Below are 56,988 nucleotides of genomic sequence, written 5' to 3' on the forward strand. Positions count from 1 at the left end.
CGTGCAAAAGCTGGACGATTTCATGAAGTCTCAGGGCTTGGCCTGCACGCCTTCCGATGTGGCTAACCTGAAGGGTGACGCGGCCCGCACCGCCTTCGTCACCCACTTCAAGGAAGTCCAGCGGCTCAAGACCCAGCTCGACCAATACACCGACCTGACCGCGGACGACAAAGCCACCATCGAGCAGGTGCTGCCCGATGAAAACCTGCGCGGCTTCAAAGGCCAGTACCTGGCAACCGCCAAGCAGCTCAGAAATCAGCAGGGCAAGACCGGCAGCAAGGACAACACCACCGAGAATCCCGTGGACCAGCTCGACTTCGAGTTTGTACTCTTCGCCTCTGCCGTCATCGACTACGACTACATCATGGGTCTCATAGCCAAGTACTCGGCCAAGGGACCGGGCAAGGCCAAGATGACCCGCGAGGAACTCATCGGCCTCATCAGCGCCGAGGCCAAGTTCATGAACGAGCGCGACGACATCGCAGAATACATCGGCACACTCCAGGCGGGTGAGGGCCTCTCTGAAGCCGCCATCCGCGACGGTTATATCCACTTCAAGGCCGAGAAGAGCATCAAGGAACTCGCCGACATCGCCGCGAAGCACGGCCTTACCACCGCCGCCCTTCAAAGCTTCGTGGACGGCATCCTCGACCGCATGATCTTCGATGGCGAGCAACTCAATGACCTGATGGCCCCACTCGACCTCGGCTGGAAAGACCGCACCAAGGCCGAACTCGCCCTCATGGATGACCTCCACTCCCTCCTCACTAAACGCGCCGGTGGCCGCGACATTTCAGGACTCAGTGCGTATGAGCAGTAAGAAAAAAACCGCTACGGCAAAGGAAGAGGCAAAGCCTGCGCTGGTGCCGAATCTGCGATTTCCTGGGTTCCGGGGGGAAGAGGGGTGGACGTTCGAAGCGGGGGGATCGTTGTTTAATCAGGTTAACGACCGGAATCCTGAGTCGGGTCTTCCTGTTCTGGCAGTCACCCAGGAGCACGGGGCAATTCCCCGGCACATGATTGACTATCACGTCTCGGTAACTGAGAAGAGCCTCGGGAGCTACAAAGTCGTTCGCGTCGGCGACTTCATTATTAGTCTCAGATCGTTCCAAGGCGGTATTGAGTATTCCCGTTATCACGGAATCTGTAGCCCGGCCTATGTAATCCTCCGTCGTCGGGGCGAAGGAAGCGACGAGTACTTTCGACACTACCTCAAGACTGATCGATTCATTCGCATTCTTACCAAGAACCTAGAAGGGTTGCGTGATGGGAAGATGATCAGCTACGCGCAGTTCTCAGAGCTGATGCTGCCGGTTCCTAAGCCCACCGAACAACAAAGGATTGCCGAGTGCCTGAGCTCGGTGGATGAGCTGATGGCCGCGCAAACGCGGAAAGTGGACTTGCTAAAGAACCATAAAAAAGGGCTGATGGAGCGGCTTTTCCCCTGCAAAGGCGAAACCCAACCCCGCCTCCGCTTCCCCGAATTCCAAAATGCCGGGGAGTGGGAGGATGAGCATCTTGGTGATTATTTCGATCCCATTCGGAATGGGTTTGTCGGCACCGCGACGCCCTATTACACGACGAGCGATGGTGTTCGATACCTTCAAGGGCGGAACATCAAGCAAGGGCGGATCGAAGCCGAAAACCTTATTTTCATTACCAGTGAATTTCATAATCGGCAGCGCAAATCGCACCTCAAGACAGGTGACATCTTGATGGTCCAATCAGGACATGTCGGAGAGTGCGCAGTTGTGGGTCCCGATTTCGCTGAGGCCAACTGTCACGCGCTAGTCATTCTCACTCCGAAGCGCAAGCTAAGTTCAGAGTTCTTTGCTCACTACTTCTATTCGCCAATCGGTAAACTTGCGATCTTCACGATTACGACCGGCAACACCATCAAACATATTCTGGCCAGCGAGTTGAAGACTTTGCCGGTGCTTGTTCCCGGCTTGGCCGAACAGCAACGCATTGCCTCCTGCCTGAGCAACCTCGACGCATGGATCTCCGTCGAAGCCCAAAAACTCGAAGCCTTCAAGGCCCACAAGAAAGGGCTGATGCAGCGGCTTTTCCCGTCCCCGGAAGAATTTGACGCATGAGCACTAAGTCGAAGATCAACAAGTACGCCAACCTCAGCACACTCGCGAGAAAGCTGAGGTCTGACCTCACCGGGATTGAACTCATCCTGCTCTATGCCTACAACCGCACAGGCAAAACGCGGCTGTCGATGGAGTTCAAGGACGAGGGAAAGCGCAAGAGTAATGGCACCCCCGACACCCTCTACTTCAATGCCTTTACCGAAGACTTGTTCACTTGGGACAATGATCTCGACGGTGACGCTGTCCGGCAACTGCAGCTCAATCCCAACTCCACCTTCTTCAATGGCCTGAAAGACCTCGCGCTGGACGAAACGATTGCAGGCTACCTTGACCGCTACGCGGACTTTGATTTTGACATTGACTACGAGACATGGAAGGTCTCTTTCCGCAAAGGTGAGGCCGAAAATATCAAGATCTCCCGTGGCGAGCAGAACATCTTCATCTGGTGCCTCTTCATGGCTATTTGCGAGCGGATGCTCGATGGACACGTTTCTTATCAGTCGAATAAATATCTCTACATCGACGACCCCATCTCCTCGCTGGACGACAACAACGCCATCGCAGTGGCCTGTGATCTCGCACAGCTTTTGCGCCGGGCTGCAAGCCGCAAAGACCAGAACGGCGTACTCGCGCCCATCAAGGTGGTTTTCTCATCCCATCACGCCCTTTTCTTCAACGTGATGTGTAACGAGATTGGCAGGGCAAAAGAGGGCGAGCCGAAGGTGACCCACAAGCGCTACTTCTTGCATCGCCCGAACGGAGACGGCGCTTATACTCTGCGAGCCACTGAGGACACGCCCTTTTTCCATCACGTCGCGTCACTCGCTGAGCTCCAACTTGCTGCGGCCCCCAGCACCGGCAAGCTCTACACCTTCCATTTCAACGCCTTGCGCAGCATCATGGAAAAAACGGCGTCGTTCTTCGGCCACGCTGACATCTCGTTCTGCCTCAAGGCGCTGAGCATCGAGGAAGACCGTGCACTCTACAACCGCGCGCTGAACCTCCTCAGTCATGGCAAATACGCCATCCACGAACCGACCGAAATGGGGGAGGACAACAAAGAGCTGTTCCGGCGCATTCTGGAAGACTTCACCACCAAATTCCAGTTTGACCTGCCTGACATTCTTGAGACGGCGCCGACCCCGACATCGGCCACAGCACCTACAGCAACCGCCGCCGCACCTGCCACGATCCCATGAACGAATCCAAACAAAAGCAACTCAACCAGACGCTCTGGAGCATCGCGGACCAACTGCGCGGCGCCATGGATGCGGACGACTTCCGCGATTACATGCTGTCCTTCCTTTTCCTGCGCTACCTTTCGGACAATTACGAAACGGCGGCGAAGAAGGAGTTGGGGCGGGACTACCCTGATGTGGGAAGCGACGTCCGCAAGGCGCCGCTGGTGCTCTGGTATGCGAACAACGTCGACGATATCCCGGCGTTCGAGAAGCAGATGCGCCGCAAGGTGCATTACGTCATTCAGCCCGCGCATCTCTGGAACAGCATCGCCAACCTGGCCCGCACCCAAGACGCAGAGCTGCTGAACACGCTACAAGCGGGTTTCAAGTACATCGAGACGGAATCCTTCGAGAGCACCTTTCAGGGTCTGTTCTCCGAGATCGATCTGAGTTCCCCAAAGCTCGGCAAAACCTACGCCGACCGGAACGCTAAGCTCTGCGCCATCATCCAGAAAATCGCCGAAGGACTGGCGGAGTTCTCTACCGACATCGACGCGCTGGGCGATGCCTATGAATACTTGATAGGCCAGTTTGCCGCTGGGTCCGGCAAGAAGGCGGGCGAGTTCTATACCCCGCAGCAGATTTCCGACATCCTCTCCACCATCGTCACGCTGGACAGTCAGGAACCGAAAACCGGGACCAAGAAGCGGCTGGAAAGCGTGCTGGACTTTGCTTGTGGCTCTGGCTCGCTGTTGCTCAACGTGCGCAAGAAAGTGGCCAAGGCGAACGGCACCATCGGCAAAATTTTCGGCCAGGAAAAGAACATCACGACCTACAACCTCGCACGCATGAACATGCTGTTGCACGGGGTGAAAGACACTGAGTTCGAGATCTTCCACGGGGATACCCTCCTTAACGAGTGGGACATGATGCGGGAGCAGAACCCGGCCAAGAAGCCCAGCTTTGACGCCATCGTTGCCAACCCGCCCTTCAGCTACCGCTGGGAACCGACCGACGCGCTGGCCGACGACGTGCGCTTCAAGAGCCACGGCCTCGCGCCCAAGTCCGCTGCCGACTTCGCTTTCCTGCTGCACGGCTTCCACTACCTCAAAGACGAAGGCGTGATGGCCATCATCCTGCCGCACGGCGTGCTGTTCCGAGGCGGGGCGGAAGAACGCATTCGCACCAAGCTGCTGAAGGATGGGCACGTCGACACGGTGATCGGCCTACCCGCCAATCTGTTCTATTCCACCGGCATCCCCGTCTGCATCCTCGTGTTGAAGAAGTGCAAGAAGCCGAACGATGTGCTGTTCATTAACGCAAGCGGGTCGGAGAATTTCGAGAAAAGCAAACGCCAGAACCAGCTTAAGCCCGAACACATCGCCAAAATCATCAAGACCTACCAGTTCCGCGAGGAAGAGGCGCTCTACTCGCGCAAGGTCGAGATGTCCGAAATCGAGAAGAACGATTTCAACCTGAACATCTCGCGTTATATCAGTACAGCGGTGAGCGAGACGGAGATTGTTCTGGATGAGACTCACCAAGAGCTGGTGGAGATTGAAAAAGCGATTGCAGTAGCGAAGGACAAGCACAACGCTTTCCTGCGAGAACTGGATTTGAAGCCGTTGCCATAGGCGCTCATACTGACTTGTCTGTACGGCCCCTCCTCACCCTCGGCCAGCGCGAAGATGGTCGCGGCGTGCTGCTGCACCAGACGATCCAATGTGGTCTGCTCCGGGCGGCGGCGCTCGTGGTGAACAAGCGCGCCGTCCGGCGCCCACCGGGGCTGCCGGTTAATGGCTTGGACACAGGGCTCCAAGAAGATTGTGAACCGGCATGGTCCAGAGCCTTTTGCCGCGTCTCAACCGCTCCGAGCGTCGCCGACCGATGCGTGCCTGCCTAAGTAGCGTCTCGTTCTTGCGAACAGTTGGCGGGTTACCGGCGCGACGTGACGAGACGAGGAGCCGGGAAGCTGTCTGTCGGCACCGTGTGCTGATGGCAGCGTTGAGGCAGTACGACTGATAATTTGCTCGCCGGAGACCGGCCATTGAGCGGCGGCGGATGCCGCTCTGGTTATTCAGGTTGCATGGAGGCCCCGGGCGGCGGCCGCTTGGTGCCTCATCGATCTCGCGAGTCGGGGGGCTTAAGGTGACGGCGATGTCTTCAGGCCTGCTGATCACATGATGCGCAGGTTAGCGACGCGACTTTAGCGCGCTGCAGCGTTCGGTAATGTGTCGTATCTTGGGATAATCGTGCTGTGTGGTTCGTGAAGTCCGCGAGGGCACTATGAACAAAGCGAAACTTCGGCATCCCCGGCGTGAGTTGCTGAGTCGCTATGGGCGCCTCACCGGTTGGCACTCGAGCCTGTCGATTCACGCGGACCGGCCTAGAGGATATCCTCCGGCGCGAGAGAGTCGTGCATCGATTCAGTTTGAGGGGGAGTTCACCGAAGCGGTGGGCGGCATAGTCAGGTTCTTGATCCAAGTTTCTCCGAAGGACATGCCGGATTTGGGCAATGCCGCCGTGCCGAACATTGGCGCGTTCATTTCGGTCAAGCCGGAGTTACAGGGAGTAGTAGATGTGACTGAGGGCGAATTTCAACGGTTGTTAACGCTCGCCGCGTCAGACCACTTGGCGTGGTGCTTCATCGCATTCACGTTGCCATTTCGCCGGTCCGCTTTGATCGTCAGTATCGACTCCAGCACGCGCGCGCCCGACGACGAGACGTAATAGGTTGAAGTCGGATCGACGTTGGGGTCGGTGTCGGCCTGCTCCCGGCAACCACCGGTGTTGCCACGATGAGCCAGACAAGCGGTTTCACGTCAGGCTGAAAATTTTGTGGGCCAGCACTCGAAAAAAGCGACGGCACTAATCCAGCTTCTTCGCAAGATCCTCCGCCCTCGGATGGTAGTACCGCATTAGCATCTTCGTGTCGCGGTGGCCTGTAATCTTCGCCAGCTCATGGAGTGGAAATTTTTCGGCAAGGCGTGATGTTGCCTCGTGTCGCAAGTCGTGAAAGCATAGGTCGACTAGGAGATTAGGGTCCGCGGCCACGCCCTTGTTCGCACAATCCTCCTCGTAGGTTTTTCTAGCCCGTGCGACCGCTCTCTCGAACGCTCGAGTTACCGCGTCGGGACGGAGCGGGAAAAACGATTCGCGCCCATCTTTGGTGAGCTCTTCAAAGACGGCAATCGCTTTGCTCGAAAGGGGAACGTCGCGCGAACTCTCATTCTTCGTCATGGCAAGATGTGCAACGCGCTTTGTAAGATCAAACTGGGCAGGGCGGAGCGAGATCAACTCACCTCTACGCATTGCGGTCTCGACTGCAATGTCGATGAGGGCCGGCAAGAAAGCAGACGCGGACGCTGCTTTGACGTATGCGAGTTCGTCGGTCGACGCGCCTCTCACGGTATCTGGTTCGATGTTGGCAATGCGGCGGGTGCGCTCGTTTTTGACCGTAGGCTTGCGAACTGACTCGACAGGATTGGAGAGGCTTTCCAGCCCCCACTCCTTTCGCGCAATTGTGAAAAGGTGAGAGATGATAGCTAGGCGGCGAACAACCGTCGCCGGGCTATGAGTGACACACCATTCGTCGCGCAGCTTCGCAATGTCAGCCCGCCGGATTCCTGCGAGTGGCCGCCTTGCGAGCCATGAGTCGCGCAGTTGGCGAATGATCGACTTCTCCTGCGTTGCGCCTCGTTTGTTCGATGCGATCTCGCGCTCGTAGCGATCCAACGCTTCGGTGAAGGTTGTGTTCTCAGCTTCCGCGCTGCTAACGAAGCGTCCCCGATCCATCTCGCGTTCGATGGACCTCGCCCATCTCTCAGCATCCGCCTTGCTATCGAAGGTCTTCGACTGAACCCGGCCTCCATAGCGATATTGCCCCACACCCGAATGCGAAAAAGGTTACAGGCTTTCACCTGTAACCCTTCGAGTTCCGCAATCGGGCAATTCGAGCCCACCACAGCCGAATCACACCCTTCAAAACATGCGGCGCCGACCTAACCTTGAATGCGGTCTGATGACAAGCACGAAAATCTAATCAATTTTGTACATTCGAGTCCAGCTAACCTGGCGTTAGTCCAACGATTTCCGTTTCCCTGCACAAGCTACAACACTAAACATCAATATTCCCCGCCCGCAACGCATTCGACTCAATAAAAGCCCTACGCGGTTCCACATCGTCCCCCATGAGCGTAGTAAAGATCCCATCAGCCGCAATAGCATCCTCGATCTGCACCCTAAGCAAGCGACGCACGGTCGGATCCATCGTAGTCTCCCAAAGCTGCCCAGGGTTCATTTCACCGAGGCCCTTATATCGCTGTTTCGAGATATTGCGTTCAGCATCCGCCAGCAACCACTTCATGGCAGATTTGAAGTCATTAACCGCCATACTCCGCTCGCCACGCTTAATGACAGCCCCAGCCCCGATCAATCCCTTAAACGTATTAGCGGTATTAATCAGCTGTTGGTAATCAGCGGTCAACTGAAAATCCTGATCCAGCACGGACACCTTCTGATTCCCATGATGCGTCCGCGCCACCTTCAGCGAGCGCAGTTCACGCACCGGGTCATACATCGTCGTAACGGTGACCTCGGGCTTTAACGCATCATCCCGCAGCTTGGCCTCAAGCGCCTTAGCCGAAGCCCCCGCCGCTTCCTCACTGGAAAGATCGATCACGACCCCGTCCATCACAGCCTCGAGCGCCCCGGCGTCATACAACCGGCTCAGACGATTCACCACGGCTTGAGCAAGCAAATAAGCCCGAGCCAGTTCACCCAACGCATCGCCGGTAATCGCCGTCGCGTTCTCAGCCGGCACGAGTTCCGACCCCTGCAACGCCAGCTTCAGAATGTGAGCATTAACCTCGGACTCATCCTTCATATACCGCTCGTCCTTGCCCGCCTTGATCTTGAAGAGCGGCGGTTGCGCGATATAGATATACCCGCGCTCGATCATCTCCGGCATCTGCCGATAGAAGAACGTCAGCAGCAGCGTCCGAATGTGCGCGCCGTCCACGTCAGCATCGGTCATGATGATGATGCGGTGATAACGCAGCTTGTCCAGGTTGTAATCTTCCTTGCCGATCCCGCAACCCAACGCAGTAATCAGCGTCACAATCTGCTCCGAAGAAAGTAGCTTGTCATAGCGCGCCTTCTCCACATTGAGCACCTTGCCGCGTAGCGGCAAGATCGCCTGAAACTTCCGATCCCGCCCCTGCTTCGCCGAGCCGCCCGCCGAGTCGCCCTCGACGATATAAATCTCCGACTTCGCCGGGTCCTTCTCCTGGCAATCCGCCAGCTTTCCGGGCAAACCGACGCCGTCCAGAACGCCCTTGCGACGCGTCATTTCACGCGCCTTGCGAGCCGCATCGCGCGCCCGCGCCGCATCGACGATCTTGCCGCAAATGATCTTCGCGTCGTTCGGCGTTTCCAGCAGGAATTCCTCGAGCGCCTTCGCGACCACATCTTCCACCGGCGCGCGCACTTCCGACGACACCAGCTTGTCCTTGGTCTGCGCGCTGAACTTCGGCTCCGGCACCTTTACCGACAGCACGCACGACAGCCCTTCACGCATGTCGTCGCCGGCCGTCTCGACCTTTGCTTTCTTCGCGACTTCGTGATCGGTGATGTACTTGTTCAACACGCGCGTCATCGCCGCACGCAATCCGGTCAGGTGGGTGCCGCCGTCGCGCTGCGGAATGTTGTTCGTGAAGCACAGCACGTTTTCGTTGTAGCTGTCGTTCCACTGCATCGCCACTTCCACGCCCACGCCGTCTTTCTCGCCGCTCACGTGGAAAATATTCGGGTGCAGCACGGCCTTGTTCTTGTTGATGTACTCGACAAAACCCTTCACGCCGCCCACGAACGCGAAATCTTCTTCCTTGCCGCTGCGCTGATCGAGCAGGCGAATCCGCACGCCGTTATTCAGGAACGACAGTTCGCGAATCCGCTTGGCGAGAATGTCGTAGTGGTATTCGACATTGCCGAAGATCGTCGCGTCAGCGAGGAAGTGCACTTCGGTGCCGCGGTTTTCCGTGTCGCCGATCACCTGAATCGGCGACACCGTCACGCCGTCGATCTCTTCGAGCACGCGGTTCTGCGGCACGCCACGGTGGAATTCCATGAAGTGCTTCTTGCCGTCGCGGCGCACCGTGAGGCGCAGCCACGCCGAGAGCGCGTTCACGCACGACACGCCCACGCCGTGCAGGCCGCCGGACACCTTGTAGCTGTTCTGGTCGAACTTGCCGCCCGCGTGCAACTCGGTCATCACGATTTCAGCGGCGCTGCGCTTCGGATCGTGCTTGTCGTCCATCTTCAGGCCGGTGGGCACGCCGCGGCCGTTGTCGGTGATCGAGATCGAGTTGTCCGCGTGAATGATCACCTGGATGTCGTTGCAGTAACCGGCCAACGCTTCGTCGATCGAGTTGTCCAGCACTTCGAATACGAGGTGATGCAGACCGGTCCCGTCCGATGTATCGCCGATGTACATCCCGGGCCGCTTGCGCACCGCCTCCAGACCTTCGAGGATCTGAATCGAGGAGGCGCCGTAGCTGCTGTTATCGGGTTGCGAATTGTTCGTTTCAGTCATGGATTTTTTCCGGTTCTGCGTTACTGCAAGGTTGCTGCTCGGGACTTTTCAAAACACCATAAAAACGCCAAAGGGGCGCTGCGCCCCTTGGTGTGTTCGTGGTTTTTGGACGCGTTAGATGCGCATCGGCATCACGACGTATTTGAATTCGTCGTTCTCGGGAATCGTGATCAACGCGCTGGAGCTGGCGTCGCCCAGGCTCACTTGCAACATGTCGACCTTCAGGTTCGCGAGCACGTCGAGCAGATACGTGACGTTGAACCCGATATCGACGCTGTCGCCGTCGTACGCGATTTCCAGTTCTTCCTGCGCCTCTTCCTGATCGGCGTTGGTCGACATGATCTTCAACTGGCCCGGCTCGATGATGCAGCGCACGCCCTTGAATTTGTCCGAGGTCAGAATCGCGGCGCGTTGCAGCGAGCGCTGCAGTTCTTCGCGGCCGATCACGAACTGATTCTTGTGCGACTTCGGAATCACGCGCTGGAAGTCGGGGAATTTGCCTTCCACCAGCTTCGACACCAGTTCGACCTGGCCGAAGGTGAATTTCACCTGCGTGGGCGCAATGTCGATCTCCAGGGTGTCGTCGATGTCTTCCAGCAGGCGCTGCAATTCGAGAATCGTCTTACGCGGAATGATCACTTCCTGGCGTGCGAACGAGCCTTCGATCTTCATCGACGAGAACGCCAGGCGATGGCCGTCGGTTGCGACCGCCATCAACTGGTCGCCGTCCACCACCAGCAGCATGCCGTTCAGGTAGTAGCGGATGTCCTGTTGGGCCATCGAAAAATGGACCATGCCGAGTAGCTGGCGGAACGTTTTCTGGGGAACCACCAGGTTCGCGCCGTAGTCTTTAGCCTGAGCGACGGTCGGGAACTCGTCGGCCGCGAGCGTTTGCAGCGCAAAGCGGCTCTTGCCGGATTGCACGGTCAAGCGCTTGTCGTTCAGGGTCAGCGTGACCTGTCCGTCAGGCATCGCGCGCAAGATGTCGAGGAGCTTTCTTGCCGCCACCGTGGTCGCGACCGAATCGCCGCCCACGCCGAAATCGGCGCGCGTGGTGATCTGCAACTCGAGGTCGGTCGACAGGAACGACACGTCCGGGCCGTTCTTGGTAATCAGCAAATTGGCGAGGATCGGCAACGTATGGCGGCGTTCGACGATGCCGCTCACGGTTTGCAGCGGCCTGAGGAGGTTATCGCGTTCGGTCTTGACCAGTTGCATAGAGTTCCTTCGTTGATATGACGACCTGCGCGCCTGGCTTACCAGTTTTCCGGCACGCAGCCCCGGCCCCCCGCCGGCGCCACGCAGCGCCCGTCACGGCGTGAAATCCGCCCGCGGCCGCCGGGCGGTTAAACCTGTATTGTGCCTGAAAACGGAACCGCTTCCCTAAAATGGGGGCGAGTTCCGAAATAAACAGATCGATTTTTCCATGGAGCCGCCTAGCCCTTCAGGGTCTGCTCCAGTACGTGCAATTCGTGGTTCAGTTGCGCGTCCTTGCTGCGCTCGTCGGCGATTTTGCGCACCGCGTGCAGAACGGTGGTGTGGTCGCGCCCGCCGAACAGTTCGCCGATTTCCGGCAAACTTTTCTGCGTCAACTCCTTCGCCAGATACATGGCGATCTGCCGCGGCCGCGCGATGTTCGCCGGACGCTTCTTCGAATACATGTCCGCGACCTTGATGCTGTAAAAGTCGGCGACGGTCTTCTGGATGTTTTCCACCGAAATCTGCCGGTTTTGCACCGTCAGCAGATCTTTCAGCGCTTCTTTCGTCAGTTCGATCGTGATTTCACGGCCGTGGAACTTCGAGTACGCGAGGATCTTGCGCAACGCGCCCTCGAGTTCGCGGACGTTCGAGCGCAAGTGTTTGGCGACGAAGAACGCGACGTCTTCATTCAGGCTCACGAATTCGGATTGCGCCTTGCGCATCAGGATCGCGACGCGCATTTCCAGTTCGGGCGGCTCGATCGCCACCGTGAGGCCGGAGTCGAAGCGCGAGATCAGGCGGTCGTCGATGCCGGAAATTTCCTTCGGATACGTGTCGCTGGTGATGATCACCTGCGCCTTGTTCGCCACCAGCGCCTCGAACGCGTAGAAGAACTCTTCCTGCGTGCGTGATTTGCCGGAGAAGAACTGAATATCGTCGATCAGCAGCAGGTCGAGCGAGTGGTAGTAGCGCTTGAAGTCGTCGAACGCCTTGCGCTGGTACGCCTTCACCACATCGGACACATACTGCTCCGCGTGAATGTAGCGAATCCGCGCGCCGGCCTTGTCCATCAGAAGCTGGTTGCCGATCGCGTGGATCAGGTGGGTCTTGCCGAGACCCACGCCACCGTACAGGAACAGCGGGTTGTACGAGATGCCCGGATTGTCCGCGACCTGAATCGCCGCGGCGCGCGCCAGCTGGTTGGCTTTACCCGTCACGAAGTTGTCGAAGGTCAGCACCGGGTTGAGCTTCGAACGCTCGTACATCGAGTCGTTATCGCCGTTGCCGTTCGAGCTCGCGCTTTGACCCGGACGCCACGTGCGGCGGGCGGCTGCCGCTTCGTTCGCGTCGAGGCCAGGAAGATCGAGGTCGGCGGCATCGTCAGCCGCCGCGCGGGCGTTCGCATGATGCATAGCCATCGCACCGTTGGCACGCGCAGCGTGCGCCGCTTGCACCGCGCCGACGGCCGCGTCCACGGCGACCCCGCCGCCGTTCGAGCCAGACGGCTGGCCACCGCCCATCGAACCGGGCCCGGAAGACGGACGCGCCTGGGCCGGCGCCGTTGCCGCCGGCGCGCGCATGCCGGCCTTCGGGTCGAGCACGAATTGAACATCCACGGGGGCCTGCCAGAAATCGCGGGCCATATCGGCGATGCGGCCGGAGAACTGGCTCTTGACCCAGTCGAGCTTGAAGCGGTTCGGCGCGGCGATGCTGAGCGTGTGCGCAGCGGCGTCGAAGGCGACCGGGGCCAACGGTTTGATCCACGTCACGTACTGCTGGGGCGTGAGCTCGCGCTCCAGCAATGCGGAACAGTGTTGCCAGAAATCGTTCATCGGGTTGCTGTCGTTATGGTGTGCACGGCGGTTCGCCGCTGCCCCTGTCGCGCGCACGCAACGAGGCCCTGAGCAGCCAGGCGCAATGGCTCCAGGCGCTTGTGCCACAAGGGTTTGCGGGGCAAGCGGGCCGGAGCGGCGTGCAGGATTTTTGGGAAGTAAGGCGAGATTCTAACGCCAAATCGGAGCCAAAAGGGAGTTATCCACAGGGACCGATCATCTCGGGAAGCACGCTCGGCCGGCGGCCGGGCCCGGCTAAACTATTGACGACCAACGGAAAACGGGTTTAAATAGCGGGTTCCGCGAAAACCAATTCTGTAGACCTCCGGCCATTGCGCTTTCAGCGATGATCGCGCGGTTATTTTTCGATCAAGTGAGAGCAACATGAAACGTACTTACCAACCTTCCGTTACCCGTCGCAAGCGCACCCACGGCTTTCGCGTTCGCATGAAGACCGCCGGTGGCCGCAAGGTCATCAACGCACGTCGCGCGAAGGGCCGCAAGCGCCTCGCCATCTAAGGCAGCGAGCGGATTGCGCGCTCCCTCTGTGCCGGAAAGCGAAGCCCGCGGTAAAGCGGGAGCGGCTGGAGCGCAGCAACAGGGCTCGGTTCCGTTGCGAGCGCAAGCCGCCTTCCCCAAAGCCGCAAGGCTGCTGAAAACGGATGAATTTTCATCCGTTTTTCGTTTGCGCCCGTGGCGCCGCACTGCGCATTTCGTGGTGTACGGCCGGCCCACCGGCAAAGACGCTCGCCTGGGGCTCGTCATCGGCAAGAAGTATGCGCCGCGCGCGGCCACGCGTAATCTGGTACGTCGAATCGCGCGTGAGGCCTTCCGGCTGCGTCGCGCGGAATTCGGCGGTTGGGATGTGCTGCTGCGCTTGCACACGCGCTTCGACAAGAAGGCTTTGCCGAGCGCCTCGTCGCCGCCGTTGAAGGCGCTGTGCCGCAGCGAGATCGAGGCGCTGCTCGACAAGGCGGCGCGCGAAATTGTCCGTCGCGAGGCGCCGCCCGCGGAAGCGCCCAAGACGGAATGACGCTCAAGTGACCGCCCGTATTGCACGTATCGCAGGGCGTCGTCCGGTACTCCACGTTGCGCGGCGCCGTCGGGCCGCACCAGTCATGCAAACGGTACTCATCGCTTTATTGCGTTTCTACAAGGTTGCCGTCAGCCCCATGCTCGGCAGCCGGTGCCGTTTTTACCCTTCCTGCTCTGATTACGCGCGCGAAGCAATCCAGTATCATGGCGCCGCGCGCGGGACTTATCTCGCCGCCAGGCGTATTTGCCGCTGTCACCCGTTTTCCGCGGGCGGCATCGATCTCGTCCCGCCTCCCACTTCTGAAAAGCGCTGACGCGCCGTTCCATCGACACTGAGACAACGCATGGATATCAAACGCACCGTCCTATGGGTCATCTTTTTCATGTCAGCTGTCATGCTGTTCGACAACTGGCAACGCGACCACGGACGCCCGTCGATGTTCTTCCCGGGCGCCACGCCGACCAAGACCGTCGGTAGCGCCGCACCAGGAACCACGACGCCGGGAACCCAGCCCGCCGATCTGCCGGCCACCAACGCAGCAGCGAACGCAGCGGCGCCGGGCAACGCGCCGGCGGCAACGCAGTCGCAACTGATCAAATTCAGCACCGACGTCTATAACGGCGAAATCGACACCCGCGGCGGCACGCTGTCGAAGCTGTCGCTCGTCAAGCAAGGCGACGGCAAGCAGCCCGATCTGGTCATCACGCTGTTCGACCGCACCGCGAATCACACGTACCTGGCGCGCACGGGCCTGCTCGGCGGCGATTTCCCGAACCATAACGATGTCTATACGCCGTTGCCGAATCAGCCGCACGACCTGACGGGCGACGCCAAGTCGTTCCAGCTCAGCTTCGAGTCGCCGGTCAAGGGTGGATTGAAGGTCATCAAGACCTACACGTTCACGCGCGGCAGCTATGTGATCGGCGTCGACACGAAGATCCAGAACGTCGGCACGGCGCCGGTGAGCCCGTCGGTCTATATGGAACTGGTGCGCGACGATCAGCCGGTGGAAACGCCGCGCTTCTCGCATACGTTCATCGGACCGGCTGTCTACACCGAGCAGCATCACTTCCAGAAGATCGACTTCAGCGACATCGACAAGAACAAGGCGACCTTCGCGGACTCGGCCGACAACGGCTGGATTGCGATGGTGCAGCACTACTTCGCGTCGGCGTGGCTTCCGCAGCAAGGCGCGAAGCGCAAGATCTACGTCGAGAAGATCGATCCGGCGCTGTATCGCGTCGGCGTGCAGCAGCCGGTGGCGGCCATCGCGCCGGGTCAAACGGTCGACGTTTCCGCGCGCCTGTTCGCCGGCCCCGAGGAAGAGCGCATGCTCGAGGGCATCGCGCCGGGCCTGGAACTGGTGAAGGACTACGGCTACGTGACGATCATCGCGAAGCCGCTCTTCTGGCTGCTCGAGAAGATTCACGGTTATGTCGGCAACTGGGGCTGGGCGATCGTGCTGCTCACGGTGCTGATCAAGGCCGTGTTTTTCCCGCTGTCCGCGGCGAGCTACAAGTCGATGGCGCGCATGAAGGCGATCACGCCGCGCATGCAGGCGCTGCGCGAACGCTTCAAGGGCGATCCGCAAAAGATGAACGCCGCGCTCATGGAGCTGTACAAGACCGAGAAGGTCAATCCGTTCGGCGGGTGTCTGCCGGTGGTGATCCAGATTCCGGTATTCATCTCGCTGTACTGGGTGTTGCTGTCGTCGGTGGAAATGCGTGGCGCGCCGTGGATTCTGTGGATTCACGATCTGTCGCAACAGGATCCGTTCTTCATCCTGCCGGTGCTGATGGCGGTCTCGATGTTCCTGCAGACCAAGCTGAACCCCACGCCGCCGGACCCGGTGCAAGCCAAGATGATGATGTTCATGCCGATCGCGTTCTCGGTCATGTTCTTCTTCTTCCCGGCGGGTCTGGTGCTGTACTACGTGGTGAACAACGTACTGTCGATCGCCCAGCAGTACTACATCACGCGAATGATGGGACAGTCGAAGGCGAAAACGGCCTGATGTTTGGCTGACGAAACACGAAGAGCAGTTGCAAAAAAAGCCGCCCGGTTTGCACCGGGCGGCTTTTTTTTATTGGTGCAGCGTGGCAACTCGCTCGACGCGCCGGCTACGCTTCATCAGGATCCTCGCCGGCCAGCCGCTCGATCATTTCCTCGACCAGAAAGCGGTCCTTTGGATTAAGCGACACGACCTTGGAGACGAGTCTGGAGGCGTGTTCGATCGTCTCGGGCGTCACCGGATATTTCTCGCCGCGCGCCAACGGCTTCGCATTCATGCCGGGCGACGGCCCGTAATGAAGCCAATGCTCCTTGACGTTCAACCACTCAGCCAGAGTCCGCAACTTATCGGGCTTCGGGATCGTCGTACCCGTGAGCCACTTATGCGCGGTTTGCGGCGTGACCGGCCGCTCGCCGTGATAGCGAAGGTTAAACTGCTGGGCAAGCTTGGTCCCGCCGCGAATCTTCAGCGGCTCCAGAAGATCCTTCAACCTCTTGGCGAAGGCGGCTTTTTCTTTGTTGGTCGGCATGGGCGAGATTGTGCAATTCGGCGCGCGCCCAGTTGACAACCAGACAAGCTTAGGTTTCGCGTATTTGAGATAAATTTAGCTTGCATGCCGCTTCCCACAAAGCCTTTCGTCATATCGCGGTTTTTTGGTCTTTTCCTTGTCTGATATGGCCTGCTCGCGCTTCCTTGTCCTATCAAAGCCCGGTTATTCTTAAGAAGAGCGGTATCAATCCTAGCTTGCATGAGATAAATCTGAATCACCGGTATTGAACGGTAAGGGCCACCGACCGGCAGGTGAGCGCCGCAGTCGCTGGAGGCGTCCGCGTTACAATGCCTCGCGCCGTGTAGACGCGCCCCGCACCTCCCTTCTCTCCGTTTTTTGCCACCTTTCTTTCCATGCTGACCACCGATTCCGATCCCATCATCGCCATCGCCACCGCGCCCGGACGAGGCGGCATCGGTGTCGTGCGGATTTCGTTCGGCCGCGCGGGAGAGGCGGCGGCCGAGCCGCTCATGCTGGCGCTCACCGGTCAAACACTCGCGCCGCGCCACGCAAGCTATGCGCCGTTCCTCGACGGCACCGGCAACGTGCTGGACCGCGGCATCGCGTTGTACTTCCCGGCGCCGCACTCGTACACCGGCGAACACGTGCTGGAACTGCAAGGCCACGGTGGTCCGGTCGTGCTGCAACTGGTGCTGCAGCGTTGCATCGACGCCGGCCGCGAATTCGGCCTGCGTCTCGCGGAGCCGGGGGAATTCACGCGTCGCGCTTTCCTCAACGACAAGCTCGATCTGGCGCAAGCCGAAGCCGTCGCCGATCTGATCGAGGCCAGCACCGAAGCCGCCGCACGCTCGGCGGGCCGCTCGCTCGACGGCGCGTTTTCGCGCGACATCCACGCGCTGGTCGAAGAAGTGATCACGCTGCGCATGCTGGTCGAAGCGACGCTCGATTTCCCGGAAGAGGAAATCGATTTCCTCGAAGCCGCCGACGCCCGCGGCAAGCTCGCGCGCATACGCGAGCGGCTTGGGCTCGTGCTGAGCGAGGCGCGGCAAGGGGCGCTGCTGCGCGAGGGGCTGTCGGTGGTGCTCGCGGGGCAGCCGAACGTCGGCAAGTCGTCGCTGCTGAACGCGCTCGCCGGCGCCGAACTGGCAATCGTCACGCCGATTGCCGGCACGACGCGCGACAAGGTCGCGCAAACCATCCAGATCGAAGGCATCCCGCTGCACGTGATCGACACCGCCGGCCTGCGCGACACCGAGGACGAGGTGGAGAAAATCGGCATCGCGCGCACGTGGAGCGAGATCGAACGCGCGGATGTGGTCCTGCATCTACTCGACGCGCGCACCGGCATGACCGCTGAAGATGAGACGATCGCCGAGCGCTTTCCGCGCGGCGTGCCAGTCGTGCGCGTGCTGAACAAGACCGACCTGACGGATCTCGCACCGACGGTGAACGCGCTCGATCCCGATCTCGAACTCAGCGAGGTGCGTCTGTCGGCGAAACAGGGCGACGGCGTGGCGCTGCTGCGGGACGAACTGCTGCGAATCGCCGGCTGGCAAGCGGGTGCGGAAAGCGTCTACCTCGCCCGCGAGCGGCATCTGATTGCGCTGCGCGCCGCCGCGGAACATCTGGCGACGGCGGCCGCGCACGCCGATCAGAACTCACAAGCGCTCGATCTGTTCGCCGAGGAGCTGCGTCTCGCGCAGGACCAGTTGAACTCGATCACAGGTGAATTCAGTTCTGACGACCTGCTGGGAGTGATTTTCAGCCGGTTCTGCATCGGCAAGTAGAGCGCGCTGGCGATTTCCGCCGTCTATCCCGAAACAAAAGGCCTTTGCGGACTTCTTCCCGACCGCCTCGATAGCCTCGGCACCCCCGCCGGTTGACCCAAAAAGCGCGAAATCTTTGGTACACGGACATCGCAAGGTTTAGAATCGCGGCTGCCCATGTATCACGGTTTCGAGCATGCCCAAACTAGCCGTTCCTCTCACCGAAAGTCAGATTCGCGCGCTTGAACCGCGCGCGACCCGCTACTCCGTCGCCGACGGCAACGGTCTCGTGATCGAAGTCATGACGACCGGCACCAAGGTCTGGCGCTTCCGCTATTCGCTGAACGGCAAGCGGCAGCCGCTTGCCACGATCGGCGATTACAGGATGATCTCGCTGCGCGTCGCGCGCGCGCGAGCGCAGAAGTATGCGGAGATGGTCGCGCAAGGCGTCTCGCCGGTGGCCACGGCGCGGCGCGACCGCGGCGCGGAAAGCAAGGCCGACGTGCTGCGCGAAGCCGCCGAGCTTTATCTCACCACGGAAATGGCCGGCAAATCGGAAGAATATCGCCGCACCACGCGCCGCACGCTCGACAAGGACGTGTTGCCCGCCATCGGCGGCAAACCGATCAAGGCGGTCACCTCCGACGACATCGCCGCGATCTGCGACAGAATCAAAAGCCGTGGCTCGCCGAAAATGGCGCTGCATACGCGCAACGTGGTCAAGCGTCTCTACGAGTATCTGATCGCCCGCCAACTCGCGACGACCAACCCGGCCGAAGTCATTCCGGCGCGCTCCATCGCCACCGTCGACAGCCGCACCCGCGTGCTCAGCGGAGATGAAATCGGCACGATGCTGCGCGCGATCGACGCGTCGAGCATTCGCCGCCCGCTAAAACTGGCGCTGCATCTGCTGGTGCTGACGATGGTGCGCAAGTCCGACCTGGTGGAGTCCACGTGGGCCGAATTCGATCTGGACCAGGCGCTGTGGACGATACCCGCCGCGCGTCTGAAGAAGGACCGGGACCAGCGCGTGCATCTCGCGCACCAGGCGGTCGACCTGCTGCGCGAGCTTCATCGCGCGAGAGCGGGCCGACATTTTGTATTTCCGAGCGTCAGGGGCGACGATCGGCCCATCGCCAGGAGCACGCTGAATCAGGCGGTCAAGGCACTCGGGCTCGACGTGGAGCATTTCGTTTTGCACGACTTCCGGCGCACGGCCTCGGCGCATCTGCGCGACATGGCGCAACGCTCCGATGCGCTCGAAGGTCTGGAGCAACAACCCACGGCTGAGGAACACGCAACCGGGCAGCGTCGAATCGCGCAACGTTGGGCGGATTTCGTGGCTGCGCAGATTGAAGGCGCTGCAAAGCGGTGAGCGGCTCGCCACCGTCCGCGCAAGAGCCGGCTAGTTGGTACACAACGAACCATGCAACGAACTCAAGACCTTGTAGAAAAAGCGAAATTGGCTTTGTCGTCAGGTTTTGAACGCTCAAGGTTCAGCGATGTCCCGGCACTCGTCACGAACCATCACGCCCTCCTTTCTTCCCGCATTTCATCGCCTACACTGGAGCAGTGACCCAACTCATGCGGAGGCTCCCATGTCTGAATCGTTGATCGCTTATTTGCTGGGGCCCCTCGTCATGCTGTTCGTCGGCGTTGCCATCTGGGCCGCGTCGCACTATCACCGGAAGACAAGGCCGCAACGGCTGGAGCGCTGGCTGGATACACATTACGCGGAGTGGCTGCATCACAAGCATTGAGCGGCGGACAGTAAAAAGCCGTTCCTGCCTGCGCAGGAACGGCTTTTTACGTTTGGCGCAGCGTCGGCTACGCGCTTACCAACCCGGTTGAGGCTCCGAATAGCCATACTGTCCGGGCGGCGGCGCGCCGCACGCGACATACGCGCGTTGGTACCGGTCATAGCAATATCCCGGCGGCGGCCCTGCGTAGGCCGGAGCCGGCTGATACGCCGGCTGCGCATACACCGGCTGCGCGTAGACAGGCTGCTGGTATGCGACCACGGGCGCTGGATTCAGCACGGACGTCACCACCGCGCCGAGCACCGCCCCGCCGATCAGCGCACCGATCACGTCGCCGCCACCATTGCCATGAGCCGAGGCTTGCCCCGCCATGCTCAGGGTTCCGACCATCAACAACGCCACCGCAATCTTTTTCATGTTGGACTCCCGCCGTTCAGGCATGAACAGATTGTGGACGGCGCGGGCGGAAATAGATGCTGCAAGTGGTAACCGGGCATTACCGGTGTAACGCCCGAGCGGACGCCGCGTCGGGCTGTCTCGCGCGAGCGCGATGGACAGAATCAGAAGACGATCACCGCTTGATCGATCAGCATTGCCACGAAGCCGCGCCAACTGCCGCATCGCCTCGATACTTGCGACGCGCTTCCATGAGCACGCTCGCCTCGATCGCGCCCTCGTCCGCCAGCGCCTTCAACGCCGCAATCACGATCGCCTTGCGGTCCACTTCGAAGAACTCGCGCAACGCCTGACGCGTGTCGCTGCGTCCGAAGCCGTCGGTGCCGAGCGTCACGTAGCGTCGCGGCACGTAAGCGCGGATCAGTTCGGGCAGCGCGCGAACGTAGTCGGTGGCCGCGATGACCGGGCCTTGCGATGCCTGAAGCGCCTTCGTGACATACGGCTTCCCGACGCTCTCGCCGAGACGCTCGCTTCGCTCCGCGCTCATTCCGTCGCGTTGCAGTTCGGTGAAGCTGGTCACGCTCCACACGGCGGCGTCGATGTGCCAGTCGTCCCTGAGCATCTGCCGCGCCGCGACGACTTCGCCGAGAATCGCGCCGGCGCCGAGCAATTGCACCTGTGCCTCCGACGTTGCCCCGCGCACCTCGGCGTCCAACCGATAAATGCCCTTGAGAATGCCCTCGCGCAGCGCCTGCAAGTCGCCGCCCGGCACCGACGGCTGCGCGTAATTTTCGTTCATCACGGTGACGTAATAGAACACGTCGCGCTGCGCTTCCACCATCTCGCGCATGCCTTCGTCGACGATCGCGGCGAGCTCGTAGGCGAACGCCGGATCGTACGCGCGGCAGTTCGGAATCGTCGACGCGGCCAGATGGCTCGTGCCGTCCTGATGCTGCAAGCCCTCGCCGCCGAGCGTCGTCTTGCCCGACGTCGCGCCAATCAGGAAGCCGCGTGCGCGCTGATCCGCCGCGGCCCAGATCAGATCGCCGATGCGCTGAAAACCGAACATCGAGTAGTAGATGTAGAACGGCAGCATCGGCAGGTCGTGCACGCTGTACGAAGTCGCCGCCGCGATCCACGACGACACCGCGCCCGCTTCCGAAATGCCCTCTTCGAGAATTTGCCCCTTCGTGTCCTCGCGGTAATACAACATCGAACCGAGGTCTTCCGGTTCGTACATTTGCCCGAGCGGCGAATAGATTCCGACCTGGCGGAACATGTTCGCCATGCCGAACGTGCGCGCCTCGTCGGCGACGATCGGCACCACGCGCGGACCCACTTCGCCATCCTTGAGCAAGGCGGTCAGCATGCGCACGAGCGCCATCGTCGTGGACATCTCGCGGCCGTTCGCGTCCAGCGCGAATTGTCCCCAGGAGGACATCGGCGGAACGGTCAGCCCCGCCGATGCAACTCTCCGCCTTCTGGGCAGATAGCCTCCCAAGGCAGCCCGGCGAGCATGCAGGTATTGCATCTCGGGGCTGTCTTCCGCTGGTTTGTAAAACTTCACCTGTTCGACGTCGTCATCCGTGAGCGGCAGACGAAAGCGGTCGCGAAACGCCTTGAGATCGTCGAAGCCGAGCTTCTTTTGCTGATGCGTGGTCATGCGGCCCTGGCCGGAGGCGCCCATGCCGAAGCCCTTCATCGTCTTCGCGAGGATCACCGTCGGCTGACCGCGATGCGCGAGCGCCCTTGCATACGCCGCGTGCAGTTTGCGCACGTCATGGCCGCCGCGGCGCAGGCGGTCGATCTCTTCGTCTGAAAGCTGCTCGGCGAGCGCCGCGAGTTCCGGGTTCTGGCCGAAGAAGCGCTCGCGGTTGTACGCGCCGTCGTTGGCGGAGAAGGTCTGGAATTGCCCGTCGACGGTATGCGCGAACGCACGCAGCAAGGCGCCGCTGCGGTCGCGCGAGAACAGCGCGTCCCAGTCCGAGCCCCACACGACCTTGATCACGTTCCAGCCCGCGCCGATAAAGTGCGCTTCGAGTTCGTCGATGATGCGGCCGTTGCTGCGCACCGGACCGTCCAGACGCTGCAGGTTGCAGTTGATCACGAACACGAGGTTATCGAGCCCCTCGCGGGCGGCGAGCGAAAGCGCGCCGGTGGATTCGGGCTCGTCCATCTCGCCGTCGCCGAAAAAGCCCCACACCTTGCGGCCTTCCGTTTGCGCGAGGCCGCGATTGGCGAGGTAGCGCATGAAACGCGCCTGGTAAATGGCGTTGATCGGGCCGATGCCCATCGAGCCGGTTGGGAACTGCCAGAAGTCCGGCATCAGCCACGGATGCGGATACGAACACAAACCCGGACCGCCGATCTCGCGGCGATAGTGCTGAAGCTGTTGCTCGCTCAAAAAGCCTTCGAGGTACGCCCGCGCATAGACGCCCGGCGACGAATGCGGCTGGAAGTAAACGAGGTCGCCCGTGCCTGCCTCGCCGCCCGGCGCCGCAGCCCGGAAGAAATGATTGAAGCCGACTTCGAACAGATCGGCCGCCGACGCGTAGCTCGCGATATGCCCGCCGAGTTCGCCGTAAGCCTTGTTCGCGCGCACCACCATCGCGAGCGCGTTCCAGCGCAGCGCGCCCGCAAGCTTCTCCTCCAGTTCGAGATTGCCCGGATAGCGCGGCTGTTCTTCGAACGGAATCGTGTTGCGGTACGGCGTGACGTTGCTGCGCGCCGATTCGACGCCCAGCGAGAGCGCGTGGCTCGCGAGCCGGTCGAACAGGAATTGCGCGCGCTCGCGGCCGACGTGCGCGACCACCGCGTCGAGCGCCTCCAGCCATTCGGCGGTTTCCTGCGGATCGACGTCCTCGTGCCGCGCGCCGTCCGTGCCGGCTGTGCCGTTTTCGCCTTGCGCGCGCTGGACATGCAAGGACCGCAACTGCTCGCTACCGCTGGACAAATCCGTCATGGCACCACTCCCGCATCGACGCGTTCGGTTCAAGATCGAGTGAGACAATGGTAACCATGCATCCGCAAAATGAGCGTCTCATTTGCTTGCGACGCCGGGCTGCGATAGGCTATTTATTCCGGATTTTGCACCTTCCACGGAATATTTCATCCATGACCACGCCACCCAGACGGCTCGACCGGATCGACATCGGCATCCTGAGCCAGTTGCAGCAGAACGCGCGCATCACCAATGCGGATCTCGCCCGCGCGGTGAACCTGTCGCCCACGCCGTGCTTCAACCGTGTGCGCGCGCTCGAAAAGCTCGGCCTGTTCAAGCAGCAGGTCACGTTGCTGAACCCGGAGCCGCTGGGCTTGCGCATCAACGTGTTCATTCAGGTGAGTCTGGAAAAGCAGGTGGAAGACGCGCTGCTGCGTTTCGAGCAGGCGATTTCCGAGCGCCCCGAGGTGATGGAGTGCTATCTGATGACCGGCGACGCCGACTATCTGCTGCGCGTGGTCATGCCGGATATGCAGACCTTGGAGCGTTTCATCGTCGATCATCTGACGAAGATTCCGGGCATCTCCAATATCCGCTCGAGTTTCGCGCTCAAGCAGGTGCGCTATAAGACGGCGCTGCCGCTGCCGTCGTCGGGACTGACGCTGACCGATCCCGACGACATTGCGACCGACTGGCGCTAGGCTGCGCGCGCTGTAACAGATGTGGTGGACAATATCGGCGACAGCGGCAAGGCCCCGATACCACCTCAACCTGGAGAGAAAGCGCGATGAACTACGACGACAGCAATCCATTCGCGAGGATTCTGCGTGGCGAACTACCTTGCATCAAAGTGGCGGAGACCGGCGCCGCCCTCGCCTTCATGGACCTGATGCCGCAAGCCGACGGCCACTTGCTGGTCGTGCCGAAGGAAGCGGCGGCGGAGATTTTCGAGTTGTCGGACGCGTCGGTCGTGGCCTGCATGCGCATGACACAGAAGCTCGCCATTGCGGTTCGCGCGGCGCTGCGGCCGGACGGCGTATTCATTGGACAGTTCAACGGCGCTGCGGCGGGACAGACCGTGCCGCACGTGCATTTTCATGTGATTCCGCGCTGGGAAGGTCAGCCGCTACGCATGCACGCACGCGACGTCGCGGATGCGGCCACGCTCGAAGCGCTGGCAAAACGCATTCGCGATCATTGGCGCGCAGACTGAGGCGCTGGCTAAGCGCGGCTAGGGTGGTCGACTATCCGCGGCGGCTCACGGGCGGTGCCGCGAGCGGCGCAGCGGATGCCGCCAGTCGTGCCGACGAGGTGGCGCGTGCATGGGCCGCATGTCATGCAGATGACGGTGTTCCTGCCACAATTCGTCGGAGAAAAGAAACGCGACGATGAGCAGCGGAATCACCAGAAACGCGCCCAATATCAATTGCTCGATCACGGTAGCCTCCAGGCGTGGGAGCATCAATTCATTGTAGAGCACCGCACGTGCCCGTACCGTTGCGCGCCACTCATAACGCGCGCTCGCTCGCCTGGGACAACGCACCGCCCTGCACTCGCCGCAATCGCGTTGCGCCTCGCTCGTTGCAAGAATGCGCTGCGCCGGAGTGAACCGTTGCAAGAACTTCTCCCCGGTGCTCAACGTGCGCAAGGTCTACCCCGTCGCGACGAATTCAGCCCACCGATTGACGCCTGGCATTGTTTATCTTCTGCACGTACACCGTTATTTCGTGATCCTGGATGAATCAACCGAACGACTTTGTGTGCAACGCACCAAAACCCCGGATTGATTGTAGTAAATCACTTAATTTGAGCCTCTCGTTTACGTGAATAAGCGCCGCAAAGCGTTACTGGATAAAGCGGCGAGTGCCGCGCATCGACCAATTACCCGTCACTAATCCGTCTATTCGAGGCGCTGCCTATCGTTTAGGCAAGCGCGGCGCGTGGTGCGACAATTCGCCACTGTTGCGACCGCACACAAGATGTGCTTGTCGTTCTCTCCGGTTTGCCTAAAGTGCAAGGTGCGGGTTCGACGTTAAAGTTAAATACATAGCTAACCTTGAGTATTGAAACCCGCACCGGAGGAAATATGAAAAAGCAAATCGCCCTTCTTTTCGCCATTGCGGGTTTGGCTGCCGCTTCTGTTCAGGCGCAAGACGTCGTGCTCAAGCCGCAGCAAACCATCCAGTTCAAGGCCAATGCCTATGGCTGTGTGTCGAAGGACAAGCTCGATGCCGTCGACCTGCATGCGCAGGCCGGTGAACAGCAGAAAATGCAGGAATTCTTCTCCGGCTATCAATGCGTCTCCACGCCGGAAAACTCAAGTTTCCGCGTGGTTCGCGTGGTCGGCCACGATGTCGAATTCGTGAATGCCGCCAATAGCGATACGCAAGGTCTTTGGGCACACGATCGATTCATCAAGCAATAATCGAACGCCGATATTCCCGCGAAACGCGGGAATATGACGATGCACGTGGCAATCCCCCGTTTTTCCAAAATCGGGGGCGGTGAACTCGTGATTTATAAAACGGCGAGCATTCAATGCGTCGCCGTTTTTTATTTTCCGCGCCGATTTAACGGGCATAAAAAAGCCGATGCGGTTTTCAAGCCGCATCGGCAGACGCCTTCTCGCAAAGCGCAGGAACAAACGTTAATTCGTCATGCGTCGATCAGCCGGTCAATGTGAATCGCGCGGCACCGGCGCGCCGCTCGACCCCACCAGAAAATCGAGGTCAGCGCCCTGATCCGCTTGCAGCACGTGCTCGACGTAAAGCTTGTAATAGCCGCGCGTGGGCGGCGCCGGCGGCTGCCAGGACGCGCGCCGGCGCGCCAGTTCCTCGTCGGTGACATCGAGGTGCAGGCGGCGTGCTTCAACGTCGAGTTCGATCATGTCGCCGGTCTGCACGAACGCGAGCGGACCGCCCGCGGCCGCCTCGGGCGACACGTGCAGCACCACCGCGCCGTAGGCGGTGCCGCTCATGCGGCCGTCGGAAATGCGCACCATGTCCGTGATGCCCTTTTGCAGCACTTTTTTCGGCAGCGGCATGTTGCCGACTTCCGCAAAGCCCGGATAACCCTTCGGCCCCGCGCCCTTGAGCACCATGATGCAGTGCTCGTCGATGTCGAGCGAATCGTCGTCGATCCTGGCGTGCAATTCCTCGATGTTTTCGAACACCACCGCGCGGCCGCGATGCTTGAGCAGCGCCTCGGTCGCCGCCGACGGCTTGATCACCGCGCCATTCGGCGCAAGGTTGCCCTTGAGCACCGCAATGCCCGCCTTCGGCTTGAACGGCTCGGCGAACGTCGTGATGACCTTCTCGTCGTGATTCGGCGCGTTGCGCACGTTGTCCCAGATCGTCTTGCCGTTCACCGTCAGCGCTTCGCGATGCAGCAGCCCTTGCTCGCCGAGTTGCTTGAGCACCGCCGGCAAGCCGCCCGCGTAGTAAAAGTCTTCCATCAGGTATTCGCCCGACGGTTGCAGATTCACGAGGCACGGCACGTTCGAGCCCAGTTCCCAATCTTCCAGCGACAACTCGACGCCGATGCGCTTCGCGAGCGCGATCAGATGCACGACCGCATTGGTCGACCCGCCGATCGCCGCGTTGGTGCGGATCGCGTTTTCGAACGCCTGGCGCGTGAGGATCTTGTCCATCGTCAGATCCTCGCGAACCATGTCGACGATGCGCCGGCCCGCGAGATGCGCAAGCACTTGCCGGCGCGCGTCCACCGCGGGAATCGCCGCGTTGTGCGGCAAGCCCATGCCGAGCGATTCGACCATCGAGGCCATCGTCGACGCCGTGCCCATCGTCATGCAGTGGCCGCGCGAGCGGTTCATGCACGACTCGGCTTCGGTGAATTCCTCCGGCGTCATCGTGCCGGCGCGCACTTCCTCGGACATCTGCCAGACGCCCGTGCCCGAGCCGATGTTCTTGCCGCGAAACCGGCCATTGAGCATCGGTCCGCCCGACACCGCCAGCGCCGGCAAATTGCACGAGGCGGCGCCCATCAGCAGCGCGGGCGTGGTCTTGTCGCAGCCGACCAGCAGAATCACGCCGTCCATCGGATTGCCGCGAATCGACTCCTCGACGTCCATCGAAGCGAGATTGCGAAACAGCATCGCGGTGGGCCGCAAATTGGTTTCGCCGAGCGACATCACCGGAAACTCCAGCGGCAAGCCGCCCGCTTCATGCACGCCCTTTTTCACGTACTCGGCCAGCTCGCGGAAGTGCGCGTTGCACGGCGTCAGCTCGGACCATGTATTGCAGATGCCGATCACCGGGCGGCCGTCGAATTCGTCGTGCGGGATGCCCTGGTTTTTCATCCACGATCGATGCAGGAAACCGTCGCGGTCCTTGAGGCCAAACCATGCCTGGCTGCGCAGCGGTTTTTTAGTCTGGTTCGAATCGGCCATGAAATCTCCTGTTGGCAAGCATATGGAGGCGAGCGAGTGTCACTCCTCAGTGCACGCGCTTGCTGCGGCGGAACTGGTCGAACAGCACCGCGAGCAGCAGAATCCCGCCGCGAATCAGGTATTGATAGAAGGTAGGCACGTTCATCAGGCTCATTGCGTCCTGCACCGAGCCCATGATCAGCACGCCCACCAGCACGCCGGAAATCGTCGCGACGCCGCCCGTCAGCGAAACGCCGCCGAGCACGCACGCGGAGATCACGCCGAGTTCGAGCCCGACCGAGGTCTTCGGGTCGCCGAGACTCATCCGCGACGCCAGCATCACGCCCGCGAAGCCGGTCACGAGACCTTGCAATACGAACACCGTGATCTTGATGCGCGTGACGGGCAAGCCCGCGAGGAGGGCGGCCTCGCTGTTGCCGCCGACGGCCAGCACGTTCTTGCCGAACACGGTTTTCTTCAGCAGGAAACCGAAAAGCACGAAGCCGATGATGTTGCTCCAGATCGGAAACGAGATGCCGAGGAACGCGCCGCCGCCGAGGTCGAAGAAGCTTTCCTCGGAAATCATCACCGCGTCGCCGTGCGACGTGATGAACGCGAGGCCGCGCACGACTTCCATCATCGCGAGCGTGACGATCAGCGAGTTGATCTTGTAGCGCGCGATCAGCACGCCGTTCACGAGTCCGACCGCGCCGCCCGCGAGCACGCCGCCCGCGACGCCGAGCATCACGCTATGCGTCGCCGTGATCAAGGTGGACGCCACCACGCCGGCAAACGCGACGATCGACGCCACGGACAAATCCACCTCGCCGAGCGCGAGCACGAACATCATCGTCACGGAGATGGAGCCGATCAGCGTGACGGACAGCAGCAAGCCCTGGATATTTCGCGAGCTCAGGAAATCGGGCACGGTAAACGACAGCACGGCAAACAGGATGATGAACACCATCACGATGCCGGACTTGTTGACGAGGTCCCAGGTGCGCGCGGCGCGCGCGCTCAAGCCGGCGGATGCGACGGCTGGCGTGGAGGATTCGGTTGAAGGTGTGTGCATGATGTTTATTCCAGTTTCAATGGCGCGATTCGGCGGCCTTTCGATGGTGTTAGCGGGGCAGGGCGAGCTTGATGAGCGCATCCGGCGTGGCCTGCGCCTTCGGCAGATTGCCGACGATGCAGCCTTCCTTCATCACGATCACGCGGTCCGCCACGCCGATCACCTCGGCCAGATCGCTCGACACGACGATGACCGTGCGGCCCGCTTCGGCGAGCCCATACAACAGGCCGTAAATCTCGCTGCGCGCGCCGACGTCGATGCCGCGCGTGGGCTCGTCCATCAGGAACACGTCGATCTCTTCCGCGAGCCAGCGCGACAGAATCACCTTCTGCTGATTGCCGCCCGAGAGCGTGCCGATCGGCGTCTCGCCGTTGCGCGTCTTGATCGCGAGCTTGCCGATGAACTCCTTCGCGGTTTGCGCTTCCTTGCGGCCGTTGAGCACGTTGAAGCGGCTGAAATGGCGCCGGCAACTGATGTTCAGATTGTCCGACACCGAGGCGATCGACACGATGCCTTCCTGCTTGCGATCTTCCGGGCACAACGCGACGCCCGCGCGCACCGCGTCACGCGGCGTGGCGAAGCGCACCGGCTTGCCCTTGAGCGTGATCTCGCCGGCGCTCGGCTTGACCGCGCCGTAGATCAGCTTCATCAACTCGGAACGGCCCGCGCCGACAAGGCCGAAGAAGCCGACGATTTCGCCCTTGCGCGCGACGAAGGAAGCCGGTTCGCGCAAGCCGCGTCCCATCAATCCGTTGACTTCGAGCTGCACGCCGCCGAGTTCGCGTGAGCGATAGCCGTACACGTCGGCGATCGAGCGGCCCACCATGCAGCTGATCAGCCGGTCGCGATCGAGTCCTTCACCGGCTGCGAACGTATCGATGCGGCGGCCGTCGCGAAACACCGTCACGCGATCGCACAGTTCGTAGACTTCGTCCATCCGATGCGTGACGTAAATGATCGCGCGGCCCTCGGCCTTCAATGCGCGGATGATTCGGAACAGTTGCGTGGTCTCGCGCGACGACAGCGAACTGGTCGGCTCGTCGAAGGCGATCACGCGCGCATCGCGCATCAGCGCCTTGCCGATCTCGATCATCTGACGCTGGCCGATCGACAGATTCTTCACCTGCTGCGACGGATCGATCTTTTCGCCGAGCCGTTCCAGTTCACGCACCGCGCGCGCCACCAGCGCTTTTTCGTCGAGCACGCCAAAACGGTTGGGCAGGGCGCCGAGCATCAGGTTTTCCGCGACCGTCAACTCCGGCACCAGATGCAGTTCCTGATAGATGATCGCGACGCCCGCCGCGATGGCCGCCTTCGTGGTGGTGAAGTGCTGCTCGACGCCATCGAGCGACAACGTGCCTGCCGCCGGTTGATTCACGCCGGACAGCACCTTGAGCAACGTCGATTTGCCTGCGCCGTTTTCGCCCATCAGGCCGTGCACCTCGCCGCGCCGCACTTCCAGCGACACCTGGTCGAGCGCGAGCACGCCGGGAAAGCGCACGGTGATGCCGTCGAGTTGCAGATACGGCTCGGTGGAGTCGGGCACAGGCGAGGGCGCTTGCGCCGAAAGCGTCGCTGCGCCCGCGTGGGACTCAGTGTGTGAGGACGTCATCGAAAAACCTTGAGCTGAAGGACAAACGCGCGGGCCGCGCTCGCAGTGGCGTGATGCTCGCTACGCGAGGCGGCCCGCAAACCGCGGACTCGAATCCCGCTTAAATGCCGAGTTCCTTACGCACGTCCTGCCAGTTGCCGCGCACCATCAGCTTGCCGGTGGTTTGCGTGTCGGCGGGCGGCTGCTTGCCGGCCTTGATCCACTCGACCAGATTCTCCGTGCTTTCCTTGCCGTGCATCGTCGAGCTCACGGCGATCGTGCCGTAGAAGCCGGTCGGTTCCTTCTTCTGGAATTCGGCGAACGCTTCGCCCGCACCGTTGATGCCGACGCCGATCACATCCGCCGCCGGAATGTGCAATTGCTCGGTGGCGCGCACGCCGCCCAGCACGCTTTCCTCGTTGAGCGCGAAGATCACCCACTTCTTGATGTTCGGATGCTGCGCGAGCACCGGCGACGACGCGTTGAAGCCGCCTTCGTCATCGGTCGTCTTTTGCGGAGCGTCGAAGATGTTTTCCTTCTTGAAGCCGCCGGCCAGCAGCGTTTGCGTCGCGCCGTCGGTGCGCAGCTTCGCGGTCGGCAATTCGTAGTTCGTGATGCGCAGCGCGCCGACTTCCTCCGGCTTCCAGCCGCGGCGCTTCATCTCTTCGGCAATCGCCGTGCCGACCTGATTGCCGATCTTGAACGCGGACATGCCCAGATGCGGCACGTTCGCGAGCGGCTTGCCGGTAGAGTCGACCAGTTGATCGTCGACGGTGACGAACTTCATGTTGTAGCGCTTGGCGCGCGCCTGAATCGCCGGTCCGAGACGCACGTCGGGCGCGCAGATCACGAAGCCCTTGGCGCCTTGCGCGCCGAGATTGTCGATCGCGGCCAATACTTTCTCGCCGTCCGGCGTGCCGATGTTGACGACGGAGAAGCCGTCCTTCTGGCCGAGCGCGGTCGCGGCTTTCTGTTCGTTGATGAACCACGCCTGTTCCGGCATCTTCACGAGGAAGCCGACCTTGAGCGGCTGATCCGCATGGGCGGAAAGCTGCGCGGCAAAGGGCGCGGCGAGGACGGCGGCGGCCATCGCGGTTAGCGTCAAACGGCGAAGCTTGCTGGTCATGTCTGTCTCCTGAGGTTGAAAAGCTGCATTGATTTCGTTTGGTAGCAGCGGGGTATGCACGGCGGCGTTAACCGGGACGTGGATAGACGTGGCGATCGGGCGTGGCAGGCGCGCCGGAGCGGGCCGTGCGCGGCGCGATCGGATGAGCGGGGGTGCAAGCGTATCTCATGGCGCTCAGCCCGCGACGTAAGCCGTTTTCACGGCTGTCCAGAAGGCCGCGTCGGTTGCGCCGTAGGCGGAGGCCTTGCGGCCGCCGCCGGGCGCGTGGTGCTCGATGGCGGTGGTCGGCAGATTGATCGTGACGACCCCGCTATGCGCATGGCGCCGGAAATGCCGCGCGCGGCTCAGCGAGCGGGTGCAGATGCCGGCGCATAGACCGTAGGCCGTATCGTTCGCGAGATGCAGCGCGTGGTCGTAGTCGTCGGCGCGCAGCACCACGGCGAGCGGCCCGAAAATCTCTTCTCGCGCGATGCGGTGTTCGGGCTCCGCAACGAACAGCGCGGGTTCGAAAAAGTAGCCGCGCGTCGCGCGCTCCAGTTGAACACCGCCGCGCAGCAATTGCGCGCCTTCTTCCTGGCCGATGCGCACGTAGTCGAGATTGCGCGCCAGTTGCGCGGCGTTCGCGAGCGGCCCGATATCCGTGCCGTGCTTCAGCGCATGATCGACCGAGAGCCGGGCGAGTTTGGTCCGCAATGCGTCGACGAACGGCTCGAACACCGCCCGCTCGACGATCAGCCGCGAGGCCGCCGTACTGCGTTGCCCCGCGAAGCCAAAGGCGCCGGTCAAGGCCGCATCCACGGCGCCGTCGAGTTCGGCATCGGCCAGCACCACGAACGGATTCTTGCCGCCCATCTCCAGTTGCACGCGCGCCTGGCGGGCGGCGGCGGCTTGCAGCACGCGCGTGCCGGTTTCCGCCGAACCGGTGAAGCTGACCGCCGCGACCAGCGGATGCGCGGCGATCCGCGCGCCGACTTGCCGGCCGCTGCCCATCACGAGGTTGAACACGCCCGCCGGCAAGCCGGCCCGATTGATGATCGAGGCCAGTGCGGCGGCGCAAGCCGGCGCCGATTCGGCCGGCTTGAAGACGACGCAGTTGCCGTGCGCCAGCGCGGCGCCGACCTTCGCGGCGGCAATCGCGAGGGGCGCGCTCCACGGCGCGATGATGCCGATCACGCCGAGCGGTTCGCGTGTCACGTCGATCTCGACGCCCGCGCGCGGCGCGGCGACGGGCTCGGCGAACGCGCGCAACGCCTCGGCCGCGAACAGCTTGAAAATCTGCCCGGCGCGGGTGGCTTCGGCCAACGCCTCGGGCAAGGTCTTGCCGACCTCGCGCGCGAGCAACCGGCCAAGTTCGTCGCGGCGCGCCAGCATCTCGCTGCCGATCGCGTCGAGCGCATCCGCGCGGCGCTGCGCCGAACCCAGCGACCATTCGCGGAAGGCCGCGCTCGCCGCTTCGATCGCCGTATCGGTCTGCCGCGCGTCGGCGCGCACATACTCGCCGAGCGGTTCGTCGAGGTCCGACGGATTCAGCGAAATGCCCGTGGTCGCGCCCGTCTCCCAGCCGCCATTGATGTAGTGGCGGAACGGGCTGGCAACGAGCGGGACGAGCGGATCGCGATTCATCGACGGGAAGACGCCAATTTGAGGAAGCTCACAAAGTCCACGAATGGTATGGGCCGTCCCAATAACTTTCCAATCCCTTTTTTCACTACTGCCATATCAATTCCGGTATGGCATGATGGCGTCTCAATCTTGACACTTCCGCGACAGACGGCTTAAGCCGCTTTAGGAGACAAGCCATGACACGCAGCTACTCGAACTGGTTCGTGCGCGCGCGACTCAAGACGCGGCAGTTGCTGCTGCTCGCGGCAATGGAGGAGGAGGGCAACGTGCGCCGCGCGGCCGACGTGCTCGGCATGACGCAGCCTGCCGCGTCGCGCCTGCTCAAGGAGTTGGAGGACATGCTCGAGGTGAGCCTGTTCGACCGCACGCCGCACGGCATGCACGCCACGCTGTACGGCGAAGTGATGATCCGTCACGCGCGCATGGTGCTCTCTAATCTGAGCCACGCGCACGACGAAATCTCCGCGCTGCGGGCCGGTCTCGCGGGCCAGGTGCGCATCGGCGTGATCGCGGCGGCGGCCGCGACGATGGTGCCGCGCGCGATCGCCGACGTGAAGGAGCGCTATCCGCAGTTGCAGATCTGGGCGGAGGTGGAAACCTCCGACGTGATGTTGCCGCGGCTCGCGGAAGGCGAACTCGACATCATGATCGGCCGCGTACTGGAGCGGCAAAACCAGTTCAAGGCCGAAGTCCGCTACGAACCGCTCGCCGACGAGCCGCTTTGCGTGGTCGCGCGCCCCGGCCATCCTCTCGAAAATGAGACAGGTTTGACGCTGCGGGGAATCGTCAACGCGAGCTGGGTTTTGCATCCGCCAGGCAGCGTCTTGCGCCATCGTTTCGATCTGATGTTTTCGCAGATCGGGCTGAATCCGCCGCAAAACGTGGTGAATACCAACAATTTTCTGGCGATTTCGAGCTTGCTGCTCCAAAGCGACATGTTGGCGGTTTTGCCGGACGAAGTGGCGCGTCAATACCAACAGTACGGTGTGTTGAAGCGGTTGCCGATCGATTTGCCGTGCAGGATGGATACATTCGGTATCATCACGCGCCAGTCGCATCTGCTTTCGCCAGCGGCCGCCCTGGTGCTCGAAGCCTTGCGGGAAGCGGCCGCCGAGGTCTACGGCACGGCCTTCGAGCCGGCGGTGGCGCGATAAATGCTCCTTCCGTTGTAAAAGCCGGTTTGACGGCGCGCGGGAGGAACGGCGATGTACAACAAACACCGAAAACGGCAGCGAGCCGTCGACGACTCTTTTTCTGTTCGCTCCGGTGGAGCGAGCGCCTGGTTTAGCAACGGCATGGCTCTCAAATCGACGATTTACAAGGCGGAACTGCAAATCGCCAACATGGACCGGCACTATTACGCCGACCATTCGCTGACCATCGCCCGTCATCCCTCGGAAACCGACGAGCGGATGATGGTTCGCGTCGCCGCGTTCGCGCTGTTCGCGCAGGAACGCCTCGAATTCTGCAAAGGCTTGTCGGATGTCGACGAACCGGATCTGTGGCAAAAGGATCTCACCGGCGCGATCGAAACCTGGATCGAAGTCGGCCAGCCGGACGAACGGCGCATCGCCAAGGCGAGCGGCCGCTCGAACGAGGTGATCGTGATCGCCTATGGCGGCCGCGCCTCGGACATCTGGTGGCAAGGCGTGAAGAACAAGGTCGAACGCATGCGCAATGTGACGGTCTGGACGCTCGCGGAAGGCGTGGCCGACGCGCTCGGCTCGCTCGCCGAACGCACCATGCGCCTGCAATGCACGGTGCAGGACGGCGAAGCGTGGCTCGGCAGCGCGGAAGCCGATGCAGTGAAAATCGAATGGACGGTGTTGAAGGCGCCGGCCAGCGCTTGAGGTTCGGCTTGGCCTGACGGCTTCCGGGCAGGCTTAGAGCGACGTCAACCGCGCCGCGTCAGGCGGACCCTTGAGTTCGACCATATTGCCTTCGGGGTCGAACAGATACAGCGACGGCCCAAAGCCGTCCGCGCCATAGCGCCGCGCATGTTCGCCCAGCCGTGCGCCGTGTCCGGTGAGATGCGCCTTGAGCGCCTCGGCGTCGAACGGTTCGACGCGCAAACACACGTGGTCCATATTCCGCCCGGCGCCGGGCGCGCCGTTTTCCGCGCGATCGAGCTTCGCGCCCACCTGCAGCAGGTCGATCAGCGAGCGGCCCGCGCGCAACTGCGTCAAGCCCAGATCGCGCTGCTCCTTTTCCACGCTGCATCCGAGGACGTCGCAGTAAAAGCGCGTCATTTTCTCGACGTCGGATGCTCGAATGACGATGTGATCGATCTCGCGAATGTGGATTTTCATCTCAGACGCCCTTGCCGGTCGACGAAACGGGTGGAATACCCAGTGTAGAAGAAAGCTCGGCAGATGCGAGAACGCGCCGCGAAGGGGCAGTTTAGAAACGTACAGGCGAAAAAAAGCCCGCTCTATGTGGAGCGGGCTGAATCCATATCAGGAGGAGACATGGAGGAGACAGGTACTAATATACACATGCACCTGGTGCGACGCAATAACTTTTTAAGGGAAAACCCGATATCGGGCCAAATTGTCGCACTTTTTCATGGAAAGACCGTCCGGCGCGGCTTCCGGCCCTACGAGGAAGCGCAATGACAGAGCAAGAACCGGAGCGTAGTGTGTCGGCAGGCGGCCTACATTGGTGAGCATCGACACCGCCTTCGGGAATCATCATGAACCGCACCCTCTACCGTACTGACATCGCGCCCGACGCCGCCGGCTGGACCTCCGACGACGAGCGCTGGGAAGCCGTCACGCGCCGCGAACCGCAAGCCGACGGCGCGTTTTTCTATGGCGTCAAGACGACCGGCGTGTTCTGCCGTCCGTCGTGTGCATCGCGCCAGCCGCGCCGCGAGAACGTCGCTTTTTTCACCGACGTCGCCGCCGCGCGCGCCGCGGGTTTCCGCGATTGCAAGCGGTGCCAGCCGGGCGGCCTGCCGCGTGAACTGGAAATCGTCAATCGCGCCTGTGCCGCGCTGGACGCCGATCCGCAACAGCGCCTCACCCTCGCGCAACTGAGCGACGCCGTGCACGTCAGTCCGTTTCACCTGCAGCGTCTGTTCAAGCGCGTGGTGGGCGTGACGCCGCGTCAATATCAGGCGGCGCAGCGAGGCGCAGCGTTGCGCGACGCGCTGCAAAGCGGCTCGGACGTCACGCGCGCCACGCTCGACGCCGGCTTCGGCTCGCCGTCGCGGATGTACGACAGCGCATCGGCCGAACTGGGCATGGCGCCCTCCGAGTTTCGCCGCAAAGGCGCGGGGCTCACCGTGCGCTACGCCGGCGCGCCCACTTCGCTCGGCTTCGTGCTGGTCGCGGCCACCGAAAAAGGCATCTGCAAGATCGGTTTCGGCGACGACCCCGGCTTGCTCACCGACGAACTGCGCAGCGAGTTCGCCAACGCCGATGTGCGGGAAGATCCCGAACGGCTCGCACCGTTCATCGCGCAGATCGACGCGTATCTGCGCGGCACCCGCCAGGACTTCGATCTGCCGCTGGATATCGCCGCGACGGCGTTCCGGCAGCGCGTCTGGGACGCGCTGCGGCGCATTCCATACGGCGAGACGCGCAGCTATACACAGATCGCCGAAGCCGTCGGCGCGCCTCGCGCCGTGCGCGCGGTCGCGAGCGCGTGCGCGACGAACCCCGTTGCGCTGGCGATTCCCTGTCATCGCGTGGTGCAAAAGGGCGGGGCGCTGGCCGGGTATCGTTGGGGCCTGCCGCGCAAGGCCGCGCTGCTCGACAACGAGGCCCAGCATGCCGGCGATGTTTCGCAACACCAATCCGAGCGCCACAAGGCCGATATGACCGAAACCACCACCAATCTGGATCACGCCGCGTGAGCACGCTCGACGACGTCGCAACGCTCGAACTGCCGTTCAAACCACCTTTCGACTGGCCGCGCCTGCTGCGTTTTTTCGGCGGACGCGCGACGCCGGGCGTCGAAGCGGTGGAAGACGGCGCCTATCGCCGCGCCATCGACTGGACCGGCGACAGCGGCACGCTGAGCGTGCGTCTGCATCCGCGCAAGCGCTGCCTCGTCGCCAACATCGAAGGCCCGGTGAGCCGCCACGCCGACGCGCTCGCCGCACCGATCGCGCGGATGTTCGATCTGCACGCCGATCCGAAGAAGATCGGCGCGGAACTCGCCGCCGACCCGTGGCTCGCGCCATTGATCGAGGCGGTGCCGGGCTTGCGCGTGCCGGGCGCGTGGTCGGGTTTCGAACTGGTGGTGCGCGCGATCGTCGGCCAGCAGGTCAGCGTGAAGGCGGCGACCACCATCATCGGACGTCTCGTGCAGCGCGCCGGCGAGCGCATCGAAGGGCATCCGCACGAGAACACCGCGTGGCGCTTTCCGACACCGGCTGCGCTCGCCGCCGTCGATCTTGCGCAGATCGGCATGCCGGGTAAACGCGTAGCGGCGTTGCAGGGCTTCGCACGAGCGGTCGCTTCGGGAGACGTGCCGCTCGACAGCGGCGTCACCGATGCGAACAGCCTGCGCGCCGCCTTGCTCGCACTGCCCGGCATCGGCCCCTGGACCGTCGAATACGTCGCGATGCGCGCATGGCGCGACGCCGACGCGTGGCCCGCCTGGGACCTCGTGCTGATGCAGTCGATCTGCGCGCGCGACCCGTCGCTCGTGCGGCCCACGCAGCAGCGCGTGCGCACCGACGCATGGCGGCCGTGGCGCGCGTATGCGGCGATGCATCTGTGGAACGAGGTAGCGGACCGCGCAGGCGCCGCGCGCGGGGGCTAAGCGCGCGCCTCATGCGGAAGGGGAAACGCGCATCGCGTGCAATGCGCGTAGGCGGTAGGGCGACGCGATGCAAGGCAAGCCGAATCGTCGGGAAAATAGACAGCGCTAGCGCTCCGACGCCCCGCCGAGGCGGCCTCAAGCAGCCGCCGTGGCGAGATGTTAAAGTGCCCGCTACCTGAAAATTCCGCCGAACGTTGTCAACCGCGCCATGCTGCCTGTGAGCAGTGAAGCGGCACATGGCGGCCGACAACGCCCGACTCGCATCAATGCCAAACACCACACTTTCCCGCACGACCGACGTGTTCTCGCACCGCCTGTCCGTGCTGACCTCCGGCCCTCGGCGCGACGCGCTGATAAGCGGCCTGCGCGGCATCGAAAAAGAAAGCCTGCGCGTGACGCGGGACGGCAAGCTCGCGTTGACGCCGCATCCACGCTCGCTCGGTTCGGCGCTCACGCATCCATCGCTCACCACCGACTATTCCGAAGCGCTGCTCGAACTGATCACGCCCGCTGAGCACGACGTGGCGATCACGCTCGAGAAACTCGACACGCTGCATCGTTTCGTCTACGCCGAACTCGGCGACGAAATTCTGTGGAACAACTCGATGCCGGGCCTGTTGCCCGACACCGACGAGGGCATCCCGATCGCGCGCTACGGCACGTCGAACATCGGCAAATTGAAGTACGTGTACCGCATCGGCCTCGCGCTGCGTTACGGTCGCACGATGCAATGCATCGCGGGCATCCACTACAACTATTCGCTGAGCGAGGAAGTGTGGCGCGTGTTGCAGGCCGACCAGCGATCCACCGCGAACGCCGTCGATTTTCAGTCGGACCGCTACCTCGCGCTGATCCGCAATTTCCGCCGCACCAACTGGCTGCTGATGTACCTGTTCGGCGCATCGCCGGCGCTGGATCGCCGCTTCCTACGCGATCGCAAACACACGCTCGAAACGTTCGACGCCGACACGCTGTACCGTCCCTACGCAACCAGCCTGCGCATGAGCGACCTCGGCTATTCGAACACCACGGCGCAAGCCGCGCTGCACGCCGACTACGACACGTTGCCGGGCTACCTCGACGCACTCGGGAAAGCCGTGAGCCAGCCGTATCCCCCCTACGAGGCGATCGGCACACAGCGCGACGGCGAGTGGGTGCAGATCAACACGAACGTGCTGCAGATCGAAAACGAGTTCTACTCGACCATTCGTCCGAAGCGCATCACGCATCCGGGCGAGCGTCCGCTGCATGCGCTCGCCGCGCGCGGCGTGCAGTACGTCGAGGTGCGCTGCATGGACATCGATCCGTTCGAGCCGGCCGGTATTTCGCTCGAAACGTCGCGCTTTCTCGACGCCTACCTGCTGGTCTGCGCACTGGACGACAGCGCGCCGCTGCCGCCTGACGCCTACGCCGAGGCGAACCGGAACTTCGGCCGCGTGACGATGGAGGGCCGCAAGCCCGGCCTCGAACTCACGCGCGACGGCCGTCCGGTCGCGATGACGGATTGGGCCAACGAAATCTTCGTGAAGATCGACGCGGCGGCCGCCGCACTCGACGCGTTGCAAGGCGGCGACGCCCATGCGCGCGCCGTGGCGGTTCAACGCGCGAAGCTGGCGGACGCATCGCTCACGCCGTCGGCGCGCGTGCTGCGGACCATGCGTGACAAGGAACAGAGTTTCCTCGCGTTCGGACTCGAGCAGAGCGAAGCGCACGCCGAGTATTTCCGCGCGCGTCCGCTGAATGTCGAAGAGACGAAGGCGTTCACGGACCTCGCCGAACAATCGCTTGCCGAACAGGCCATGCTCGAACAGGAAGAAGTTGGTTCGTTCGATGCGTTTGTCGCGGCTTATCGCGCGTACACGTTGAACCGGTTCAGCGTTTGAGATTGAGCGACGCATGTCGACAAGATGAAAAGCGGCCCGCGAGGCCGCTTTTTTCATGCGCGCAGGTAACGTCTACATCGCGCGGCGTTGCGGATAAAACGACATCGGCAAATTCTCCGCGCGTTTTGACGATTCCCTGATCTGGATGAAACACCGTACCGACATCGCGGTCGAAACTTGAAGGAGAGGCTTCGAACAGGGAGGAATCAACGTGAAAAAAAGTCTGTTGGCCGTGGCGTGCATCATGGCGGCGGGATGTTCGACACAGGGGCAAGTCGATCCGGACGTCATGCAGATCGCGACGACACCGCTGACGTGTTCGAACAAGGTCGAATGCGACGCATGGTGGCAACGCGCGCAGACGTGGGTGACGAGCCATTCGAAGTACAGCGTCGAATCCGCGACCGACACGCTGATCCAGACCGCGGGTCCGGACGGCGGCAAACGTGCGTTGGCGTATCAGATCACGCGAGCCGCGAACCCTGACGGCACGGCAACGATCGGCTTCGCCGCGCACTGCGACGGCTCGCTCGGTTGCAAGCCGAACCCGTGGGAAGCCGGCGCCGACTTCAAGCAATATGTGCGAGGCAGCGCGACGGTCGCGCCGCAGAGCGGGGGGAAAGCGTCGCAGCCAGCGCCGGCATCTTCGGCGATGCATCCGGACGCCGCGCAGGGACAATCGGTCCCCGGAGCGAATGGCGAAGGGGCGACGCAGTAAGTGGAGGGCGGCGGGAACGCCGCTCGCGTATGACCAACAGCGCGGCGCCGGCCAAAACCACGAATCAATCGCCCATCGCGGTAACAGCAAGTAACCAACGCGATATCCCAAGTAACACACCCGCACTTCTCCCCGCATTACCCTTTCGGTTTGCCGCGCCTCGCGCGGACTCACGCTAACATGCCGGCAGACTCACGAGCTCGCCAGGCCGGCAGCGCCGTGATCGGCCGCACCGCGGCGTCCAGAAGGAATCCATTGCATGCAGTCTGATCGAATCTCGCGCGCGCGGATGCTTGCGCCTCGCGTCCTCACCCTCGCGGTTGCCGCGGCGCTTGCCACCCTGTTGGCCGGTTGCGCGGTCGGCCCCGACTACAAGCGGCCCGCCGCCGAGATCCCCGCGTCCTACAAGGAAGCCGCGCCCGGCTGGAAAGTCGCTCAACCGGCCGATCAGCAAGACCGCGGCGACTGGTGGACCATCTACCAGGACCCGCAGCTCAACGCGCTCGAAGAGAAGCTGAATACCGCGAACCAAACCATCGCTCAATATGCCGCCGCCTATCGCCAGGCGCGCGCGTTGGTCGGCGAAGCGCGTGCCGCCTATTTCCCCACAATCGGTGCATCGGCGGGCGCGACACGTTCCGGCACCGGTTCATCGTCCACGGGTTCCACCAGCAGCCGCTCCGGCGTCAGCAACAGTTTCAACGTACAACTCGACGCGAGCTGGGAGCCGGATCTGTGGGGCTCGGTGACTCGCTCGGTCAACGCGCAGAAAGCCGGCCAGCAAGGCGCCGCCGCGGACCTGGCGAACGCGCGGCTCTCCGCGCAGGCCACGCTCGCGCAGACCTACTTCTCGCTGCGCGCGCTCGACGCCACCCAACAATTGCTCGACGAGACCGTCGCGGCCTATCAGCGCTCGCTGCAACTCACGCAAAACCAGTACGCGGCGGGAGTCGCCGCGCGCTCCGACGTGATTCAGGCGCAAACGCAATTGCAGTCGGCCCAGGCGGCGGCGATCGACAACGGCGTGCAGCGCGCGCAGGACGAACACGCGATCGCGGTATTGGTCGGCGAACCGGCCTCCACCTTCTCGATTCCACCGATGCCGCTCACCGCCACGCCGCCGGCCGTGCCCGCGCAGATGCCGTCGGCGCTGCTCGAACGGCGTCCGGATATCGCGTCGGCGGAACGCAAGGCCGCGGCGGCCAACGAGCAGATCGGCGTGGCGATTGCGGCGTTTTTCCCGTCGCTCACGTTGTCGGCCAGCGGCGGCTTCGAAAATTCCGTGTTCTCGCAGTTGCTGACGGCGCCGTCGCGCTTCTGGACGCTCGGCCCGCAACTCGCCGCGACGATCTTCGACGCCGGCTTGCGCAAGGCGCAGACCGAAGCGGCTCGCGCGGCCTACGACGCCGATGTCGCCACTTACCGCCTGACGGTGCTGACCGCGTTCCAGGACGTCGAGGACAACCTCGCGTCGCAGCGCATCCTCGAAAGGGAAGTCGTCGTGCAGCAGCAGGCGGTGGAGTCGGCCCGGCAGGCGCTCGCGATCGTCACGAACGAATACAAGGCGGGCACGGTCGGCTACGTCAACGTGCTGACCGCGCAAACCACCGCCTTCACCGCCGAGCAGAAGTTGAAGAGCATCGCGGGACAGCGGATGGTGTCGTCGGTGGGTCTGGTGAAGGCGCTGGGCGGCGGCTGGGACGCGTCGCAAATGAATCGTGAAACGGGCGACGTGGCGGCGCCGGCGCCGCTGCCGGCTTCATCGGCCACGCCCGTGGCGCAAAACGGAGTCACGCCGGCGCCGTCGCAGCAGCAGACGCAGACGCAGAGCAAATAGACGCGCGGCTCGCAAACGAACCGTCGGGAAAGAAGGGCGAAAAAGAAGCGGCATGGCGCACGCACCATGCCGCTTCTTTTTCAACGGCGTTGTCTGGACGTCAAAGGGCGTTCGCCCGCGTCAGTGCGCGAAGCTCAACGTCACCGTGCCCGGTCCGCTCGGCCGCCCCAGCAGGTTCAGCAACCCCGCGAGGATATCGCGCGCTTCCGGCGCGGCACTGGCCGTGCCTCGAAACGAGGTTGAAGCGGCCGACACCGTGCCGCTGCCGTCCAGCATCAGCGGGCCCTTGATCGTCGTCAGTTCGACTGTCGAAGAAGCCCCTTGCGCCTGGAACAGCACCCGGTACGATCCCAGCGGCTTGACCGGCGACACACGTGAGCTGACGTCGTTCAGCGTGACGGTGAGCTGCCCGAATGCCTCCTTGTTGAAGCTGCGCCAGTCCGACCACGACAGTCGCACCTCGCCCTGCAAATCGAGTGTATTGAAAGGCGCGCCCAAGCCGCTCAGCAGCGACGCCGGCACGGCGAGTTCGCCCGGCGTGACCGTGGCGCTGCGCGGGGTGGCGTCGACGGTGATCGGCTCGGGCATCGCTTCGCTCTGCCGCATGGTCATGCGCACGCGGCCGGTGAAAAGCGGCCAGAACGACGTGCGCCATTCGATCCGCCCAGGCAGGAGGGTCGGCGCGCTCATGTCGGAGCCGGCGGCCAGCATCAGCGTGGCCGAGCCGTGCCACAGCGAGCCGGCCGGGTCGACCAGATTGACGTGACCACGCGTCTGCCTGGCGAACTGCGGCGTGATCCAGGCGGCCGGCAACAACGCGAGCATCACGACCGCGGCGGACAGCACCGCGATCACCAGCCAGGGCAGTGCGACGCGCAAGCGCCGCATCCAGTAAGTCATGCGAGATCCCGTAACGGCGCGGTGATGTTCATTTCGCGGTCGAAGGCTGGAACGACGCCGTCAGATCCACCTGGCCGTCTTCCTTGAGCGCGGTCACGTGCGCCTCGGCCACCTGCACCTTGAACTGCTTGCGCACGTCGTCGACCCAGCTCGTCCACGTGGGGAACGACGCGTTTTTCATCTGGACCTGCACCACGTTGCCGATCACCTGCACCTGGGTGGCGGCGAGGCCGTGATCGCCCAGCGAGGCGGTGAGCGCGTCCTTCAGCGCGGCGCCGGTCGGCGCGACGCCCTGAGCCGCCGCCGACAACTGCCGCGCTTCGCTCGATTGCGCGGTCATCTGCGCCAACTGGCGCTGCAAGGTGGGCAGCGATTCACGCAGACGCGCGCGGCCCTCCTGCGCCGGCGCCCACAGCACCGACCACGCGATGACCACCGCGAGCAAGCCGCCGCCCCACGTCAGAAGATTTTTTTCGCGCTCCGTGCGCTGGTCCCAGAAGCCGGCCCATGTTTGAGCGAGTTGAGCTTTCATTGTCCGTTCCTGATGGTCCACTTGCCGGTATTGCTGTCGATCGCGCCGCTCAACCCGTTGCGCCCGAGGCGCTTGCCGAAGTCGGGATCGAGCTTCACCTCGGGCTTGAATGTCACGTCGAGCCGCCGGTCGTGATAGTCGAGCCCCGCGATGCCGTTGAGCGGCACCGGCGCGAGCGAGCGCGCGAGGCGGTCGGCGAGCGACAGGAAATCATCCGGCGAGAGCTCGCCCGCCGCCACGCGCAACTGCTGCAACTGGCGCGACATCTGATCGGGCGCATCGAGCACGACCGTGGTCTTGGGGAAGGTGTTGAGCAGCAGTTCGGTCATTTGCGTGCTGATCGCGTCGCGTTGGCGCGCGAGCATCAGCCACTGCACGTTCGCGCCGATGATCGCGACCACCAGCGCGCCGACCGCCAACAGCACCGGCAGACGCAGACGCCGCAGCGTCGCGCGGTCGAGCCGCCACGGCTGCGAGGCGAATTCGAACTGGCACAGATCGAGGCGGCACTCCAGCGCGCGCCGCGCCAGTTGCTCGAACGGCAACGGACTGGCGCCATGCACGTAAGCGGCGAGCCGCGCCGGACTGCTTGCGCCCAGGCTCGGTTCGTTGCCGGGCACCTCGGTCAGCATGTACAGCGAGACGGGCGCCGCGCCGGCGAGCGCGCCGAGCGTTGCATTCACCGTGCTGGCCGGCACCGCCAGGCCTTCGCCCTGGACGCCGCGCGCGATCGCCAGCTCGACGCGCGGCACGCCATTTTCCGGAGCGCGCTCAACCGCGCCTTCCAGCAGCATCGCAGGGGCAGTCTGGACCACCGCGCCGAGCACCGCCGCGACCATCGGCGTCGCTGGCGCCGCCTCCGGCGATGCCGTCGCCACGTCGGACGAAGCCGCGATGACCGGCTCGCCGGCGTTGACCGTTTCGGCGACTTCGACGCGCGTATCGAGCGCGACGCCTTGCGGCAGACAGCGCGTCACCGGCACCGCGCGCAAGCTGCGGTGGCCGGCTGCGGAAAATCCGTCGCAGATGAAGCGGAACCAGCCGCGGTCGATGATCGCCAGCAACTGCCGGCCGCCCGCGAGCGGTTGCGGATCGACGGCGATGTGACAGGTTTGCGGGTCCTGGATCAGTTGATCCTCGACGATGTTGGGCAGCGCCTGACGCAGCCGCGGGCCGCGCAGCGGCGGCAGTGCGGCGGGCATCATCAGCAGGTCGCGGGCGGCGACCATCAGCACGGTCGACGCCGCGCGCGGCAGCAGCGTGAGCGCCGAGCGGCCGGCGCGCTGGGTGCGGCCCGACTTGTCGAGCAGCACGAACGGCAGCTCGGGCAGTTGCCATTCCTGCGATGGCACCGCCGGATCACGCGGCGGCAATAGGACGATCAGCGTGCTCAAGGTCCACTCTCTCTGGGAAAGGCGTTATTCATAGTTGGTCTTGTACCCGCACGATACGCGTAGTGTGGGTCAATGCGTCGCGATAGACGAGCGTCGTGCGGTCCACCTGGGCGCGTTCGTGCTGCACGCGGCCGTGAATCAGGAAATAGTTCGTGTTGACGTCGAATTGCGCCGGATCGACCGAGACCTGTTGCACGCCCGCGCCGCGCAATGCGAGTTGCACGTCGCCGGCGTTACGGAAAAACACCGTCTTGCGGCGCGCGACGAGGGCCTGAGCGGCCGACACGTTCATGCCCGGCACGAGCGCGGCGATCACTTCGGCGGAAGCCGTATTCATGTTGAGCGCCGTTGCGGTCGGCAGCACGGTGACGAACGGGCGCAGGCGCGCGACCATTTCCGGCGTATAGCCGGGAATATCGAGCAGCGAATCGACGCTGATCAGTTGCAGCGGCGCGCGCGCCGCGTTGTCGTCGCCGCCCTCGATACCGGGTTTGTCGGTGAAGCCGCCGCCCATCGCGCCGCCCTGAATCGCCGGCGTCGCCGTTGCGCCGGTGGGGGAGGTGGTGGTCTGAAAGCGCGTCGCCGATTGCGCGAGGCTGGCGCGAATCTGCACGGCGGTGTTTTTCGCCAGTTGGCTGCTGACGCCGAGCGAGACGAGCAGGCGCTGATAGGCGCCGATCTGCTCCTGGTTCAGTTGCATGACGCCGGGCGCCGGGCTCGAGACCAGGTTGCGGAGGTTGAATTTCGACTGGGCGTCTTCGATCGAGCCTGAGAGGAAGGTTTCCGCGCCTTGTTCCGCTCGGACTTCGCCGATTTGGCCCAGGAAATCCGACAGGCGAGTTTTGGCGATGGGCACGCCCCATAGGCCGCCCAGGTAGGTGATGCCCGCCGAGGTGTCGCCCTCCGAGCGGAGGATCAGGCGCGTCCAGTCCAAGGCGCCTCTTGCGACCCATTGGGCTTGAGACAGGAGGCGCTGGTTTTCTATTCTTCGGATTTGGACTTGCTGGCGCCAGAGCATGCCGGAGACCAGTATGGCCGATAGGGCTACTACCAGGAGGGCGCTGATGATTGCTGCGCCGGCTTGATGGGGTTGTCTTCGCGAGGCTCTGGGGTGTGGTTTTGTTGTTGTTTTGGCCTTTTCTTGTGTTGCTAGTGGTCTATTAGCGTTGCCGCCCCGCACAGGGGCAACACTAATAGACCGCCAACAAAACAAGGAAAGGCCAAAACAACAAAACCACACCCCAGAGCGTCGCGGAGACAAAAAAGAGAACCTCATATCATTCCCCGACGAGAAAAACCCGCGTAACAGGCCGCGCCAACCCCTTAGCCCCGATACGAACCTCAAGCCCGGTCACAGACCGCGGCAACGGCGCATTCCCCAACTGCGGCACCTTAAGATTATTGTCGTTCTCGGTAATCGCACTCTGCACGTCCTTCATCTGCGTGGTCCAGCCAACTTTGGGCACATAAACCCGCGCGGAAATCGCTCCCACACCACCCATCAACGGCACCGTTGCCCACCCCTCACCCTCTTCACCGCGCAGCGCCCGCCGCAACTCGCCGACATTGCCCAACGGCGGCGACGCATAGCGAATCACGCGTCCCTCGGATACCCGATACCGAACCACCTGCAAGCGCGGCGCCGTCGCCGGCAAGTTCATTTGCCGCACGATCTGCAACACGCTGCCGGACACCGTAATGGCCGCCTGGCCGGATTCGTCGTCCGACGCGGCCTGGCGCGCGTCGATCCGTATCTGGTCGAATAGCTGCGCGAACACGCGCTCCTCTTCCATCGCGCTCGTGATGGTCTGCCGCCCGCGAATGATCTGGTCGAGCCCGCGCCACGACAGCACCGCGATCACCGCCAGAATCGCAATCGCGACCAGCAGCTCGATCAGCGTGAAGCCACGCGCGCCCGACGGGCGGCGGCGCCTAGAGCGAACGGTTGGTTTCATTCGCCACCACCGTGACCATCTGCGCCAAGTTGCCGGAACGCCCTGGCATCGTCACCATCACTTCCACCCGACGAAATACCGGATTCGGCGTCGCCGTCACCTGCTGCGTACAAATCAGTTGCAAGTTGCCCTGCGAACAGTCGAAGCTCGTCGAGCCGACGTTCGGCCAGGCATGCGTCAGGCGCAATTGCGCCAACGCGTTGTCCGCGCTCCAGCCCGCCAGCAAACGCCGGTGCAGATCGGCTTCGCCGGTCGCGAGACTGCCGACCGCGCGCAACGACGCGCCCAGCGCCACCGCGATGATCGCAAGCGCGACCAGCACTTCGATCATCGTAAAACCGCGCTGCGACGCGCGCGCGCTCATGCTCCCGCAACGCCACATCTCAGTGCACCTCATAGCGGCCATTGCCGGTGCCGACGATCGTCGCGCTCCCCGCCGCCGAAAACAGCGTGATCCGCACCGGCACGTCGATCGCTTCAGTGCCGAACACGATACGGCCAGGCTGCGCATCCGAGCCGGGATAGTTGATCGCCACGCCGGTCACGCCACCTTCCCAGTGGCGCGGTCCGAGCAGGTCGTCGCGCAGCGGGCGCCAGCCGTCCTCGGTACGCACGTCGAAACGAAAGCCGCTCTCGGACGGTTGCCAGGCGATCGGCCGCGCGCGCACCTGCGCTTCGTCGCCGGCCGATTCGAACAGCAGCGCGAGACGTTGCGCTTCCTCGTTCAGATCCGTGCGCGGATTGCGCGTCATCGTCAACGCGGTCAGCGACACCAGCAAACCCGCGATCACCAGCACCACCATCATTTCCAGCAGCGTGAAACCGGCTGCGCGCTTCCGGCCGCGCGCATGCGGACGGGGCAGGTCACGCCCGCGCGCGCCGACCCACGCCATGCGCGGCAACGAAGCCGTACACGGAGTGTCCACATGGGACTTGCAAGCGGACATACGCATAGTGCCGGCCACGAACGATCAACCTAAAAGTCAAAAACGGTACATCGACAGGATGCGCGAGCCGACCGTAAAGAAGGACGACTCCGCGCACCTGACAAACCAGCGGCGTTCCCGCAGCTTATTGCCACGAGCCGACGTCGGAATCGTTGCCTTCGCCGCCGGCCTTGCCGTCGGCGCCATAACTAAACACGTCGATCTCGCCGTGCACGCCCGGATTCAGGTACTGATAGCTGTTGCCCCACGGATCATTCGGCAGACGCTCGAGATAGCCGCCGTCCTTCCAGTTGTTCGGCACCGGGTCCGTGCCCGGTTTTTCGATCAGCGAGCGCAGACCTTGCTCCTGGGTCGGGTAACGGCCGTTGTCGAGACGGTACAGCTTGAGCGCCTGCATCACCGTGCCGATGTCCTGCTTGGCGGCGACGCGCCGCGCTTCGTCCGGGCGGCTCATGATCTTCGGCACGATCAACGCGGCGAGAATGCCCAGAATCGCGATCACGACCATGATTTCGATCAGCGTGAAACCGCGTTGACGGCGGCTGCGCGAACCCGCGATTTCAGCGCGGCGAGTGGTCGACAGTTGCATAACTTGCTACCTCTTTTCAGATGAATTTTCGATCGGACGGAATTCGCGCTTCAGCGGGCGCGTCAGTAATCAGGGTGCCATCGAACAGGCCCGGCCGGTCATTTTAATGTCATGGTGTAGAAGGGTTTCAACCCAACGCAATTTTCACAATAGTCCGTACAATGATGCGCATGAACGCCATCCAAATCCGCCTTCTGTCGCTCGCGCTGTTCGCCGTGTTCTGCGCGACATTGACCTACTGGGTCATCACGCTCGCCACGACGTCCGGTGCGCCGTTGCCCGCAGCCGCCGCGCATCCTCAGGTGTCGACCGAACAGGCCGCCACGCTGTTCGGCGGGCAACTCACGCGCACCGCCAACCAGGACGTGCATCTGTTCGGCATCCTCGCTTTGCGCGAAGGCGCCGCGGCCATCGTCAGCGTCGGCGGTGAACCGCCGCGCGCCGTCTCGCTCGGCAGCGCGCTGATGCAAGGCGCCAAGCTCTCCGAAGTGCGCGCCCGCTCGATCATCATCGACCGCAACGGCGCGCATTCCGAAGTGTTCCTGCCGGCCAATGCGGCAGGTCCTACGATTTACGTGCGCTGAGGCGTCGGGCGTCCTGACCGGCTTCACCGGATTGCGCGGCCACCGCGCGATCCGACCAAACTTCCACGCTACTGCACCAGGTTGTTCAACTCGATGATCGGCAGCATCACCGCCAGCACGATCACCAGCACCACGCCCCCCATCGCCAGAATCAGCAGCGGCTCGAGCAGGCTCGTGAGGAACATTGTGCGGCGCTCCAGTTCGCGGGCTTCGCCGTCGGCCGCGCGGTCGAGCATGGTGGTGACGTCGCCGGTCGCTTCGCCCGAGCGGATCAGGTGAACCAGCACCGGCGGAAACGTCTTCGTATTGCCGAGCGCGCGCGATAGCGACGTGCCTTCGCGCACGCGCACGATCGCGTCGTCGATGTTGCCGCGCATCGCGTTGTTGCTGAGCGTTTCGGCCGCCGCTTGCAGCGCGCGCAAAATCGGCACGCCCGCCGCCGTCAGAATGCCCAGCGTGCTCGCGAAACGCACCGTGTTATAGCCACGCACGAGTTTGCCGAGCAGCGGCGCCGTCAGAAGCCAGCGGTCGAACGCGAGGCGCGGGCCCGGCTGCTTCAGGATCGAGCGCACCAGATACACCAGCACGGCCACCCCGATCATCAGCGCCCACCACCAGTGCCGCACGAAGCCCGACAGCGCCATCATCATGACGGTGAGGAAGGGCAGTTGCTGCTTGGTGCTGGCGAACACGTTCACCACTTGCGGCACCACGTAGCTCAGCAGAAACGTGACGATGCCGAAGGCAATCAGCGTGACGATCGCCGGATACGTGAAGGCGAGCACGATCTTCTGCTTGAGCGCGTTGCGTTGCTCGATGTAGTCGGCGAGGCGCGAAAGCACGAGACCCAGCTTGCCGGTGTGCTCGCCGGCCGCCACCAGCGCGCGATAAATCTCGGGGAAGTCTTTCGGATGCTGCGTCAGCGCATTGGCCAGCGAATGGCCGCCGAGCACTTCCGCGCGAATCGACGCCATCAGCTCGCGAATGTAGTCGCGCTCCGATTGCTCGGTAAGCACCGCAAGGGCTTCGTCGAGCGGCAAGCCGGCGATCAGCAGGCTCGCGAGTTGCCGCGTGAGAATCGCCTGCTCGCGCTGCGACAGGCGCCGCCCGAGCGACAAGCGTTGATTGCGCTCGCCGCGCGTGCGCGTCGCCGCGGGTTCGACGACGAGCGGCGTGAGTCCTTGCGAGCGCAGATTGGTCCGCGCGCCGCGCGCGCTATCTGCGTCGAGCACGCCTTTTTGCGCCTTGCCCGCCGCGTCGATCGCCTCGAAACGAAATGCCGGCATGCGCTTATGCTCCGCCCGTCACGCGGATGACTTCCTCGAGCGACGTGAGCCCGGAGGCGAGCCAGCGGTCCGCATCCTCACGCAGCGTGCGCATGCCTTGCGCACGGCCGGCGGTGAGAATCTCGGCGTCGGACGCATTGCGGTGAACCAGCGTGCGGATCTCGTCGTCGATCAGCAGCAGTTCGTACACGCCGCGGCGGCCCGTGTAGCCGGACTGGCCGCACTTGTCGCAACCCACCGGATGCCAATGCACGCGGCCGTCTTCCTCGACGCGCTCCTCGCGGCACACCGGGCACAGGCGGCGCACGAGCCGCTGCGCCAGCACGCCGAGCAGCGACGACGCCAGCAGATACGGCTCCACGCCCATGTCGGTCAAACGCGTTACCGCCGATGCCGCGTCGTTCGTATGCAGCGTTGCCAGAACGAGGTGGCCGGTCAGCGACGCCTGCACCGCGATCTGCGCGGTTTCGAGGTCGCGGATTTCACCGATCATGATGATGTCCGGGTCCTGCCGCAGAATCGAGCGCAGCGCCCGCGCGAACGTCATGCCGATCCGCTCGTTGACCTGCGTCTGGCCGATGCCCGACAGGTCGTATTCGATCGGGTCTTCCACCGTCATGATGTTGGTGGTCGCGGTTTCGAGCCGCGACATCGACGCGTACAGCGTGGTCGTCTTGCCCGAACCGGTCGGGCCGGTCACAAGCACGATGCCGTGCGGCTTGCCGATCAGCTTGTCGAACTTGACGAGCGTATCCGGCCCCATGCCGAGCGCTTCGAGGTTCAGACGCGACGCGTCTTTTTCCAGCAGACGCAGCACCGCGCGCTCGCCGTGCCCGGTGGGCAGCGTCGACACGCGCACGTCGACCGGACGGCCGCCCACGCGCAGCGTGATACGGCCGTCTTGCGGCAGACGCTTTTCCGCGATGTCGAGCTGCGCCATGATCTTGATCCGCGAGATCAGCGCGCCGTGCAGCGCTTTCTTCGGCCGCACGACGTCGCGCAGCGTGCCGTCGACCCGAAAACGCACCACGGAAGAAGTCTCGAACGGCTCGATGTGAATATCCGACGCCTGCTCGCGCGCGGCTTGCGTGAGCAGCGCGTTGATCATGCGGATGATCGGCGCATCGTCTTCCGACTCGAGCAGATCCTCGACCTCGGGAATGTCCTGCATCAGGCGCGACAGATCGACTTCGCCTTCCACTTCGCCGACCACTTGCGCGGCGCTGCCATCGTGACGCGCATACGCCTGGTTGATCGCCTGCGCGAGCTCGTCGGCGGGCAAACGCGTGACCGACAACGCGCCGAAGTTGCGCGCGACTTCCGCGAGCGCGGCGTCGTTGGTGCGCTCGCTGATCCAGACTTCGAGACTGTCGGCATGCTGATGCGCGACCAGGATCTGGCCGCTGCGGGCAAAGCCGTAAGGGACGAGGCGTGCGGCAATCCCCGAGGGCGCCGCGCGCTCGGCTTGCTCGGTCATCGCCGGGGGCGCAACCGTCGCAGCGCGCGCCGATGCAGGCGACTTTGCGGATGACGGCGGCGTGGACGGCGTGCTCACGGCTGAACTCCTGGCGATGCGGTGGACGGCGCGACCGTCACGGGGTTGGACTGCACCGCGCCGCCGTTTGTCAGGGGGGCGACGCCTGGCTGCGTCGACGAGCGCGGCTGCGGCTGCGACTGAGGCTGCGGCTGCTGCTGCGGCGCTAGCTGCTGACGACGCATCTGGTCGAGATCGAACAGGTTCATCGCGGGCGAGCCGCCCTGGCTGGGACCGGTCGGCATGGGCGGAACCACCGGGTCGTCCTTGTCCTTCATCACGTTATTGTCCGACTTGTATGCGCCTTGCACGCCTTGAATATAGTCGTAACGGTTCGAGGTCACAGCCTGCGCGGTATCGCGATCGTTGATGATCACCGGGCGCAGGAACACCATCAAATTCGTCTTCTGGCGGGTCTTCTGTTCCGAGCGGAATAATTGGCCGATCCACGGAATATCGCCCAGCAGCGGCACCTTGCTGTTGCTGACCTGGTAGTTGTCCTGCATCAGGCCGCCCAGCACGATGATCTCGCCGTTATCGGCGAGCACCGTCGATTGGATCGAACGCTTGGTGAACTGCGGGCCGGCGGGGTTGGTCACCGCGTTGGTCGTGCCGTTCACGATCGCCGAGTCTTCCGTGTAGAGCTGCAGCTTGAGAATCCCGCCATCGGTGATCTGCGGCTTGATGTGCAGCGTCAGACCGACGTCGACGCGGTCGAAGGTATTGAACGCCGAGGTCGCGGTGGCGCTCGTCAGGTTCGAATACGAGCCCGTCTGGATCGGCACGTTCGTACCGACGACGATCTTCGCTTCCTCGTTGTCCAGCGTGATTAGGTTAGGCGTGGACAGCACGTTCGCGTCGGCGGTTTGCGACAGCGCCTGCAGCAGCGCGCCGAGACCCTGCACGCCGAAAATGTTGTGAATCCAGCCGACGTTGAGGCCCTGCTGTAGCCCCTGGGTTGCGAGCGCCGAGGCGAGACCGCCGGTCGCGGCCGTGGCGGCGCCCGCCGTCAGATTGACGATGCTGTTGCCGGAGCCGGTGGCGAGATTGGTGCCGGCGAATACGGAATTGTTCGCGACTTGCCACTGAATGCCGAGATTGCCGCTCGTGTTCGAGTTGAGTTCGACGATCAGCGCCTCGATGTAGACCTGGGCGCGGCGTGCGTCGAGCTGCTCGATCACCGCCCGCAGGTTGCGATACACCGGCTCGGACGCCGTGATGATCAGCGAGTTCGTTGCTGAATCCGCCTGGATCATGCCGCCTGGCTGATTGTCGTCGCTCTTTTCCTTATCGCTGCCGAACAGGCCGCCGGACGCCGAACCGCCGCCCGCGCCGTATGCGCCGCCGCCGCCGCCGCCACCGCCGCCCATTGACGACGACATCGAGCTGCTGCCGAGCCCGCCGCCGGGCAGCGGAGGCGTGCCCGAGGTGCCGGTCGAGTTGCCGCCCAGGCCACCGCCGCCGCCCCCGCCGCCGCCCTGGTTGAAGGCGTTCGCTTCGTTCGAGCCGCTCGACGAGCCGGTGTCGCCTCCCTTGCCGAGCATCCCGCGCAAGGTCTTCGCAAGCTTCGTCGCCTCCGCGTTGCGCAGCGGCACGACGTGCATGTTGCCGGGCATGGTGGTCGGCGAATCGAGCTGTTTGGCGAGCGCTTTCGCCGCGGCGAGACGCGCACCGTTCGACGCGCGGATCAGCAGCGAGTTGGTGCGCGGATCAGCGGTGATCGATACCTTCAGCGTCGCGTCGGTACTGCCGATCGCGCCCGGGTCGAGCATCTTGTTCAATTGCGTGGCGATGTCGAGCGCGTTCGCGTTCTTCAACTGGACGACCGACACCGACTGGCCCGCGGCCGTATCCACGCCTGCGATGATCTGCGCGATGCGGCGTACGTTGTCGGCGTAATCGGTGACGACGATCGTATTGTTGGCCGGGTAAGCGGCCACGGTGTTGTTCGGCGAGATCAACGGACGCAGCACCGGCAGCAGGTTGTTGGCCGATTCGTTCTTCAGCACGAACACCTGCGTGACCACCTGGTCGCCGCGCGCACTGGGCGTATTGCCGACATAGGTCGGCACACCCTGCAGCTTGGCGTCGGCCTCGGGCACGACTTTCAACACGCCGTGGTCCTGCACCAGCGCGAAGCCCTGCATGCGCAAAGCCGACTGGAGAGTCTTCAGCGCCTGATCCTCAGGTACCGCATTTTCCGACACGAGGTTCAGTTGACCCTTCACGCGAGGGTCGACGATGATCGTTTTGCCCGTTGCCGCGCCGATCGCCTTCGCCACCTGGTCGATGTCCGCGTTCACGAAATTGAGTGTCACCTGCGCCTGTGCTGTCTGCGCGGTGATCAGTCCAACCACCAGCAGCGCCGTTGCGATGCGACGCAAAGCCATACGATTTCTTTTCATGGAATAGGGTATTGATGTCGGCAGCCGTGGCTGCCGACGGTCACGCTGTGCGGACATAGGAGCAGGCCGCCGCCCTGTCGGTCTGCCAGCCAGCTTCAAAGGCGATCACCGCCCCGGATGCCGGCCATCCGATGTCCGAAAAAAAAGAACAGTAACAGTTTTTCATGTCGGATTTGTCACAACAAAACTCCGCGGTGCCATTCCTGGAAGGACCACCGCCGGTAATCAACCTATTGAATGTCAACAGTTTGCGCTGAGGCGAGCAGCAAAAGCACGTCTTTTTCGCCGTCTTATGTCGGTTAGCTAACTTGACGCCCCAAGACCTGCCGGTATGATACGAGCCGTTCGAGTCGCCGGTTGCATCTTGCCGATGCGGGGTTTCCCCGATGCGCGGCAACCCCGGCCCGTAAGCCTCGGCGGCTTTCAGTGACTGAAGTATGGCCGATGAATCGCCCTCGCAAACTTTATTCTTGCCTTTTTGTTTAGTGATCTTGACTGATGAGACGCACCCTGGTCACCGTCGCCGCAGGACTTGCCGTGCTAGCCGCAGCAGGGCAGGCACGCGCCGATTGCTTCGACGAGGCGGCCAAATATCAGAAGGTCAATCCGCTGATCCTTCGTGCAATTGCCTGGCAGGAGTCGCACAACCGGCCGGACGCGCGCCATAAGAACGCCAACGGTTCGACCGACTACGGCGTTATGCAGATCAATTCGATTCACCTGCCCACGCTGGCTCAGTACGGCATCTCGCAAGGCACGCTGATGGAGCCTTGCAAGAACGTTTATATCGCTGCATGGCATCTGCGCCGCCAGATGAACAAATACGGCAACACCTGGCAGGCAATCGGCGCATACCACTCCGAGACGCCGGCGCTACGCGACAAGTATGCGCAGCAGATCGCCGCGATCCTGCGCAAGTGGAATCTGATGCCGGCTGCGCGCTGAGCGGTTTTTCCGCTGGCGCGCTGACCCGCGCCGCGCTCATTGATTTTTCCTCGCGCAAGCGCTCGGCCTCGGGCTCCTGAGCGTGGTCCGCGCCGACTTTCCGATCCGCTCCGTCACGCGGGTGCTGCCCGTTTGATGCACAATGCGGCTTCGTGCCGCCGTCGAGGCCCGTCTGTCATTGCAGTCACGCGGCCCCAAGCCCGGCACGCCTTTCAATCCTCTTGTTTGTTCCGTACCGCGATGAACCAGCCGCTATTGCCCGTCACCGTGCTCTCCGGTTTTCTGGGCGCCGGCAAGACCACGCTCCTGAATCACATCCTCGCGAACCGGGCCGGTTTGCGCGTGGCCGTGATCGTCAACGACCTCGCCGCGGTCAATATCGACGCCACCCTCGTGCGCGATGCCGCCGCCTTGTCGCACGTCGAGGAGCAACTCGTCGAACTGTCGAACGGCTGCATCTGCTGCACGCTGCGCGACGATCTGCTGGTCGAGATCAAGCGTCTCGCGGCGGAAAAACGCTTCGACGCGATCCTGATCGAGTCGACCGGCGTGGCCGAGCCGATGCCGATCGCCGAAACCTTCACGTTCGTCGACGATGACGGCGCGTCGCTCTCCGACGTCGCCCGGCTCGATACGATGGTGACGGTGGTCGACGCGTTCAACTTCCTGCGCGACTACGGTTCGGCCGACGCGCTCGCCGAGCGCGGCATCGCCGCGACCGACGAGGACGATCGCACGCTGGTCGAGTTGCTGGTCGAGCAGATCGAATTCTGCGACGTGCTGGTGGTGAACAAGGCCGACCTGGTCAGCGCCGACGAACTCACCCGCCTGCAACGCATTCTTGCCCGCATCAACCCGCGCGCGGTGCAAGTGGTGAGCCGGTTCGGCGAAGTGCCGCTTGCCGAGGTGCTGAACACCGGCCGTTTCGATTTCGACGAAGCGTCGAGCGCGCCGGGCTGGCTCGCGTCGCTCGACCATGAGCATGACCACGAGCACGGCCATGCTCACCACGGTGAAGCCGACGAATTCGGCATCGGCAATTTCATTTACCGGGCACGCCGGCCGTTTCACCCGGAGCGCCTGTGGGCGCTGCTGCATCAGGAGTGGAAGGGCGTGTTGCGCAGCAAGGGCTTCTTCTGGCTCGCCACGCGCAACGACATCGCCGGTTCGCTGTCGCAGGCGGGCGGCGCTTGCCGGCATGGTCCGGCGGGCATGTGGTGGGCGGCTCAGGACCGCGCCGAATGGCCGGAGGGCGACGACGAACTGGCCGCCGAAATCGCCGCGAACTGGTACGGCGACCCGGACGATCTGACGATCGGCGATCGTCGCCAGGAACTGGTGATGATCGGCGTGGGCATCGATCCGGCCGTGTGGACCGCGAAGTTCGACGCCTGCCTGCTGACCGACGACGAATACGCGCTGGGGCCGCAAGGTTGGCAGCAGTTCACCGATCCGTTCCCGGCGTGGGACTTCGACGAAGACGATCACGACCATCATGACCACGACCACGACGGGCATGGCCACGGCGAAATCGTGCATCGTCATGACTAGGCGCTGCTGACGCGCCGTCGCCGCTGATTAGCCG

Annotated in this window: 51 protein-coding genes (1 of these 51 cut by a window edge); 26 read left to right on the forward strand and 25 right to left on the reverse strand. The window is 63.0% G+C overall.

The annotated features are described in order from the left end of the window. The 5 genes from ACTJLC_RS07855 to ACTJLC_RS07875 form a co-directional block, all read left to right on the forward strand. A protein-coding gene (locus ACTJLC_RS07855) for a type I restriction endonuclease subunit R (RefSeq protein WP_440843495.1) crosses the window boundary here: on the forward strand, positions 1-820 show its 3' end. It extends 2,282 nt beyond the left edge of the window; the window shows 820 of its 3,102 coding nt (coding positions 2,283-3,102); its start codon lies beyond the left edge, outside the window; it ends in the stop codon at positions 818-820. Next, positions 810-2,096: a restriction endonuclease subunit S gene (locus ACTJLC_RS07860; protein WP_440843497.1), complete on the forward strand. Its 1,287-nt coding sequence runs from the start codon at positions 810-812 to the stop codon at positions 2,094-2,096. The genes ACTJLC_RS07855 and ACTJLC_RS07860 overlap by 11 nt, the downstream gene beginning before the upstream one ends. Then, on the forward strand, positions 2,093-3,295 hold the full coding sequence (locus ACTJLC_RS07865; RefSeq protein ID WP_440843499.1) for an AAA family ATPase: 1,203 nt from the start codon (positions 2,093-2,095) through the stop codon (positions 3,293-3,295). The genes ACTJLC_RS07860 and ACTJLC_RS07865 overlap by 4 nt, the downstream gene beginning before the upstream one ends. Next, positions 3,292-4,911 carry a type I restriction-modification system subunit M gene (locus tag ACTJLC_RS07870; protein ID WP_440843501.1) on the forward strand — a complete coding sequence of 540 codons (1,620 nt, stop codon included), beginning with the start codon at positions 3,292-3,294 and terminating at the stop codon, positions 4,909-4,911. The genes ACTJLC_RS07865 and ACTJLC_RS07870 overlap by 4 nt, the downstream gene beginning before the upstream one ends. 652 nt (positions 4,912-5,563) lie before the next feature. Further along, positions 5,564-6,007, forward strand: coding sequence for a hypothetical protein (locus tag ACTJLC_RS07875; protein ID WP_440843503.1), 444 nt, complete (start codon positions 5,564-5,566; stop codon positions 6,005-6,007). A gap of 138 nt (positions 6,008-6,145) precedes the next feature. Here the strand turns inward: ACTJLC_RS07875 and ACTJLC_RS07880 are convergent, their stop codons facing one another. The 4 genes from ACTJLC_RS07880 to dnaA form a co-directional block, all read right to left on the reverse strand. Next, positions 6,146-7,072, reverse strand: a complete 927-nt coding sequence (locus tag ACTJLC_RS07880; RefSeq protein ID WP_440843505.1) for a tyrosine-type recombinase/integrase — start codon at positions 7,070-7,072, stop codon at positions 6,146-6,148. 322 nt (positions 7,073-7,394) lie between these two features. Further along, entirely contained in the window at positions 7,395-9,869 is a 2,475-nt protein-coding gene (gene gyrB, locus ACTJLC_RS07885) for a DNA topoisomerase (ATP-hydrolyzing) subunit B (RefSeq protein WP_310131080.1), read from the reverse strand. Positions 9,870-9,983: 114 nt separating this feature from the next. Beyond that, complete coding sequence (gene dnaN, locus ACTJLC_RS07890) at positions 9,984-11,087, reverse strand: DNA polymerase III subunit beta (RefSeq protein WP_073427907.1); 1,104 nt, start codon at positions 11,085-11,087, stop codon at positions 9,984-9,986. A gap of 218 nt (positions 11,088-11,305) precedes the next feature. Further along, positions 11,306-12,901: a chromosomal replication initiator protein DnaA gene (gene dnaA, locus ACTJLC_RS07895; RefSeq protein WP_114161651.1), complete on the reverse strand. Its 1,596-nt coding sequence runs from the start codon at positions 12,899-12,901 to the stop codon at positions 11,306-11,308. 384 nt (positions 12,902-13,285) lie between these two features. Here dnaA and rpmH point away from each other — a divergent pair, with 384 nt between their 5' ends. The 4 genes from rpmH to yidC all read left to right on the forward strand — a co-directional run bounded on the left by rpmH (position 13,286) and on the right by yidC (position 15,951). Further along, positions 13,286-13,420 carry a 50S ribosomal protein L34 gene (rpmH, locus tag ACTJLC_RS07900; protein ID WP_004198824.1) on the forward strand — a complete coding sequence of 45 codons (135 nt, stop codon included), beginning with the start codon at positions 13,286-13,288 and terminating at the stop codon, positions 13,418-13,420. Positions 13,421-13,448: 28 nt separating this feature from the next. Next, on the forward strand, positions 13,449-13,934 hold the full coding sequence (locus ACTJLC_RS07905) for a ribonuclease P protein component (RefSeq protein WP_073427905.1): 486 nt from the start codon (positions 13,449-13,451) through the stop codon (positions 13,932-13,934). 85 nt (positions 13,935-14,019) lie between these two features. After that, entirely contained in the window at positions 14,020-14,250 is a 231-nt protein-coding gene (yidD, locus tag ACTJLC_RS07910) for a membrane protein insertion efficiency factor YidD (protein WP_310317424.1), read from the forward strand. 30 nt (positions 14,251-14,280) lie between these two features. Continuing rightward, entirely contained in the window at positions 14,281-15,951 is a 1,671-nt protein-coding gene (gene yidC / locus ACTJLC_RS07915) for a membrane protein insertase YidC (RefSeq protein ID WP_440843509.1), read from the forward strand. Between the two features lie 106 nt (positions 15,952-16,057). Here the strand turns inward: yidC and ACTJLC_RS07920 are convergent, their stop codons facing one another. Continuing rightward, positions 16,058-16,477 carry a transcriptional regulator gene (locus tag ACTJLC_RS07920; RefSeq protein WP_073427903.1) on the reverse strand — a complete coding sequence of 140 codons (420 nt, stop codon included), beginning with the start codon at positions 16,475-16,477 and terminating at the stop codon, positions 16,058-16,060. A gap of 374 nt (positions 16,478-16,851) precedes the next feature. Between ACTJLC_RS07920 and mnmE the strand changes: the two genes are divergently transcribed. The 3 genes from mnmE (at position 16,852) to ACTJLC_RS07935 (ending at position 19,985) form a co-directional block, all read left to right on the forward strand. Then, positions 16,852-18,246: a tRNA uridine-5-carboxymethylaminomethyl(34) synthesis GTPase MnmE gene (mnmE, locus tag ACTJLC_RS07925; protein ID WP_440843511.1), complete on the forward strand. Its 1,395-nt coding sequence runs from the start codon at positions 16,852-16,854 to the stop codon at positions 18,244-18,246. Positions 18,247-18,421: 175 nt separating this feature from the next. After that, a complete protein-coding gene (locus ACTJLC_RS07930) occupies positions 18,422-19,600 on the forward strand; it encodes a tyrosine-type recombinase/integrase (protein WP_440843513.1) in 1,179 nt (392 codons plus the stop codon). Positions 19,601-19,823: 223 nt separating this feature from the next. After that, positions 19,824-19,985: a hypothetical protein gene (locus tag ACTJLC_RS07935; protein ID WP_167363270.1), complete on the forward strand. Its 162-nt coding sequence runs from the start codon at positions 19,824-19,826 to the stop codon at positions 19,983-19,985. A gap of 75 nt (positions 19,986-20,060) precedes the next feature. Here ACTJLC_RS07935 and ACTJLC_RS07940 read toward each other — a convergent pair whose 3' ends face one another. Beyond that, on the reverse strand, positions 20,061-20,402 hold the full coding sequence (locus ACTJLC_RS07940; RefSeq protein WP_440843516.1) for an ecotin precursor: 342 nt from the start codon (positions 20,400-20,402) through the stop codon (positions 20,061-20,063). Between the two features lie 169 nt (positions 20,403-20,571). After that, the gene (mdeB, locus tag ACTJLC_RS07945; RefSeq protein ID WP_440843518.1) at positions 20,572-23,343 is read right to left on the reverse strand and encodes an alpha-ketoglutarate dehydrogenase; all 2,772 of its coding nucleotides are present in this window, start codon (positions 23,341-23,343) and stop codon (positions 20,572-20,574) included. A 152-nt stretch (positions 23,344-23,495) separates the two neighbouring features. Between mdeB and ACTJLC_RS07950 the strand changes: the two genes are divergently transcribed. Together ACTJLC_RS07950 and ACTJLC_RS07955 are read left to right on the forward strand one after the other, a co-directional pair. Continuing rightward, positions 23,496-24,023 carry an Lrp/AsnC family transcriptional regulator gene (locus ACTJLC_RS07950; RefSeq protein ID WP_083086066.1) on the forward strand — a complete coding sequence of 176 codons (528 nt, stop codon included), beginning with the start codon at positions 23,496-23,498 and terminating at the stop codon, positions 24,021-24,023. Between the two features lie 86 nt (positions 24,024-24,109). Further along, positions 24,110-24,535, forward strand: a complete 426-nt coding sequence (locus ACTJLC_RS07955) for an HIT family protein (protein WP_310131108.1) — start codon at positions 24,110-24,112, stop codon at positions 24,533-24,535. A 45-nt stretch (positions 24,536-24,580) separates the two neighbouring features. Here the strand turns inward: ACTJLC_RS07955 and ACTJLC_RS07960 are convergent, their stop codons facing one another. Then, entirely contained in the window at positions 24,581-24,970 is a 390-nt protein-coding gene (locus tag ACTJLC_RS07960; RefSeq protein WP_310131111.1) for a hypothetical protein, read from the reverse strand. Between the two features lie 438 nt (positions 24,971-25,408). On the opposite strand from ACTJLC_RS07960, the gene sap1 reads away from it, so the two are divergent. Together sap1 and ACTJLC_RS07970 are read left to right on the forward strand one after the other, a co-directional pair. Further along, on the forward strand, positions 25,409-25,747 hold the full coding sequence (gene sap1 / locus ACTJLC_RS07965) for a surface attachment protein Sap1 (protein WP_073427895.1): 339 nt from the start codon (positions 25,409-25,411) through the stop codon (positions 25,745-25,747). Positions 25,748-25,780: 33 nt separating this feature from the next. Next, positions 25,781-26,005 (forward strand): hypothetical protein, encoded by a 225-nt coding sequence (locus tag ACTJLC_RS07970; RefSeq protein WP_310131114.1) that lies wholly within the window; start codon positions 25,781-25,783, stop codon positions 26,003-26,005. Here the strand turns inward: ACTJLC_RS07970 and ACTJLC_RS07975 are convergent. From ACTJLC_RS07975 to ACTJLC_RS07995, 5 genes are all read right to left on the reverse strand, one after another. Beyond that, positions 25,997-27,730 carry an IlvD/Edd family dehydratase gene (locus ACTJLC_RS07975; RefSeq protein ID WP_073427894.1) on the reverse strand — a complete coding sequence of 578 codons (1,734 nt, stop codon included), beginning with the start codon at positions 27,728-27,730 and terminating at the stop codon, positions 25,997-25,999. The genes ACTJLC_RS07970 and ACTJLC_RS07975 overlap by 9 nt on opposite strands. A 46-nt stretch (positions 27,731-27,776) precedes the next feature. Further along, positions 27,777-28,781: an L-arabinose ABC transporter permease AraH gene (araH, locus tag ACTJLC_RS07980; RefSeq protein ID WP_073427893.1), complete on the reverse strand. Its 1,005-nt coding sequence runs from the start codon at positions 28,779-28,781 to the stop codon at positions 27,777-27,779. 49 nt (positions 28,782-28,830) lie between these two features. After that, entirely contained in the window at positions 28,831-30,393 is a 1,563-nt protein-coding gene (araG, locus tag ACTJLC_RS07985) for an L-arabinose ABC transporter ATP-binding protein AraG (protein ID WP_440843522.1), read from the reverse strand. Between the two features lie 100 nt (positions 30,394-30,493). Beyond that, positions 30,494-31,498, reverse strand: a complete 1,005-nt coding sequence (locus ACTJLC_RS07990) for an arabinose ABC transporter substrate-binding protein (protein ID WP_083086059.1) — start codon at positions 31,496-31,498, stop codon at positions 30,494-30,496. 174 nt (positions 31,499-31,672) lie between these two features. Beyond that, positions 31,673-33,121 (reverse strand): aldehyde dehydrogenase family protein, encoded by a 1,449-nt coding sequence (locus ACTJLC_RS07995; RefSeq protein ID WP_310123402.1) that lies wholly within the window; start codon positions 33,119-33,121, stop codon positions 31,673-31,675. A gap of 176 nt (positions 33,122-33,297) precedes the next feature. Between ACTJLC_RS07995 and ACTJLC_RS08000 the strand changes: the two genes are divergently transcribed. Beyond that, positions 33,298-34,275 carry a LysR family transcriptional regulator gene (locus ACTJLC_RS08000; RefSeq protein ID WP_083086056.1) on the forward strand — a complete coding sequence of 326 codons (978 nt, stop codon included), beginning with the start codon at positions 33,298-33,300 and terminating at the stop codon, positions 34,273-34,275. Between the two features lie 141 nt (positions 34,276-34,416). Beyond that, positions 34,417-34,971 (forward strand): YaeQ family protein, encoded by a 555-nt coding sequence (locus tag ACTJLC_RS08005; RefSeq protein WP_083086055.1) that lies wholly within the window; start codon positions 34,417-34,419, stop codon positions 34,969-34,971. Positions 34,972-35,004: 33 nt separating this feature from the next. On the opposite strand, the gene ACTJLC_RS08010 is transcribed toward ACTJLC_RS08005, so the two are convergent. Further along, positions 35,005-35,430: a VOC family protein gene (locus ACTJLC_RS08010; RefSeq protein WP_310123406.1), complete on the reverse strand. Its 426-nt coding sequence runs from the start codon at positions 35,428-35,430 to the stop codon at positions 35,005-35,007. Positions 35,431-35,813: 383 nt separating this feature from the next. Here ACTJLC_RS08010 and ada point away from each other — a divergent pair, with 383 nt between their 5' ends. The 5 genes from ada to ACTJLC_RS08035 all read left to right on the forward strand — a co-directional run bounded on the left by ada (position 35,814) and on the right by ACTJLC_RS08035 (position 42,332). After that, on the forward strand, positions 35,814-36,980 hold the full coding sequence (gene ada / locus ACTJLC_RS08015; protein ID WP_440843526.1) for a bifunctional DNA-binding transcriptional regulator/O6-methylguanine-DNA methyltransferase Ada: 1,167 nt from the start codon (positions 35,814-35,816) through the stop codon (positions 36,978-36,980). Then, positions 36,977-37,894 (forward strand): DNA-3-methyladenine glycosylase family protein, encoded by a 918-nt coding sequence (locus ACTJLC_RS08020; protein ID WP_310123414.1) that lies wholly within the window; start codon positions 36,977-36,979, stop codon positions 37,892-37,894. The genes ada and ACTJLC_RS08020 overlap by 4 nt, the downstream gene beginning before the upstream one ends. A gap of 266 nt (positions 37,895-38,160) precedes the next feature. Next, a complete protein-coding gene (gene gshA, locus ACTJLC_RS08025; RefSeq protein ID WP_440843528.1) occupies positions 38,161-39,777 on the forward strand; it encodes a glutamate--cysteine ligase in 1,617 nt (538 codons plus the stop codon). Between the two features lie 211 nt (positions 39,778-39,988). Beyond that, a complete protein-coding gene (locus ACTJLC_RS08030) occupies positions 39,989-40,495 on the forward strand; it encodes a hypothetical protein (protein ID WP_310131127.1) in 507 nt (168 codons plus the stop codon). Positions 40,496-40,754: 259 nt separating this feature from the next. Then, positions 40,755-42,332, forward strand: coding sequence for an efflux transporter outer membrane subunit (locus ACTJLC_RS08035; RefSeq protein WP_073427884.1), 1,578 nt, complete (start codon positions 40,755-40,757; stop codon positions 42,330-42,332). Positions 42,333-42,452: 120 nt separating this feature from the next. Here the strand turns inward: ACTJLC_RS08035 and ACTJLC_RS08040 are convergent, their stop codons facing one another. The 8 genes from ACTJLC_RS08040 to gspG form a co-directional block, all read right to left on the reverse strand. After that, a complete protein-coding gene (locus ACTJLC_RS08040) occupies positions 42,453-43,232 on the reverse strand; it encodes a type II secretion system protein N (protein WP_083086050.1) in 780 nt (259 codons plus the stop codon). 28 nt (positions 43,233-43,260) lie between these two features. Continuing rightward, positions 43,261-43,764, reverse strand: a complete 504-nt coding sequence (locus ACTJLC_RS08045) for a type II secretion system protein M (RefSeq protein ID WP_073427882.1) — start codon at positions 43,762-43,764, stop codon at positions 43,261-43,263. Beyond that, positions 43,761-45,158, reverse strand: a complete 1,398-nt coding sequence (gene gspL / locus ACTJLC_RS08050) for a type II secretion system protein GspL (protein WP_310131133.1) — start codon at positions 45,156-45,158, stop codon at positions 43,761-43,763. Before gspL ends, ACTJLC_RS08045 begins: the two co-directional genes overlap by 4 nt. A gap of 28 nt (positions 45,159-45,186) precedes the next feature. After that, positions 45,187-46,434, reverse strand: coding sequence for a type II secretion system minor pseudopilin GspK (gene gspK, locus ACTJLC_RS08055; protein WP_374710282.1), 1,248 nt, complete (start codon positions 46,432-46,434; stop codon positions 45,187-45,189). A gap of 1 nt (position 46,435) precedes the next feature. After that, positions 46,436-47,113 (reverse strand): PulJ/GspJ family protein, encoded by a 678-nt coding sequence (locus ACTJLC_RS08060; RefSeq protein ID WP_073427880.1) that lies wholly within the window; start codon positions 47,111-47,113, stop codon positions 46,436-46,438. Then, positions 47,091-47,495 carry a type II secretion system minor pseudopilin GspI gene (gene gspI / locus ACTJLC_RS08065; protein WP_073427879.1) on the reverse strand — a complete coding sequence of 135 codons (405 nt, stop codon included), beginning with the start codon at positions 47,493-47,495 and terminating at the stop codon, positions 47,091-47,093. The genes ACTJLC_RS08060 and gspI overlap by 23 nt, the downstream gene beginning before the upstream one ends. Before the next feature lies 1 nt (position 47,496). Further along, entirely contained in the window at positions 47,497-48,066 is a 570-nt protein-coding gene (locus tag ACTJLC_RS08070; RefSeq protein ID WP_440843533.1) for a GspH/FimT family pseudopilin, read from the reverse strand. 118 nt (positions 48,067-48,184) lie between these two features. Continuing rightward, positions 48,185-48,649 (reverse strand): type II secretion system major pseudopilin GspG, encoded by a 465-nt coding sequence (gene gspG / locus ACTJLC_RS08075; RefSeq protein WP_073427877.1) that lies wholly within the window; start codon positions 48,647-48,649, stop codon positions 48,185-48,187. 170 nt (positions 48,650-48,819) lie between these two features. Between gspG and ACTJLC_RS08080 the strand changes: the two genes are divergently transcribed. Next, a complete protein-coding gene (locus ACTJLC_RS08080) occupies positions 48,820-49,233 on the forward strand; it encodes a type II secretion system protein N (RefSeq protein WP_073427934.1) in 414 nt (137 codons plus the stop codon). Positions 49,234-49,301: 68 nt separating this feature from the next. On the opposite strand, the gene gspF is transcribed toward ACTJLC_RS08080, so the two are convergent. Genes gspF through gspD form a run of 3 tightly spaced genes read right to left on the reverse strand, consistent with a single transcriptional unit; the run spans position 49,302 to position 54,443 of the window. Next, positions 49,302-50,519 (reverse strand): type II secretion system inner membrane protein GspF, encoded by a 1,218-nt coding sequence (gene gspF, locus ACTJLC_RS08085; RefSeq protein ID WP_073427876.1) that lies wholly within the window; start codon positions 50,517-50,519, stop codon positions 49,302-49,304. Positions 50,520-50,523: 4 nt separating this feature from the next. Next, entirely contained in the window at positions 50,524-52,074 is a 1,551-nt protein-coding gene (gspE, locus tag ACTJLC_RS08090) for a type II secretion system ATPase GspE (protein ID WP_073427875.1), read from the reverse strand. Beyond that, entirely contained in the window at positions 52,071-54,443 is a 2,373-nt protein-coding gene (gspD, locus tag ACTJLC_RS08095; protein ID WP_440843536.1) for a type II secretion system secretin GspD, read from the reverse strand. Before gspD ends, gspE begins: the two co-directional genes overlap by 4 nt. 513 nt (positions 54,444-54,956) lie before the next feature. Here gspD and ACTJLC_RS08100 point away from each other — a divergent pair. Together ACTJLC_RS08100 and ACTJLC_RS08105 are read left to right on the forward strand one after the other, a co-directional pair. After that, a complete protein-coding gene (locus ACTJLC_RS08100; protein ID WP_310131140.1) occupies positions 54,957-55,403 on the forward strand; it encodes a lytic transglycosylase domain-containing protein in 447 nt (148 codons plus the stop codon). Positions 55,404-55,643: 240 nt separating this feature from the next. Further along, positions 55,644-56,954 (forward strand): GTP-binding protein, encoded by a 1,311-nt coding sequence (locus ACTJLC_RS08105; RefSeq protein WP_440843539.1) that lies wholly within the window; start codon positions 55,644-55,646, stop codon positions 56,952-56,954. Positions 56,955-56,988 lie beyond the last annotated feature (34 nt).

Source organism: Paraburkholderia sp. 22099 (genome assembly GCF_052045835.1).
In the GTDB taxonomy this organism is placed as follows: domain Bacteria; phylum Pseudomonadota; class Gammaproteobacteria; order Burkholderiales; family Burkholderiaceae; genus Paraburkholderia; species Paraburkholderia terricola.

Bases quoted from the DNA above. Each gene is read 5' to 3' on its own strand.
- ACTJLC_RS07935 (WP_167363270.1), top strand. From the start codon at position 19,824: ATGTCTGAATCGTTGATCGCTTATTTGCTGGGGCCCCTCGTCATGCTG.
- ACTJLC_RS07990 (WP_083086059.1), bottom strand. From the start codon at position 31,498: ATGACCAGCAAGCTTCGCCGTTTGACGCTAACCGCGATGGCCGCCGCC.
- ACTJLC_RS08010 (WP_310123406.1), bottom strand. From the start codon at position 35,430: ATGAAAATCCACATTCGCGAGATCGATCACATCGTCATTCGAGCATCC.
- ACTJLC_RS07875 (WP_440843503.1), top strand. From the start codon at position 5,564: ATGAACAAAGCGAAACTTCGGCATCCCCGGCGTGAGTTGCTGAGTCGC.
- ACTJLC_RS07950 (WP_083086066.1), top strand. From the start codon at position 23,496: ATGACCACGCCACCCAGACGGCTCGACCGGATCGACATCGGCATCCTG.
- ACTJLC_RS07865 (WP_440843499.1), top strand. From the start codon at position 2,093: ATGAGCACTAAGTCGAAGATCAACAAGTACGCCAACCTCAGCACACTC.
- ACTJLC_RS07975 (WP_073427894.1), bottom strand. From the start codon at position 27,730: ATGGCCGATTCGAACCAGACTAAAAAACCGCTGCGCAGCCAGGCATGG.
- gspI (WP_073427879.1), bottom strand. From the start codon at position 47,495: ATGTGGCGTTGCGGGAGCATGAGCGCGCGCGCGTCGCAGCGCGGTTTT.
- rpmH (WP_004198824.1), top strand. From the start codon at position 13,286: ATGAAACGTACTTACCAACCTTCCGTTACCCGTCGCAAGCGCACCCAC.
- gspG (WP_073427877.1), bottom strand. From the start codon at position 48,649: ATGCAACTGTCGACCACTCGCCGCGCTGAAATCGCGGGTTCGCGCAGC.
- sap1 (WP_073427895.1), top strand. From the start codon at position 25,409: ATGAAAAAGCAAATCGCCCTTCTTTTCGCCATTGCGGGTTTGGCTGCC.
- mdeB (WP_440843518.1), bottom strand. From the start codon at position 23,343: ATGACGGATTTGTCCAGCGGTAGCGAGCAGTTGCGGTCCTTGCATGTC.
- dnaA (WP_114161651.1), bottom strand. From the start codon at position 12,901: ATGAACGATTTCTGGCAACACTGTTCCGCATTGCTGGAGCGCGAGCTC.
- ACTJLC_RS08060 (WP_073427880.1), bottom strand. From the start codon at position 47,113: ATGAAACCAACCGTTCGCTCTAGGCGCCGCCGCCCGTCGGGCGCGCGT.
- gyrB (WP_310131080.1), bottom strand. From the start codon at position 9,869: ATGACTGAAACGAACAATTCGCAACCCGATAACAGCAGCTACGGCGCC.
- ACTJLC_RS08040 (WP_083086050.1), bottom strand. From the start codon at position 43,232: ATGACTTACTGGATGCGGCGCTTGCGCGTCGCACTGCCCTGGCTGGTG.
- ACTJLC_RS08105 (WP_440843539.1), top strand. From the start codon at position 55,644: ATGAACCAGCCGCTATTGCCCGTCACCGTGCTCTCCGGTTTTCTGGGC.
- ACTJLC_RS07955 (WP_310131108.1), top strand. From the start codon at position 24,110: ATGAACTACGACGACAGCAATCCATTCGCGAGGATTCTGCGTGGCGAA.
- ACTJLC_RS08000 (WP_083086056.1), top strand. From the start codon at position 33,298: ATGACACGCAGCTACTCGAACTGGTTCGTGCGCGCGCGACTCAAGACG.
- ACTJLC_RS07995 (WP_310123402.1), bottom strand. From the start codon at position 33,121: ATGAATCGCGATCCGCTCGTCCCGCTCGTTGCCAGCCCGTTCCGCCAC.
- ACTJLC_RS08100 (WP_310131140.1), top strand. From the start codon at position 54,957: ATGAGACGCACCCTGGTCACCGTCGCCGCAGGACTTGCCGTGCTAGCC.
- ACTJLC_RS08045 (WP_073427882.1), bottom strand. From the start codon at position 43,764: ATGAAAGCTCAACTCGCTCAAACATGGGCCGGCTTCTGGGACCAGCGC.
- ACTJLC_RS07970 (WP_310131114.1), top strand. From the start codon at position 25,781: ATGACGATGCACGTGGCAATCCCCCGTTTTTCCAAAATCGGGGGCGGT.
- ACTJLC_RS07940 (WP_440843516.1), bottom strand. From the start codon at position 20,402: ATGAAAAAGATTGCGGTGGCGTTGTTGATGGTCGGAACCCTGAGCATG.
- gshA (WP_440843528.1), top strand. From the start codon at position 38,161: ATGCCAAACACCACACTTTCCCGCACGACCGACGTGTTCTCGCACCGC.
- dnaN (WP_073427907.1), bottom strand. From the start codon at position 11,087: ATGCAACTGGTCAAGACCGAACGCGATAACCTCCTCAGGCCGCTGCAA.
- ACTJLC_RS07860 (WP_440843497.1), top strand. From the start codon at position 810: ATGAGCAGTAAGAAAAAAACCGCTACGGCAAAGGAAGAGGCAAAGCCT.
- ACTJLC_RS07880 (WP_440843505.1), bottom strand. From the start codon at position 7,072: ATGGATCGGGGACGCTTCGTTAGCAGCGCGGAAGCTGAGAACACAACC.
- ACTJLC_RS08035 (WP_073427884.1), top strand. From the start codon at position 40,755: ATGCAGTCTGATCGAATCTCGCGCGCGCGGATGCTTGCGCCTCGCGTC.
- yidD (WP_310317424.1), top strand. From the start codon at position 14,020: ATGCAAACGGTACTCATCGCTTTATTGCGTTTCTACAAGGTTGCCGTC.
- gspK (WP_374710282.1), bottom strand. From the start codon at position 46,434: ATGAGGTTCTCTTTTTTGTCTCCGCGACGCTCTGGGGTGTGGTTTTGT.
- ACTJLC_RS07870 (WP_440843501.1), top strand. From the start codon at position 3,292: ATGAACGAATCCAAACAAAAGCAACTCAACCAGACGCTCTGGAGCATC.
- gspF (WP_073427876.1), bottom strand. From the start codon at position 50,519: ATGCCGGCATTTCGTTTCGAGGCGATCGACGCGGCGGGCAAGGCGCAA.
- ACTJLC_RS08005 (WP_083086055.1), top strand. From the start codon at position 34,417: ATGGCTCTCAAATCGACGATTTACAAGGCGGAACTGCAAATCGCCAAC.
- araH (WP_073427893.1), bottom strand. From the start codon at position 28,781: ATGCACACACCTTCAACCGAATCCTCCACGCCAGCCGTCGCATCCGCC.
- gspD (WP_440843536.1), bottom strand. From the start codon at position 54,443: ATGGCTTTGCGTCGCATCGCAACGGCGCTGCTGGTGGTTGGACTGATC.
- ACTJLC_RS08080 (WP_073427934.1), top strand. From the start codon at position 48,820: ATGAACGCCATCCAAATCCGCCTTCTGTCGCTCGCGCTGTTCGCCGTG.
- mnmE (WP_440843511.1), top strand. From the start codon at position 16,852: ATGCTGACCACCGATTCCGATCCCATCATCGCCATCGCCACCGCGCCC.
- ada (WP_440843526.1), top strand. From the start codon at position 35,814: ATGAACCGCACCCTCTACCGTACTGACATCGCGCCCGACGCCGCCGGC.
- ACTJLC_RS07930 (WP_440843513.1), top strand. From the start codon at position 18,422: ATGCCCAAACTAGCCGTTCCTCTCACCGAAAGTCAGATTCGCGCGCTT.
- araG (WP_440843522.1), bottom strand. From the start codon at position 30,393: ATGACGTCCTCACACACTGAGTCCCACGCGGGCGCAGCGACGCTTTCG.
- ACTJLC_RS08070 (WP_440843533.1), bottom strand. From the start codon at position 48,066: ATGCGTATGTCCGCTTGCAAGTCCCATGTGGACACTCCGTGTACGGCT.
- yidC (WP_440843509.1), top strand. From the start codon at position 14,281: ATGGATATCAAACGCACCGTCCTATGGGTCATCTTTTTCATGTCAGCT.
- ACTJLC_RS07920 (WP_073427903.1), bottom strand. From the start codon at position 16,477: ATGCCGACCAACAAAGAAAAAGCCGCCTTCGCCAAGAGGTTGAAGGAT.